Origin of the sequence: Pelagerythrobacter aerophilus (assembly GCF_003581645.1) — a bacterium.
GTDB classification, from domain to species: domain Bacteria; phylum Pseudomonadota; class Alphaproteobacteria; order Sphingomonadales; family Sphingomonadaceae; genus Pelagerythrobacter; species Pelagerythrobacter aerophilus.
This window is the reverse complement of the sequence record NZ_QXFK01000019.1, coordinates 725850-781706: the sequence shown is the minus strand read 5'-3', so window position 1 is coordinate 781706 and position 55857 is coordinate 725850. Positions and strand designations below refer to the sequence as shown.

Annotated in this window: 55 protein-coding genes (2 of these 55 running past the window's edge); 20 read left to right on the top strand and 35 right to left on the bottom strand. The window is 64.0% G+C overall.

Annotation, left to right across the window (positions count from 1 at the left end):
* The 13 genes from D2V04_RS17570 to D2V04_RS17510 form a co-directional block, all read right to left on the bottom strand.
* Positions 1–358: the beginning of a DegT/DnrJ/EryC1/StrS family aminotransferase gene (locus tag D2V04_RS17570; RefSeq protein ID WP_119511607.1), read on the bottom strand. It extends 857 nt beyond the left edge of the window; the window shows 358 of its 1215 coding nt (coding positions 1–358); its start codon is at positions 356–358; the stop codon falls past the left edge of the window.
* Positions 352–993 (bottom strand): NeuD/PglB/VioB family sugar acetyltransferase, encoded by a 642-nt coding sequence (locus D2V04_RS17565; RefSeq protein ID WP_119511608.1) that lies wholly within the window; start codon positions 991–993, stop codon positions 352–354. The genes D2V04_RS17570 and D2V04_RS17565 overlap by 7 nt, the downstream gene beginning before the upstream one ends.
* Positions 990–1586, bottom strand: coding sequence for a sugar transferase (locus D2V04_RS17560; protein ID WP_119511609.1), 597 nt, complete (start codon positions 1584–1586; stop codon positions 990–992). The genes D2V04_RS17565 and D2V04_RS17560 overlap by 4 nt, the downstream gene beginning before the upstream one ends.
* Entirely contained in the window at positions 1583–2734 is a 1152-nt protein-coding gene (locus D2V04_RS17555) for a glycosyltransferase family 4 protein (protein WP_119511610.1), read from the bottom strand. The genes D2V04_RS17560 and D2V04_RS17555 overlap by 4 nt, the downstream gene beginning before the upstream one ends.
* Positions 2734–4254, bottom strand: a complete 1521-nt coding sequence (locus D2V04_RS17550; protein WP_182849619.1) for a lipid II flippase MurJ — start codon at positions 4252–4254, stop codon at positions 2734–2736. Before D2V04_RS17550 ends, D2V04_RS17555 begins: the two co-directional genes overlap by 1 nt.
* Positions 4255–4256: 2 nt before the next feature.
* A complete protein-coding gene (locus D2V04_RS17545) occupies positions 4257–5627 on the bottom strand; it encodes a hypothetical protein (protein WP_119511612.1) in 1371 nt (456 codons plus the stop codon).
* Positions 5624–6166, bottom strand: coding sequence for an acyltransferase (locus D2V04_RS17540; RefSeq protein WP_119511613.1), 543 nt, complete (start codon positions 6164–6166; stop codon positions 5624–5626). The genes D2V04_RS17545 and D2V04_RS17540 overlap by 4 nt, the downstream gene beginning before the upstream one ends.
* Positions 6148–7371 (bottom strand): glycosyltransferase, encoded by a 1224-nt coding sequence (locus tag D2V04_RS17535; RefSeq protein WP_119511614.1) that lies wholly within the window; start codon positions 7369–7371, stop codon positions 6148–6150. Before D2V04_RS17535 ends, D2V04_RS17540 begins: the two co-directional genes overlap by 19 nt.
* A gap of 15 nt (positions 7372–7386) precedes the next feature.
* The gene (wecB, locus tag D2V04_RS17530) at positions 7387–8514 is read right to left on the bottom strand and encodes a non-hydrolyzing UDP-N-acetylglucosamine 2-epimerase (protein WP_119511615.1); all 1128 of its coding nucleotides are present in this window, start codon (positions 8512–8514) and stop codon (positions 7387–7389) included.
* A gap of 1 nt (position 8515) precedes the next feature.
* Positions 8516–9391: a dTDP-4-dehydrorhamnose reductase family protein gene (locus tag D2V04_RS17525; protein WP_228766193.1), complete on the bottom strand. Its 876-nt coding sequence runs from the start codon at positions 9389–9391 to the stop codon at positions 8516–8518.
* A gap of 47 nt (positions 9392–9438) precedes the next feature.
* Positions 9439–10473 carry an SDR family NAD(P)-dependent oxidoreductase gene (locus D2V04_RS17520; RefSeq protein WP_119511616.1) on the bottom strand — a complete coding sequence of 345 codons (1035 nt, stop codon included), beginning with the start codon at positions 10471–10473 and terminating at the stop codon, positions 9439–9441.
* 100 nt (positions 10474–10573) lie between these two features.
* On the bottom strand, positions 10574–11866 hold the full coding sequence (gene tviB / locus D2V04_RS17515) for a Vi polysaccharide biosynthesis UDP-N-acetylglucosamine C-6 dehydrogenase TviB (RefSeq protein ID WP_119511617.1): 1293 nt from the start codon (positions 11864–11866) through the stop codon (positions 10574–10576).
* Between the two features lie 313 nt (positions 11867–12179).
* The gene (locus D2V04_RS17510) at positions 12180–14165 is read right to left on the bottom strand and encodes a polysaccharide biosynthesis protein (RefSeq protein WP_228766194.1); all 1986 of its coding nucleotides are present in this window, start codon (positions 14163–14165) and stop codon (positions 12180–12182) included.
* A gap of 332 nt (positions 14166–14497) precedes the next feature.
* Between D2V04_RS17510 and D2V04_RS17505 the strand changes: the two genes are divergently transcribed.
* The 5 genes from D2V04_RS17505 to D2V04_RS17485 all read left to right on the top strand — a co-directional run bounded on the left by D2V04_RS17505 (position 14498) and on the right by D2V04_RS17485 (position 21211).
* Positions 14498–16000 carry an O-antigen ligase family protein gene (locus tag D2V04_RS17505; protein ID WP_119511619.1) on the top strand — a complete coding sequence of 501 codons (1503 nt, stop codon included), beginning with the start codon at positions 14498–14500 and terminating at the stop codon, positions 15998–16000.
* Between the two features lie 160 nt (positions 16001–16160).
* Positions 16161–16787: a polysaccharide biosynthesis/export family protein gene (locus D2V04_RS17500; protein WP_182849620.1), complete on the top strand. Its 627-nt coding sequence runs from the start codon at positions 16161–16163 to the stop codon at positions 16785–16787.
* A gap of 54 nt (positions 16788–16841) precedes the next feature.
* A complete protein-coding gene (locus D2V04_RS17495; RefSeq protein ID WP_182849621.1) occupies positions 16842–18956 on the top strand; it encodes a GumC family protein in 2115 nt (704 codons plus the stop codon).
* Complete coding sequence (locus D2V04_RS17490; RefSeq protein WP_147391748.1) at positions 18934–20121, top strand: hypothetical protein; 1188 nt, start codon at positions 18934–18936, stop codon at positions 20119–20121. The genes D2V04_RS17495 and D2V04_RS17490 overlap by 23 nt, the downstream gene beginning before the upstream one ends.
* A 76-nt stretch (positions 20122–20197) precedes the next feature.
* Entirely contained in the window at positions 20198–21211 is a 1014-nt protein-coding gene (locus D2V04_RS17485) for an NAD-dependent epimerase/dehydratase family protein (RefSeq protein ID WP_119511622.1), read from the top strand.
* A gap of 6 nt (positions 21212–21217) precedes the next feature.
* On the opposite strand, the gene wecC is transcribed toward D2V04_RS17485, so the two are convergent.
* From wecC to D2V04_RS17435, 10 genes are all read right to left on the bottom strand, one after another.
* Positions 21218–22519, bottom strand: a complete 1302-nt coding sequence (wecC, locus tag D2V04_RS17480; RefSeq protein WP_119511623.1) for a UDP-N-acetyl-D-mannosamine dehydrogenase — start codon at positions 22517–22519, stop codon at positions 21218–21220.
* A gap of 101 nt (positions 22520–22620) precedes the next feature.
* Positions 22621–23742, bottom strand: a complete 1122-nt coding sequence (gene wecB, locus D2V04_RS17475; RefSeq protein WP_119511624.1) for a non-hydrolyzing UDP-N-acetylglucosamine 2-epimerase — start codon at positions 23740–23742, stop codon at positions 22621–22623.
* A gap of 35 nt (positions 23743–23777) precedes the next feature.
* Entirely contained in the window at positions 23778–24401 is a 624-nt protein-coding gene (locus D2V04_RS17470; protein ID WP_119511625.1) for a hypothetical protein, read from the bottom strand.
* A gap of 101 nt (positions 24402–24502) precedes the next feature.
* Positions 24503–25024, bottom strand: a complete 522-nt coding sequence (locus tag D2V04_RS17465; RefSeq protein ID WP_119511626.1) for a demethoxyubiquinone hydroxylase family protein — start codon at positions 25022–25024, stop codon at positions 24503–24505.
* Positions 25021–25500, bottom strand: coding sequence for a disulfide bond formation protein B (locus D2V04_RS17460; protein WP_119511627.1), 480 nt, complete (start codon positions 25498–25500; stop codon positions 25021–25023). Before D2V04_RS17460 ends, D2V04_RS17465 begins: the two co-directional genes overlap by 4 nt.
* 11 nt (positions 25501–25511) lie before the next feature.
* Positions 25512–26855 (bottom strand): S41 family peptidase, encoded by a 1344-nt coding sequence (locus tag D2V04_RS17455; RefSeq protein WP_407672026.1) that lies wholly within the window; start codon positions 26853–26855, stop codon positions 25512–25514.
* An 80-nt stretch (positions 26856–26935) separates the two neighbouring features.
* Positions 26936–28159, bottom strand: a complete 1224-nt coding sequence (locus D2V04_RS17450) for a murein hydrolase activator EnvC family protein (RefSeq protein ID WP_119511628.1) — start codon at positions 28157–28159, stop codon at positions 26936–26938.
* Between the two features lie 4 nt (positions 28160–28163).
* Positions 28164–28586, bottom strand: coding sequence for a 23S rRNA (pseudouridine(1915)-N(3))-methyltransferase RlmH (locus D2V04_RS17445; protein WP_119511629.1), 423 nt, complete (start codon positions 28584–28586; stop codon positions 28164–28166).
* 12 nt (positions 28587–28598) lie between these two features.
* Positions 28599–28991, bottom strand: coding sequence for a ribosome silencing factor (gene rsfS / locus D2V04_RS17440; RefSeq protein WP_119511712.1), 393 nt, complete (start codon positions 28989–28991; stop codon positions 28599–28601).
* A 78-nt stretch (positions 28992–29069) separates the two neighbouring features.
* Entirely contained in the window at positions 29070–29738 is a 669-nt protein-coding gene (locus D2V04_RS17435) for a nicotinate-nucleotide adenylyltransferase (protein WP_119511630.1), read from the bottom strand.
* A gap of 337 nt (positions 29739–30075) precedes the next feature.
* Here D2V04_RS17435 and D2V04_RS17430 point away from each other — a divergent pair, with 337 nt between their 5' ends.
* Together D2V04_RS17430 and D2V04_RS17425 are read left to right on the top strand one after the other, a co-directional pair.
* Positions 30076–31164 carry a M23 family metallopeptidase gene (locus D2V04_RS17430; RefSeq protein WP_119511631.1) on the top strand — a complete coding sequence of 363 codons (1089 nt, stop codon included), beginning with the start codon at positions 30076–30078 and terminating at the stop codon, positions 31162–31164.
* Positions 31157–31573, top strand: coding sequence for a bactofilin family protein (locus tag D2V04_RS17425; protein ID WP_119511632.1), 417 nt, complete (start codon positions 31157–31159; stop codon positions 31571–31573). The genes D2V04_RS17430 and D2V04_RS17425 overlap by 8 nt, the downstream gene beginning before the upstream one ends.
* 25 nt (positions 31574–31598) lie before the next feature.
* Here the strand turns inward: D2V04_RS17425 and D2V04_RS17420 are convergent, their stop codons facing one another.
* The 5 genes from D2V04_RS17420 to D2V04_RS18375 form a co-directional block, all read right to left on the bottom strand.
* Complete coding sequence (locus tag D2V04_RS17420) at positions 31599–33269, bottom strand: long-chain-fatty-acid--CoA ligase (protein WP_119511633.1); 1671 nt, start codon at positions 33267–33269, stop codon at positions 31599–31601.
* Positions 33270–33429: 160 nt separating this feature from the next.
* Positions 33430–34140, bottom strand: a complete 711-nt coding sequence (locus D2V04_RS17415; RefSeq protein WP_119511634.1) for a DUF1013 domain-containing protein — start codon at positions 34138–34140, stop codon at positions 33430–33432.
* 115 nt (positions 34141–34255) lie between these two features.
* Complete coding sequence (locus D2V04_RS17410) at positions 34256–35332, bottom strand: glycosyltransferase family 4 protein (RefSeq protein ID WP_407672027.1); 1077 nt, start codon at positions 35330–35332, stop codon at positions 34256–34258.
* Positions 35329–36237, bottom strand: a complete 909-nt coding sequence (locus D2V04_RS17405) for a UDP-2,3-diacylglucosamine diphosphatase (protein ID WP_119511635.1) — start codon at positions 36235–36237, stop codon at positions 35329–35331. The genes D2V04_RS17410 and D2V04_RS17405 overlap by 4 nt, the downstream gene beginning before the upstream one ends.
* Before the next feature lie 331 nt (positions 36238–36568).
* Positions 36569–36910 (bottom strand): helix-turn-helix transcriptional regulator, encoded by a 342-nt coding sequence (locus D2V04_RS18375; RefSeq protein WP_119511636.1) that lies wholly within the window; start codon positions 36908–36910, stop codon positions 36569–36571.
* A 332-nt stretch (positions 36911–37242) separates the two neighbouring features.
* Between D2V04_RS18375 and D2V04_RS17395 the strand changes: the two genes are divergently transcribed.
* The 4 genes from D2V04_RS17395 to D2V04_RS17380 all read left to right on the top strand — a co-directional run bounded on the left by D2V04_RS17395 (position 37243) and on the right by D2V04_RS17380 (position 40019).
* Positions 37243–38163, top strand: a complete 921-nt coding sequence (locus D2V04_RS17395) for a HEPN domain-containing protein (RefSeq protein WP_119511637.1) — start codon at positions 37243–37245, stop codon at positions 38161–38163.
* Positions 38164–38288: 125 nt separating this feature from the next.
* A complete protein-coding gene (locus D2V04_RS17390; RefSeq protein ID WP_147391749.1) occupies positions 38289–38660 on the top strand; it encodes a hypothetical protein in 372 nt (123 codons plus the stop codon).
* Between the two features lie 334 nt (positions 38661–38994).
* Positions 38995–39516 carry a hypothetical protein gene (locus D2V04_RS17385; protein ID WP_228766195.1) on the top strand — a complete coding sequence of 174 codons (522 nt, stop codon included), beginning with the start codon at positions 38995–38997 and terminating at the stop codon, positions 39514–39516.
* Positions 39513–40019: an RNA polymerase sigma factor gene (locus D2V04_RS17380; RefSeq protein ID WP_119511639.1), complete on the top strand. Its 507-nt coding sequence runs from the start codon at positions 39513–39515 to the stop codon at positions 40017–40019. The genes D2V04_RS17385 and D2V04_RS17380 overlap by 4 nt, the downstream gene beginning before the upstream one ends.
* Positions 40020–40141: 122 nt before the next feature.
* Here D2V04_RS17380 and D2V04_RS17375 read toward each other — a convergent pair whose 3' ends face one another.
* Complete coding sequence (locus D2V04_RS17375; protein ID WP_119511640.1) at positions 40142–41152, bottom strand: NAD(P)H-quinone oxidoreductase; 1011 nt, start codon at positions 41150–41152, stop codon at positions 40142–40144.
* A gap of 93 nt (positions 41153–41245) precedes the next feature.
* Here D2V04_RS17375 and D2V04_RS17370 point away from each other — a divergent pair, with 93 nt between their 5' ends.
* The 5 genes from D2V04_RS17370 to D2V04_RS17350 all read left to right on the top strand — a co-directional run bounded on the left by D2V04_RS17370 (position 41246) and on the right by D2V04_RS17350 (position 47363).
* Entirely contained in the window at positions 41246–41449 is a 204-nt protein-coding gene (locus D2V04_RS17370; protein WP_119511641.1) for a DUF1192 domain-containing protein, read from the top strand.
* Between the two features lie 110 nt (positions 41450–41559).
* A complete protein-coding gene (gene clpA / locus D2V04_RS17365) occupies positions 41560–43923 on the top strand; it encodes an ATP-dependent Clp protease ATP-binding subunit ClpA (RefSeq protein WP_119511642.1) in 2364 nt (787 codons plus the stop codon).
* A gap of 145 nt (positions 43924–44068) precedes the next feature.
* Complete coding sequence (locus D2V04_RS17360; RefSeq protein ID WP_119511643.1) at positions 44069–45073, top strand: ligase-associated DNA damage response exonuclease; 1005 nt, start codon at positions 44069–44071, stop codon at positions 45071–45073.
* Positions 45074–45088: 15 nt separating this feature from the next.
* A complete protein-coding gene (locus tag D2V04_RS17355) occupies positions 45089–46690 on the top strand; it encodes a cisplatin damage response ATP-dependent DNA ligase (protein WP_119511644.1) in 1602 nt (533 codons plus the stop codon).
* A 34-nt stretch (positions 46691–46724) separates the two neighbouring features.
* On the top strand, positions 46725–47363 hold the full coding sequence (locus D2V04_RS17350; RefSeq protein WP_119511715.1) for a YoaK family protein: 639 nt from the start codon (positions 46725–46727) through the stop codon (positions 47361–47363).
* Here D2V04_RS17350 and D2V04_RS17345 read toward each other — a convergent pair.
* The 6 genes from D2V04_RS17345 to D2V04_RS17320 are packed head-to-tail and all read right to left on the bottom strand — an operon-like array spanning position 47360 to position 51988.
* Entirely contained in the window at positions 47360–47653 is a 294-nt protein-coding gene (locus D2V04_RS17345) for a DUF167 domain-containing protein (protein ID WP_119511645.1), read from the bottom strand. The two genes, D2V04_RS17350 and D2V04_RS17345, sit on opposite strands and share 4 nt — an antisense overlap.
* Entirely contained in the window at positions 47634–48206 is a 573-nt protein-coding gene (locus tag D2V04_RS17340; protein WP_119511646.1) for a gamma carbonic anhydrase family protein, read from the bottom strand. Before D2V04_RS17340 ends, D2V04_RS17345 begins: the two co-directional genes overlap by 20 nt.
* Positions 48203–48763 (bottom strand): GNAT family N-acetyltransferase, encoded by a 561-nt coding sequence (locus tag D2V04_RS17335; RefSeq protein WP_119511647.1) that lies wholly within the window; start codon positions 48761–48763, stop codon positions 48203–48205. The genes D2V04_RS17340 and D2V04_RS17335 overlap by 4 nt, the downstream gene beginning before the upstream one ends.
* Complete coding sequence (locus D2V04_RS17330) at positions 48756–49316, bottom strand: GNAT family N-acetyltransferase (RefSeq protein ID WP_119511648.1); 561 nt, start codon at positions 49314–49316, stop codon at positions 48756–48758. Before D2V04_RS17330 ends, D2V04_RS17335 begins: the two co-directional genes overlap by 8 nt.
* Positions 49317–49318: 2 nt before the next feature.
* A complete protein-coding gene (gene hemB / locus D2V04_RS17325) occupies positions 49319–50314 on the bottom strand; it encodes a porphobilinogen synthase (RefSeq protein WP_119511649.1) in 996 nt (331 codons plus the stop codon).
* 48 nt (positions 50315–50362) lie between these two features.
* Entirely contained in the window at positions 50363–51988 is a 1626-nt protein-coding gene (locus D2V04_RS17320; RefSeq protein WP_228766196.1) for a M23 family metallopeptidase, read from the bottom strand.
* A 271-nt stretch (positions 51989–52259) separates the two neighbouring features.
* Between D2V04_RS17320 and D2V04_RS17315 the strand changes: the two genes are divergently transcribed.
* The 4 genes from D2V04_RS17315 to D2V04_RS17300 all read left to right on the top strand — a co-directional run.
* A complete protein-coding gene (locus D2V04_RS17315) occupies positions 52260–54677 on the top strand; it encodes a helicase-related protein (RefSeq protein WP_119511716.1) in 2418 nt (805 codons plus the stop codon).
* Positions 54677–54961: an RNA-binding S4 domain-containing protein gene (locus tag D2V04_RS17310; RefSeq protein ID WP_119511651.1), complete on the top strand. Its 285-nt coding sequence runs from the start codon at positions 54677–54679 to the stop codon at positions 54959–54961. Before D2V04_RS17315 ends, D2V04_RS17310 begins: the two co-directional genes overlap by 1 nt.
* A gap of 34 nt (positions 54962–54995) precedes the next feature.
* Positions 54996–55334: a ferredoxin FdxA gene (gene fdxA, locus D2V04_RS17305; RefSeq protein ID WP_119511652.1), complete on the top strand. Its 339-nt coding sequence runs from the start codon at positions 54996–54998 to the stop codon at positions 55332–55334.
* Positions 55335–55582: 248 nt separating this feature from the next.
* Positions 55583–55857, top strand: partial view of a CarD family transcriptional regulator gene (locus D2V04_RS17300; protein ID WP_119511653.1) — the 5' portion only. Its footprint extends 259 nt past the window's final position; only the first 275 of its 534 coding nucleotides appear in the window; the start codon lies at positions 55583–55585; its stop codon lies beyond the right edge, outside the window.

The following is a 55857-nucleotide window of genomic DNA, read 5'->3' as shown; positions in this document are numbered from 1 at the left end:
CCGCGGAGATATTCCCGCTGTCGCGCTCGACGTCGGCAAACACCGGAACGGCGCCTGCGTTGACGACGCAACTGACGGAAGCGAGGAAAGTCCGCGGGGTAACGATGACCTCATCGGTGGGCGAACCGCCGTTCGCTGCGCCGATGCCCAATCCGTGCAGCGCGAGGTCGAGCGCGACCGTCCCGTTAGCCAGCGCGATGGCATGCGTGCATTCCGACCATTCGGCGAACTCGCGTTCGAACTGACGGCATTCCTCACCCGTCCAATAGTTGACGCGGTTGGAGCGCAAGACCGCGGAGACCGCGTTCACTTCCTCCTCGGTAAAACTGGGCCAAGGGGCGAAAGCGGTGTTCAGCATTTCATCTCTTTATCCATGATCCGGGCAGGATTGCCGACGACGGTGACACCGGGAGGTACATCCTTCGTCACCACGGCGCCCATTCCGACGGTCGCGCCGGCGCCGATCGAGATACCTTGGCGGATGATCGCGCCCGATCCGATATAAGCATGGCTACCGATCGTCACGTTGCCGTTGCAGCGCACTCCCGGGGCGAACGTGACGTAGTCTCCGATCACGCAGTCGTGTTCGACATAGGAGTACAGATTTCCGTGAAAGCACCGCCCGATCCGAATGTTCGAGGTCAGGGTGACAAAGGGCGAGAGCAAAGCGCCGGGGCCGATCTCGACGTCGTCCATGATGATGACGTTGGCGGCGAAGACCCCGATGACATCGATTCCCGCGGTGCGGCAGCGATGGTCGAGCACCTCACGAACACCGGCATTTGCAACGGCCAATGCTGCCAGCCGCTGAGACGCGGGCTCGCTGACGAAGCGATCAAAGGTCCAGATGGAATGGCCATTGGCAACGTCCGTCGTGGGAGCGTCATCGATAAACACGAGCTGGGCATCCGTTGTTGCAAGCTGCTGTCGAAGCAAGGGCATGATGCCCCTCCCGCAGCCGCTCGCGCCGTAGACGCCATACAGTGGCTTCACGATTTGGGCGTGCCCTGGAATTTGGGCATGGTTGCCTCCCCGTCCGCGCTGATGCCATCGCGTTGCAGGACCTTCAGCACGGTCAGCCACAGTATCTGCATGTCGAGCTTCATACTCCGATTGTCGACATACCACACGTCGAGGGCGAACTTCTCATCCCAGCTGAGCGCGTTCCGTCCGTTGATTTGCGCCCAGCCGGTGAGGCCCGGACGCACCTCGTGCCGCCTGGCCTGCTCGGCACTGTAGCGCGGCAGGTACTCCATCAAGAGCGGGCGTGGTCCGACCAGACTCATGTCGCCCTTCAGCACGTTCCAAAGACTTGGCAGCTCGTCGAGGCTAGTAGAACGGAGAAAACAGCCAAACGGCGTGAGCCGGCTCGCGTCAGGTAATAGCACGCCATCGGCGTCAACAGCATCACGCATTGTCCGGAACTTGATCATGCGGAACGGCTTACCCATGCGACCCGGCCGCTGTTGCGCGAAGAGCACCGGCGATCCCATACACCGGCGCACAGCGAGCGCCGCCACCGCAATCACCGGCGCCAGAAGGATCAACGCTGCCAACGCGGCGATGATGTCAATCAAGCGCTTCATGCCCTGCGGTCCGTTATGCCCATCGCGCTAAACATGACGACCGTGACCTTCTCTGCGGAATATTTCTCCCGCGCCCGCTCAAGCGCCTTTGCCCCCATGCCGTCAATCGCCCTCGGCGCGGCGAGGATACGAAACATCGCATCTGTCAGTTGCTCGACCGATTGCGGTGCCACCAGAAAGCCACTGATGCCGTCCTCAATCGTTTCGCGGCATCCTGGCGCGTCAGTGGTGATGACCGGACGACCAGTTGCCAGCGCCTCCAGCACCGTGCGGGGTGTGCCTTCACGATAGCTCGGTAGCACGAACACGTGGGCTTCGGCCAAAAAAGGCCGCACGTCGGCCTGCTCGCCATGCCAGACGATATGTCCCTCCTCCGCCCAGCGCGTCACTTCCGCTTCGCTGATCGCATTAGGATTGGGGTCGATCCCGCCGACAAGGTGAAAGCTTGCGTCGGGATAGGTCTGGCGTACGCACTCGGCCGCGGCCACATATTCTCGCACCCCTTTGTCTCCTAGCAGCCGCGCGATCATCAGAAAGCGCAACGGTCCCTTGGGCATGGGTCGCGGGGGATAATGTACGAGGTCAACCCCTGATCCGTTGACGATGGTCACCGGCGTCAGGGGTAAGAGGAGACCGAAATCACGGAACATCGCCAAATCATCAGGATTTTGAAAGAAAACACCGTGAGCGCGCGCCAGTGCGATGCGGTACAACGTGCGCGAAATCCGTTGCACTATTCGGCGTTTGCCCTTCGCCTCACCGGTGAAGGCATAGCCAAGGCCGGTAATCATTGCATACCGCTGCGGCACCCCAGCGAGCCATCCGGCGAGTGTGCCCCATACGACGGGTTTGATCGTATAACTAAGAATCAGCGTCGGTTTGATCCGGCGCATCAGCTGCACCAGCGCGATTAGGGCCCTCAGGTCAGCGGCCGGGTTGAGCCCTGCCCGTGCGATCGGTACCGAATGGGCCGTGACCCCCATCTCGCGCAGCGCGTTGGCGGTCGCGGGGTCGGCTTCGATTGCAGCTGCCGCAACATGAACCTCGCACCCAGCATCGCGGAGCGCGCGCAACAAGGGCGCGCGAAAATTGACGAGCGACAGCGGCAGCGCTCCGATCAACAGAAAACGAGGGGGGGCAAGCGCCATCACGGTATCCCATCCGGCGAGATTCTTGGCAAACCTCGCAGGTCGGCGTGGACTGCCGATGGCTTGACCCCGAACAGCGCCAACAGGGCGAGCAGCAGCGGGACGTAAACCCCACCGACGATCAACCCGGCGGCAACGAAGCGCGCCACCAATGGCAAGGCGACGAAAGCGCCGGAAGCCGAGACCGCCGCCAGGAAAGCGGCCGCGCCCGCCACCACGGCCGCCATGAAGTAGACCGCCAGGCGGCTCGTCAGTAGCGCGGGCTTCCACATCGCCATGATCGCGAACTGCCCTATGCAAAAGATCAGCGCAGAGATCGAAGCGCCCGCCGCGACGCCCCATATCCCGTACAGATCCGACAAGATCAGGCTACTCGCGAGATTCACCGCCGCCGCGACGATCCCGATCAACAGCGGCGCCATCGTCTTCTGATAGGAAAAATAGACGCGATTGAGCAGTTCGCGCAACGCGACGAACATTACGCCGAGGCCGAGGATGCCGAACAGCGTAGCGGTTGTCTGGACATCGTCCGGCTGGAAGGCGCCGCGCTGATAAATCAGCGCGACGACTTCTGTCCGTAGCGCGAGGGCCCCCGCCGCGGCCGGCGCGGTGCTAACCAGGATCAGTCCGAGAGCGCGGGTGAGGACGTCGGCGTTTCTGGCGTCGTCCCCTTGCGCAGCGTGAGTCGCGAGCGCTGGAAAAAAGAGGTAGGAAACCAGCCACGAAAATACACCCGAAATAAACAAGGCTAGGCGGCTAGCATAGTTGAAGTGTGAAATCGCACCCGCACCAAACCCGGAGGCGATGGCGGTGCCAATGAAGATGTTGAGCTGATCGAGAATCACCGCAAAGATCATCGGCGCCGACAACAATGACAAGCGGCGCCACGTTTCAGGGCGAATCCTCCACCCCCATTTCGTGGCATAGAAGCGACGCGTCTGTGTGCGCTGAATTACCGCTTGTACCAGATATGCGGCGACGGCGCCGACCACCGCGACGGTCACGTCATCCATCAGATAGGCGACGACGATCGCCGCCGTCGCGATCAGATTGTTTATGACGGGAACTGCCAACGGTGGCACGAAATGACGGTTTGCCTGCTGCAGTGCACTCTGCACGCCGACGTAGCCGGTGAACACGAATCCTAGCACCATGATGCTGGTCAGTTTGACCGCTAGATCATGAGTGAAACCATCGATCAACGGCGCGAAAATCGACACCATCGGCTCCGCCAAAATAAGGCAAAGAGCGGTCAATGAGATCGCGGCATAGGCGTAGTAGCGGATCGCTTCGTTTACTAGTCGCTCGGCCGCCGCCGGATTAGCCATCGTGCGCACATACATTGGCGCGAAGACCGATGCGATCGTCCCATAAATGGCAAGCCAGATCACGCCCGGCAACTGATTCGCGATGAAGTAAGCATCCGTTTCAGGACTGGCCCCGAAGAAGTATGCAAAGACAATATCCTTCACCATCGCCGCAAGTTTCCCGGCGATGGTCAGCAGAACCAGAGCGGCCACTATCATAGCACCTGCGGCACCAGCTTCCCTCGTCGATGCGACCTGCGCCAAAGCGCCGCTGGCCTATCGTAGCGCTTACCCTTCCACAGATATAGAATCGACACGACCACGACGGTGAACAGACCGCCCGGAGAATGGAACAATTGATTGTTCGCAGGCATGAAAAACATCCCCACTGTCATCAGAGAGAACATTAAAACGGAAAACGGATTTTCATAACTAATTGCAGAGATCCAAGTCCGTGCATAAATATAGGCGAACCAGCCAAACAGAACAACCGTGCCAGGGAATGTGAAATCTGACGCAAAATGCGCAAAGACGGTGTGCCATTTGGACTCATCCCACCCCGTCGTAATAGAAACCTGAGAAACAAGATTGTTAGGCCATACCCACTCTATTCCAAGAATACGATTAGCTAAAACCGAGATCGAATAGGACGAACCCAGAAAGTACGTCCACTGCCAATCGGCCTCCAAAGCCAGCCCTAAACCGTAATACCCTTGGGACAGATAGCTGAGGAACATTGCGATGCTCAGGCCGTAATCCAGCCCAAATATTGAGAATACCGGGTGATCAAATTTGAAAAATATCCTGCTATTCACAACTCTATTTATGTTATCGGCATCCACACCTATGCTAGAATAACGCTGCCCTAAAATAGCAGCAAAAATGAACAGAGAAGTTATTGAAATAACACCTATAATAGCCACCCATTTTACCTTGATCGCCTTACGAGAGGCCCCATATTTAAGGGCTATAACCGCGAACAAGTATATTAATATATCTCCAAGTTGCTTTTGCTTTCCTGACCCAAGAACGTAGAAAAGAAGCGTCCCGACGGCAAGCGCGGCAACGAGCTTGCGTCGCAGGGGCGGCATCGACTTGAAATAATAGAACCCCAAAACGATCGCTATAAAATTAAAAGGAAGCGATATAGAATATAGAATGAATATAAGTGAATATTGCCCTGTATTTCTTTGATAGTCTTCGTATCCACTCAGATAGACATCGCCAATATTTGAAATATCTGTATTGAGTTGTCCAGAAGTGCTAGCACTAATGACTGCCACAATCAGTGCCAGCCACGCAATGATCAATGAGAAATCGAGAAGCCGGCGGGTAAATGAGGAGTCCTCCGAAGCGCCCCGGCAAGGCCTAACACCTACCTCTATACCCCAAGTATAGCCGATCGTAATAGCAACGATGATGGCGCACATGTAAGTGACGGTCTTACCCAGAGGGAACATGTAGTATTCTATCGGCCCCCAAACCGCTATGGAAAGTGTGAAAGCAAGGTAGGCAATCACAAATTTCAGGGGCGCGAAAGCCGCGAAGGGCTTCGACCTGTTATTGAGCGGCAACACCATCTTCATCGCGCGCCTATATTAAAAATCCGTTTGTACTCGATAGCCTTTTCCTCGCCATAAAGGTGCCCTATATTTAGAGATCTTTCGCGAGCCCCCTCAAGATAGGCTTGCGTCGATTTGATCACCTTGGCTGGATTGCCGCCGACAACTGATCCGTCGGGGACGTCCTTAGTCACGACGGCGTGGGCGGCGACGACGCAATTCTCCCCAATGGTTACGCCTCGCATGATCGAGGCTCCGGCGCCGATGAAGCAATTGGATTTCACTACGATCGGCCCAGCGAGATCGAGGCGAGGAAACTCGCTGCGGAAAGGCAGCACACCGCCGTCGTGGCAAATGAACTGCGCATCGACGCTGATGAACACATTGTCGTGTAGGGTGACGAGATACGGTTCCGAGCTGAACATCTTGTAGCTGCTGCCATAGATCGTCACCCGGCCTTTGATCGTAACGCCGATCATCCTAGCATAGGCAACCGGCTGTAGCCGCGCGTAAAGGGCTCGAAATGGCCAACGCAAAGCGTTCTTCAGGCGGTAGAGCGACATGAGCTTTCCTTTGTCACGGCCGATAGGAAGGTGTCGACAAGCGGCGCAAAGGCCTCCGCGGTAAAGACTCTGCTCTCCCGACAGTACTGCTTCATCGCCATAACCGCCTGGGCGTCCATCGCAAGGATGTCCGACAGGCGGCGCGCTGCGCCTTCCCGGCTGCTCAGGTCCAGCGCGAAGCCCGTGCGCCCTTCGACGTGATAGGCGCTGACACTAGGCACGGCGTTGATGATGCACGGTGTGCCAAAGCTGATGGCTTCCGAATACTTCGATGGAAATCCCGCGAGCGTCACTCGGCTTTCGTGGCGCAACACAAAGGCAAAGGCGGACTCCTGCAACAGGCGGAGCACCTCGTTGCGCGGCAGGCGACCGAGCAACTCGACGCGTTCCCCCAGCCGGTCGAGCAGAATGCGGTGCCTAGGAAACACAGACAGATAGCGGCTGCGGTCGACCCCGGCGACCTGCAAACGAAAGTCAGCACCCAGCGCCGCCGCACCGTCCAGCAGTTCGAGTATCCAATCGATGCGGTCGTGAATCGATTCCGCCCGCGCGCCCTCTGCAAAGCCAGACGCGACCGCGAAGAGCGGCATCGGGCGGCCCAGGCTCTCCGTCACGCCCTCGCCCTCGGGCCCTTCCATCAGGGTCGGGATTTCTACCATCGGTAATCCGGTTGGCCGGTAAAAGGCGGTGATGAAGGGCGCGGTGGTGATCAGCCCGTCCATGCGTCGATTGACGCAATGCATCCGCAACGGCACATCAAGATTCTTAATGATGTTCGCGGGACTCGTCCACGGCCGCCGCGCATACCATTCGGTACAGTCGGCGAGCGCCGCCGCACCCCATCGGCGCGCCAGCCGCGCGATACGCATCTGCGCCACCGCGGGATAGTTATAGCAAATCACCGCGGACACCTCGCTGGCGGTCACAATCCCCTGCTTTGTTAATGCGCGAAGGAGCCAATCGCTGCGGATATGATCGAACCAGTGGCTCCGCTGGTGGGGGTAGCCGATCTCCCACGCCTCGACATCGTCGCCGCCGTTATCGGCCGGATGAAGCGTTCGATCATAGGCGCGAGCGCGGCTGACCCCGACCAGCACGACCCGATAGCCAAGAGAGCGGAAAACGCGCGCGTTGTTGCGTATCCGCTGCGCCGCGGCGTTCCGGTCGGGCAGTTCGAAGCCGCCGACATAGATGATCGTCTTCACACGCAGCGTCCTGGCTCAGCCCTTCTTCCACACGGTACGATTAACGTAGCCGGTGTAGCTCATCACGACGCGCAGTATCTTTCGCGACACGTTGGGCACATTGTAATCGGCGACAATCTCGAACTGCCGCCTCTCAGCATCGTGCTGTGAGGTAACGACTCGGATTGATGCTAGAATATCGTCGCGCTTCAGCCCGGTCATGATCAGTGTGCCCACATCCATCCCTTCGGGCCGCTCGTGCGCGTTTCGCAGCGTAATCGCTGGTAGGTTGAGCAGACTCGCTTCCTCGGAGATAGTGCCACTGTCTGACAACACGCAAAAGGCCGATTTCTGCAGCTTCACGTAGTCGAAGAAGCCCATGGGAGCCTGGTAGCGAACGCGCGCGTCGACCCCCGCATTGGGTAAGTCAGCGATGCGTTTCTGTGTGCGTGGATGCGTTGATACGATCACCGGCATGTCGAACTCAGCCGCCGCGGCCGAGAGCCCCTGCATCAGTTGCTCAAGGTTGCGCGGATCGTCGACGTTCTCCTCCCGGTGAACGCTAGCGATAAAATACTTCCCGGCCTCCACCCCTTCACGTGCCAACACGTCCGATGCGTCGATCTCTGAGGCGAAATGATCGAGCACTTCGCGCATATGGCTACCGGACTTGATGATCGTCTCAGGTCGAATGCCCTCCGCAATCAGATAGCGCCGACCATGTTCGGTCAGCACGAAATTGATGTCGCTAAGATGGTCCAGCACCTTCCGGTTGAGCTCTTCGGGAACGCGCTGGTCAAAGCAACGATTGCCCGCTTCCATGTGAAAGACCGGTATCTGGCGGCGCTTCGCTGGGATCACCGCGAGACAGCTGTTGGTGTCACCATAGAGCAATACCGCGTCGGGCCTTTCGAGTTCGAGCACGTCGTCAACTTTCGCGATCACCTCTGCGATCGTTTTCGCGGCGTTAGCGCCCGCCGCATTCAGAAAATGGTCGGGCTTGCGGATGCCCAGATTGTCGAAAAAGACCTGATTGAGCTCATAGTCGTAGTTCTGCCCTGTGTGGACCAGGACATGATTCACATATGCCTCAAACTCGGCGATCACTCGGCACATCTTAATAATCTCAGGACGCGTGCCGACGATAGTCATCACCTTCATCATATTATCGGCTTTCGATCCTGCTGGCTTTCATGAACTCGACGAGGTCTGGCCATGAGGGTGGAGTGTATCCGGTGGCCATGCGGAAGCGATCTGAGTTGAGTGATCGATCGATGACCAAGGACGCGTCAGGCTCGATCGCGATATTATGATCGTAGGCTTCGCCCACTAGCCGCAGCAGATCATATTTGGTGATCGGATCGACCGAAACATGATAAAGGCCGGTGAGCTCAGTGCGCGGCAGCACGAAATCACGCACAACGCGAGCCAACTCGGCCGTCGGCAGTCCTGAAAAGATTGCCTTGGTAAAGCCCCTGATCGCATGCTTCTGCGCCAGAAACCATTCGACCAGCCCATTCGCCGACGCGAGTTCGTGACCGATGATGGACGTGCGCAGCGTCACCGCGTTCGGCCCCGTAACCTCACCTAGATATTTGCTGAGCCCATACACGTCGTTCGCGTCGGCCTTATCCGTTTCCAGATAATTACCCCTCGCGCCTGAAAAGACGCAGTCGGTGCTGACATGGACCAAGCGCGCGCCCGCGATCTCGGCGAGCGTCTGCAGCCTGTGTGGCAGCAGCGTGTTGACTGGCACCGCCGACGTGACCGCGTTGCCACCCGCGAGTTGCTTGATCAACCCGACCGCATTGATCACAATATCGGGTCGCGCTGCGGCGAAAACTCCCGCCAAGCTGTCGCTGCTCCCGGCATCGAGACCGGTGATGAAGCTCGCGTCGCCGGCGATTTTCTCCAGCCGCGGGCTGAGTGAACGTACCGCGCCGATCGCTGCATAGCCCTTAGACTGCGCAAAGGTGCGCAGCATCGCTGTACCCAGCATCCCGCTGGCGCCCAGCACCAGCACTCGGATTGGTTCGGCCAAGAACCGCCTCCTTCAATTCGTTCGCCCCGGACTACCCGGATCGAAATTCAACCGCGCGTCCAGCCCTCGAGCTCCGCTTGCACTTCGGGAAGGCTGAGCAGAAGCTGCCTCACCCCCTCCACGTCGAGCCTCTCGGTGTTGTGCGAGTGATAATCATCCATCGTTGCGGTCGTCGTTTCCCCCTCGCTGAAATAGGCGGCATAGTTAAGATCGCGGTCATCGAGCCGCAGCCGCCAATAGTCGCCCATATCTTCTGCGGTACCGAGTTCCTGCGCGCTGGCCAGCGTCTCATAAAGCTTCTCGGCATGGCGCCAGCCGATCGCCTTCACAGGATGGTTGGGCGATCCGAACAGTTCCGCGAGCGCGGTGGCGAGGTCGGCGATCGTTGACGCCGCAGCCTTCTTGATGAACAAATCGCCCTGCCGCGCGTGCTCGAAAGCGAAGCGCACCAATGCGACGCTGTCGCGCAATGGCATCAAAAAGCGTGTCATGTTGGGCTCGGTCACCGTGATCGGCTGTCCGTTCTTGATCTGACGAATGAACAATGGGATCACCGATCCGCGCGAGCACATAACGTTGCCGTAGCGTACGCAACTGATCGTCGTGGCGGCTTCCGGGCCGATCTCCCGGGACGCGGCCTGTACCATCTTCTCCATCATTGCCTTCGATATGCCCATCGCGTTGATCGGCTGCACTGCTTTGTCGGTGGATAGGCAGACCAGGCTGCCGACCCCATGTTCAATCGAAGCACGGATGACATTTTCCGACCCGAGGACATTCGTCCGAACCGCCTCCATCGGAAAGAATTCGCAACTCGGAACTTGCTTTAGAGCAGCCGCATGAAACACGGCTTCAACACCCTTGACGGCACGCGACACGCTCTCACGATCACGTATGTCGCCAATGAAAAAGCGTGCCCGCGCATCCCCCAACCTGTTACGCAAAGCGTCCTGCTTCTCCTCATCTCGGCTGAGGATGCGCACCTCTTCAATGTCGCCCCTGAGGAGCTCATGAACCATCGTTTTGCCGAACGAGCCGGTTCCTCCAGTAACCAGCACCCTCCGAACTTTACCTGTGCCCATCGTTACGTGGCCTTCTCATACATATCCAGAGCTTCATCACATCGCCCGATCGAGCTGTTCCCAACGGGGCCGCGGACGCCTTTATGCTGAGGGACGCAGTCTACAGGCGCAGGGCGCCAGCCTCCCGCGGCAATATGCCTTTCAGGTCATATACGACATGAACGGGCTTAACACATGCATCAAAGAGCGACATGCCTCGATCGCGAAACATGTCGTGCGCAACCGCAACCATCACGCCGTCGTAAGTATGAGCAGGCACCACGTCGATCAGTTCCAACCCATACTCTCGTCGTGCATCCTGAGCGTCCACCCAAGGATCATAAACATCGACATCGATTCCATATGCTTCGAGTTCGGCAATTACATCGACAACCCGCGTGTTGCGGAGGTCGGGGCAATTCTCTTTGAAGGTCAACCCCATTACAAGAACTCGAGCGCCATTAACTTGAATACGCCCCTTCAACATTGCCTTAACAAGTTGCTCCGCCACATAGGCGCCCATACCATCGTTGAGGCGACGCCCCGCCAAGATGACCTCCGGGCGGTAACCTATCGCCTCGGCCTTATGTGTTAGATAATAGGGATCAACACCAATGCAGTGACCGCCGACCAACCCAGGGCGGAACGGTAAGAAGTTCCACTTCGTGCCTGCCGCCTCCAGGACAGCTTCCGTATCGATGCCCATACGATTGAAAATTATGGCAAGTTCATTGATAAGCGCAATGTTGAGGTCCCGCTGAGTATTCTCGATCACCTTGGCCGCCTCAGCAACACGAATAGACTCTGCCCTATAGGTTCCCGCGGTGATAATGGAAGCATATAGACTATCCACAAGCGCCGCCACCTCCGGTGTAGACCCGGACGTCACCTTGCAGATTGAGGTCAAGCGATGCTTTTTGTCACCTGGATTGATCCGCTCCGGGCTATAGCCGCAAAAGAAGTCGTGGTTGTAAGCCAAGCCCGATTTGCGTTCTAACACGGGTACGCAAATTTCTTCGGTCGCCCCCGGATAGACAGTCGATTCAAAAACTATTATGTCACCGGGCTTCAGCACCGCCCCCACGGCTTCTGACGCTCGAATCAAGGGGCTGAGATCAGGACGACGATGCACGTCAATCGGTGTGGGCACCGTCACTATAAACAGATTGCAAGAGGCAAGATCGGCAGGATCGGAGGAGAAACATAGCTGCGCGGCCGCCGACAGCTCCTCTGTCGTCGTCTCCAACGTCGCATCGACGCCATGACGAAGTGCAGCGATCCGCTGCTGGTCAATATCGAACCCGACCACGGAACGAATGCGACCGAATTCAACGGCAAGCGGCAGACCGACATAGCCGAGGCCGATTATGGCAATCTTTAGTTCATCCAAGGATGGCGGTGGGGTGATTGTCATTACTAGGAGTCATTCCTCATACTTTTGAGACAGAGCGAGCTAACCAGCCACTCCGCTTTACGCGCACTCGAGAGCAGCCATTCCAAAGGTCAACTCCGCAGCGGTACAATTCGCGAATTGCACGAACCATGGCGGCCCCCGCGATGAAAAGATAGGTCTGCCTACCGCTAAAGGATCTTTTCCATCCGCGGCGATTACACTTACATGGAAATTAAGAAGTATTATAGTTAGATCTGTTTGAACTTGCGGATGAAACGTCGAGCACGCAATTTACAGATGATCCGAATCATTGATGCGCAGTGATTTTAGTGCTTCAGCTCGCTCTCTCCATTATGCCATTAACGCTTTCCCCGACAGGGGATTGATATTCAGGGACCAGCTCACCGAGTAGCGCCGTGGCCATCATGCTATCGCCTGCGCCGAGAAGCGCACTCATCTTATCCAGTGTCGCCTGCAACGATTTCCACGGAATCAGCGCCTCGTTTGCTCTTCGGATTCGCTCATGGACGGTCGGCTCGGGATTGTCGCCGATAAGAAGCTCTTCGTAGAGCTTTTCGCCCGGGCGAAGGCCGATCTCGCGAATCTCGATGTCGCCTTCGGGATTCATCTCGTCACGAACCGTCCTGCCCGAGAGATGGATCATGCTTCGAGCAAGATCCAGGATGCGCACCGGCTCACCCATGTCGAGGACAAAGACCTCTCCGCCTTTCGCCATCGCACCCGCCTGAATGACGAGCTGCGCAGCTTCCGGTATCGTCATGAAATATCGAGTGACGTCCCTGTCAGTGAGCGTGACGGGGCCGCCCTCCTTGATCTGACGCTGAAAGCGCGGCACGACGGAGCCGCTGGATCCCAGCACGTTACCGAACCGCACCATCGTGAAGATCGTCCGATCGCGCGCCGACCCGTGCAACTGAGCACGCGCCTGCAGGATTAATTCGCACACGCGCTTGGACGCCCCCATCACGTTCGTCGGTCGGACGGCCTTGTCCGTGCTGATCAAGACGAAGTTCCGCACGCCGCATTCCTCGGCAACAAGGCAGGCATTCAACGTGCCAAATATATTGTTGCGCAGGCCCGCGATAGGGTTACTTTCAACCAAAGGCACATGCTTGTAGGCAGCCGCGTGAAATAGTGTTTCAGGCTGACACTTCTCGAAAACTCGCCGCATAGCATCGCGATCCCCGACATCCCCAAGGACCGGCATGATGGGAACGCCCACGTGAAGAGACTCCGCGAGCGCTTCCAGTTCGGCCCCGATCGCGTAAAGAGCGTATTCCGAGCGCTCAAGCAGGATCAGCTCGGAAGGACGAGACCGCAATATTTGGCGGCAAAGTTCGCTGCCGATCGATCCGCCGGCCCCCGTCACCATAACCCGCTTTGCCGTCACGGTCTTCCCGATGAGCAATTCGTTCGGACGGACCGGATCACGTCCGAGGAGGTCGTCTACTGAAACGTCCCGCAAATCGCTGACCGAGACTTTTCCATCGATGAGATTGCCGACGCTCGGAAGCGAGCGGACCGCCACGGGGTGCTTCTGCAATGCTTCAATAATTGCCTTGCGACGCGACCGACTCGCACTCGGAAGCGCGAGCAGAACTTCATCAATATCGTTGCTACCCAGAAGCGCGTCGAGCTTTGTCGACGGATGCACTGTTACTCCGTCAAGCTGCTGACCGGCCAGACGCACGTCATCATCGATGAACGCCGCGACCCGCACGCGCGGCTCGTGCCGCAAAGAGAGCGCGAGCTGCTGACCGGCACTACCGGCGCCATAGATGGCCACCACCCGACGAGTGGAGTCCGCTTGGCGCCCATTGACAATATCGATCAGCACGAACCGGATCGTCAGGCGGCTAATAGCCATCAGTGTTAGAAATACAATTGGCTGAATCAAAGCGATCGTACGGGGAATCCCGTCGAACCCGTTGGCCAAAAACAGGATGATCATCGGTATCGTGAAGATGACGACAGCCGTTCCCAGGCCGAACATGGCACGGGCGCCCGAGAAGCGGATGATTGAGCGATAAACGCCACGCCAGCTAGCGATAGGATACCATAGAACTAGCGCCGCAGCCGTAACCAGTACAACGTTTGCCTCCACGCGGTAGAATTCACCCAGACGCAATGAGAAGGCCGTCCAAACCGCGATCGTGCATAACACGCCGTCGATCGCGGCTACGATGAGCTGCCGCGTTCGCCGTGGTAGCGCTCCGAGCCATCCGAATGATGACGCGATCGCGCTGCCGAGAACTTGCTGCAGCATCGATGTTCTCTCTGAAAACAGGTCCAGTTTCATTCCGGAGCCGACCTCTTTCGTCTCTAGACACCTGCCGGGGTAGACTGCACCCCCAAAAACTTCGAGGAGGGCAGCTATTCCACAATGACCGAGGCGCAATAGGTGAGTTGGAGATTCTGGCAAACCCCCATCCCCACCGGAACGATGGCGCGTGTCGCGCACGCGCCCAGTGGAAGACAGCGTCAAGTCCGGAAGCGCACGGCCCAGGTGCGTCTTGACCTCGATAAGTGCGACTGCGAGAGAACGGCAATGTTCGCGACGATATTGCGCCGCTGCCCGCCCCGTCGCCAATTGGGCGTCCACGGGCGTGCCCAGCCTCAGCATGAGGTTGGATGATGGAGGCACCGCCTGTTGCTTTGAACCGAACGAAGCGCTCGCGGCGTCGCGGGCGCATTCTGGAGAGTGTCCTGTCGTCACGGGCGCGACTAAGCGTCCTTTGCGGGCTCCTGGTCGTCATTTTTCTGACCGGCGGCAGTTCGCGGGCCGACATGCAATCGCTGGTCCTGCTCCGCCCCATCTCATTGCTCGCTTTGGGGTACGGACTACTCACAATCTCCCAGGAGCATATCCGACGTTACTGGCCCCTCGTTACGATAGCAGCGGCTACCGTGGTCCTTTTCGCGTTTCACCTCATCCCCCTGCCGCCCGGGCTTTGGCACTCTTTGCCGGGACGAGAGACCATCGCGGAGTTGGATGCCTTGCTCGGACTCAATGATCAATGGCGGCCGCTGACTCTGGACCCCCAGACAACTCGCAATGCTCTGTTGGCGCTGGCCACGCCTTGTGCCGTTCTCGTTTTGGGCATCCAGCTTGGTACCGGGCAGCACGAGAAGTTATTGACCTTCATCCTAGGACTCGGTGTCTTGACGGCTATCTGGGGGCTACTGCAACTCATGGGCAGTCCCCGGGGACCGCTCTACCTCTACAGCCTGACGAGTTATGGCTCGCCAGTGGGGCTGTTCGCCAATCGAAACCATCAGGCCGTGTTCCTCGCCAGTCTGATTCCAGTGATGTATTGCTGGGCGCAACTCGCGCAAGGGTCGTGGAAAGACATAGGAACCACCAAGGGCAAGCGCAGCGCGATGGCTGCCGGTGGCATGCTTCTGCTCATTCCGTTGCTTCTGATTACGGGATCACGCGCCGGGCTGCTGACGCTCATTCTTTCAGTATGTGTTACTGCCGCGCTGATCGCCGTGATTGCGCCTGCGGGCGCTAGGCGTACGCACCGATCCTCCGCGCTTGCCCGCATTGCTCCTGCAGCGGTTGCCGCAGCGGTTGTGGGAGGGCTCGGGCTCGTCACGATTGGTCTGGGGCGCGATCGAGCCTTTGAGCGGCTCATCGGCTCGGATCCGATCGCGGACACCCGGGCCGATCTTTTGCCCGCGACCTGGCGGATCGCGGTTGATGCATTTCCATGGGGGACGGGGGCTGGCTCGTTCGACGATGTTTATCGGATGCGCGAATCCGACACGCTTCTGAGGCCGGAGTATGTGAATCACGCACATAACGATTTCCTGGAAGTTCTGATGACCGGTGGTCTACCGGGACTTCTGATCCTGATCTTTGGCATTGTGCTTTTCGCTGCTCGAGGCTGGGGAATATGGCGCGCCGGCCGCGCCAAAATTCGCGGCAATATCTGGCCCGCTGCGGCGCTGATCGCATTAGCGATCCTATTCATCGCATCACTCATCGACTATCCTCTGCGTGTCCCGGCAATGGCGAGCTATGCGGTTCTGCTCGCGATTTGGGCTAGCAGGGGATCATACGTCGCGGATCCAGCGGAATATGGTCCACGTCGTACACGGATGGGTCGGCACTCTAAAAAGAGCTCCTAATTTCCGAAGGCCTGGGCTTGCTTATCAAAGGCGCTCCGGTAAGTGCGCAATACAAATGCGAAATTGGACGAAGCGAATGTCAACAATCAGGTATTTCCTCGTCTGCCTCACGGCGGCCAGCCTGCTCGCCGGATGCGCTGGCAAGGATCGCTCCGTGGCTATGGCGCCTGGTATCGAGTTAACTGATCTCGATAGCCTGCCGCCGCCCGATGGCGGCTACGTCACTCGGGTGCAGCCAGGTGACCAGCTGGAAATCACCGTCCTCAACTCTGAACCGTTAAGCGGTACGTATATTGTGGACGACCGTGGGAATCTCGATTTTCCGCTGATTGGCCCGATTAATGTCGAGGGGGAATCTGCGACGGGTGTGGGCAAGATAATCGCTCAGCACCTTGAAGGCCGATTTCTTCGCGACCCCAATGTCAGCGTGATCCCCGCAGAGTTGTCTCAGCCCACCGTGTCCGTCGGCGGAGAGGTTGAGAAGCCTGGCGCATATCCGGCCCGCCTTTCCCGAACGCTCGCACGGGCGATCAACAATGCCGGTGGTCTCGCGGACTACGCCAAGACGGACGATGTCGTGGTCATGCGAACCGTCGGCGACACGACATACATCGGCGTCTACAACATCGAGGCTATTCAGCGCGGGAACTATCCGGATCCACGGATCTACGCCGACGATATCGTCACGGTGGGCGACTCTCCAGCACGCCGCCGCCTCGAAACCATTCTGCAGTTCGTGCCCCTGCTGACATCGAGCGCGATCCTGATCGATCGCATTGGCAACTAATCCGTCGAGAAGAAACCAATGGCAGACGCAGTAATATATTCCGCGCAGCCGGACATGGCCGAGAACGCGGACGAAAATTCGGGGATTCTGGCGTTCGAGCGATACTGGCGCCAGGCCGTCAACTCTCGGCTTCTGATCGCTGGTATTCTCGCAGGCGGGCTCGTGCTTGGCTTGCTCATCACGTTGCTCTCCACGCCGCAGTATCGGAGCACGGCCGTGATCGAGATCAGCCGCGCGACAGCAAACGTAACGAATATCGATCAAACAGAGATCGAAGAACTGCAGGCGGACGAACAGTATTTTCAGACACAATATGAGCTGCTCGGCTCACGTTTTCTCGCCGAAGCGGTAGTCGATGCGGCGAATCTCACTGCGTCGGAATCGTTTCGCGACGCATTTGCTGACGATCCAGAGGCTCCGCTAGAACGACGAGACGCTGTCGAGATTCTTCTGGAACACATCAGCATCGAACCTGTGCGATTGTCGAATCTCGTAAATGTGCATTTCTCCAGCCCCAACCGGAGCCTTTCCGCCGAGATTGCCAATATCTGGGCTGAGCAGTTCCTGGCCGCGAACTACGAAAAGCGCTTCGGTGCGAATATCGATGCTCGGCGGTATTTGCGCGATCAGATCGCGGAACTCCGCGAGCGGCTCGCCCAGTCCGAGGAGGAACTGGTTGATTACGCGAATGCCAATCAGATCGTGATCGTCGATACGGGCGTAAACGATGACGACAGCAGCAGCGCCGCACGATCGCTGATTGGGGATACGCTTACGACACTCAATCAGGCGCTGGCACAAGCAACTGCAGAACGAATCGCTGCGGAAAGTGCCTTAAGAGCGAAAGCTACCACGGCCGAAACGCGCGCAGCATCTAGTCAGCTCCGGAGCATGCTGGCAACAGCCGAGGCCAAGCTTGCAAGCCTATCTGCAAATTTCGGCCCGGCATATCCTGAAGTTCAGGCGGCTCGATCCGAGGTGGAAGCCATCCGCGAATCCATCGCCTCTTCGGAGGGCCGCGATATTTCGGGTCTGCAGGCGGCGTATCGCCAGGCGCGTAGCGAAGAGGCGGAACTGCAGGCGCGCGTAAAAGAGGTCCAAGACCGGTTCCTTTCGCAGCAAGGCGGCGGGATTCAGTATGGAATTCTGAAGCGTGAAGTGGACACCAATCGGCAGCTCTACGACGCGCTCCTGCAGCGTTCCAAGGAACTGGAGGCGGCGGGCGCTGGCAAGAACAACATGACCCTAGTTCAACCTGCTCTACCAGCGGACGAGCCCTACAAGCCCTCGCTGGTCTTGAACCTGGCGCTGGCATTGCTCGCCGCCACAGCTGTTGCCGCAGCCGTTGTCTTCCTCCGTGAGACTATGGATCGGACGATCCGGGATCCCAACGACGTCCAACGTCTGTTCGGCCTGCCGACACTCGGCCTCATCCCACGGGTGGAGCAGGACGATTTGCTCGACGAGCTCCGTCGACGCAGTTCGGAGCTTTCAGAGGCCTACGTGGCGGCGCGTTCGAATATCTCGTTCCTGACACCGCAAGGTGCACCGAAGTCACTGATGCTTACCAGCACCCGGCCGAACGAAGGCAAATCGCTGACCTCCGTCGCGATCTGCCGCAGCTTCGCCCAGTTGGGCAAGCGGACGCTGCTGATCGATGCCGACCTTCGCAACACGGCCCTCGTCGATTTCCTCGGCAAGCAGGCATCGAAGGACGCCGGCTTGAGCAGCTTGCTGGTCGGTGGAAGCGAACCTCAGGCGGTCACCATACCGATCGAGGAACATGGATTTGACCTGATCCCAAGCGGGATGATGCCGCCGAATCCCGCCGATCTTCTCGCGACCGACGGGCTTGCCCAGTTGATCGCGAAGCTCGAGCAGAGCTACGACTTTATCCTCGTGGACGGCCCGCCGGTGCTCGGCCTTGCCGATGCGCTGGAAATCTCCACCGCGGTCCAAGGCGTGGTCTACGTCATCGAATCCAATGACGTGAAGATCCGCGCCATCGACAACGCGCTACGCCGTTTGCGTGCCGCCAACGCGAAGGTCTATGGTGCAATCGTGACCAAGCTCGACGATCGCAACTCGGCGTACGGCTACGGCTATGGGTATGGCTATGGGTACGGCTATGGCGAACCCATAGATGATGCGAATGCCGGACGCAGCTGAGACACGGCCAAGCCGTCTGCGCCTTGCGTCGGTGGTGCTGATATTTCCCGTTCTCGCGGTCCTTTCCGCGGCGCAGACGCTGGCCATCGTGGGCGAGAACAGTCAGCCGGACAAGGCAGCGACAATCGCGCCTTGGGATGGTTCGGCACAGGCCCATTTCGCGAAAGCCGCTTATCAAGGCCAACTCGCGCAGAACCCTGCGACAGCCGAACCGCCGGCGGATTGGATGGCCGACCTCGCGCTGGAGGCCTATCGGAGCCAACCGCTGGTGCCCGGCGCGCTCGCGGTGATTGGTGCCGCACAGCCTGGCGATGGAAACGCCCCATTCTGGAACGCGGCGGCGAAGATCAGCCGCCGCGACACGCTTCTCCAGGGCATGCTTCTTAACTCCCACCTGCAAGCCGATAATCTCGACGGCGCCATCCGCGTTCTCAATCAGATTCTGCAAGTGCGCGTCGAGCAGCGGCCGGCCGCCTACATCGCGCTGACGCAGGCGCTGCGCGATCCGCGCTCGGTGGACACGTTCGTGGATATTCTCGGAACCGGGCCGGACTGGGCCGATGGTTTCCTCGTCGCCGCCTCACGCGACAAAGAAGCGCTCGGGAATCTCGGTCTCATTCGTCAACGGCTGTCCGACGACATTGTAGACCCGAAGACCGACCGCAGGCTGGTGCATGCTTTTGCCAGCGCGGGCGAGTTTCAACTCGCATACGATCTCTATGCGCGCCTGTCTGCGGAGCGTCCCGAGGAGGTCGACGGTTGGAGTTCTGAGATCCCGCCGTTCGACTGGACCTTGGTCGATCAAGCCGGTTTCCGCGCCCAAGTCCTCGGCGGGGAAGAGGAACTTCAGCTGGAGATCGCACGCGGCAAAGGTGGTGTTTTTGCCAGCCGCATCCTGCCGGCGCGCTCACGAGCGCTCAGCATCAGCGGCCGACATGACCTGAAGCCGCAGCAGCAGGCAGACAAGCTGGAGATCGCAGTCTCATGCGTCGACGGCGACGCCCCGATTGCCCAAGGAAATCTCACCGGCGGGACAATCGCGCTCGATGCCACGCTGCCGGCCGACTGCGGCTTCGTGAAGATTTCGCTGTCAGGCCGAGCCTGGTCGTACGGTCAACGAATAACCGGCAGCATCTCTACACTTTCTATTTCCTTCGGCGAATGATGGCCATCCGTCGGTCTGCTATGGCCCATCCTGTCGGGCCATCTGCGGGACTCCAAGGGACACAGAGGAACAATTAATGCGCAAAGTGCTCGTCACCGGCAGCGCCGGCTTCATCGGCTTCCACTTGTCCAAGCTGCTGCTCGAGGAAGGTTTTGCCGTCGTCGGCTACGACGGCATGACCGACTACTACGACGTCAGGATCAAGGAGCGGCGGCACCAGATGCTGCTGCAGCATGAGCATTTCAGCGCGCACGTCGGCATGCTGGAGAACTTTGACCAGCTCCACGCGCTGGCCATGGCGGAGCGGCCGGACGTGATCGTCCATCTCGCCGCGCAGGCCGGCGTGCGATATTCGCTCGAGAACCCGCGCGCCTATATCGACGCGAATATCGTCGGTACGTTCAACGTGATGGAATGCGCGCGTGAGCTCGGCGTCGAGCATCTGCTGATGGCCAGTACCAGTTCGGTCTATGGCGCGAACGAGGAGATGCCGTTCGATGAGCGCGAGAAATGCGACACACAGCTCACGCTCTACGCCGCGACCAAGAAGGCGAACGAGTCGATGGCGCACAGCTACGCGCATCTGTGGAATCTGCCGACAACCATGTTCCGCTTCTTCACGGTCTACGGCCCATGGGGCCGCCCGGACATGGCGCTGTTCAAGTTTACCAAGGGCATTCTCGATGGCACGCCAATCGACATCTACAACCACGGCGAGATGTACCGCGACTTCACCTACGTGACCGACCTGGTGCGCGGTATCCGCCTGCTGATCGACGCTGTGCCGGAGCGCCCGGAGAGCGCCGACGACATCCCGGAGCATGACAGCCTCTCACCCGCGGCGCCGTTCCGCGTCGTCAATATCGGCAACAGCGACAAGGTCCGCCTGATGGACTTCGTCGAGGCGATCGAAGCCGAATGCGGGCGCGAAGCGGTGAAGAACTTCATGGACATGCAGAAAGGCGACGTGCCGGCCACCTGGGCCGATGCAACACTGCTGCAGGAACTCACCGGCTATCGCCCGCAGACCGACGCGAAGGAAGGTATCCGGCAGTTCGTTGGCTGGTATCGTGACTACTACGGCGTCTGAGGCGTGCTAGCTCGCCAGTCGTAACCCCGGTCGCTCAACGTTAGCCGCGGCGTCCGGCCAGATCCCGCGTGTGTCGTAGATCAGCGCGTGAGAGCGTTCCTCGCTCGGGACCACTCGGAATATATCGTGGTCGACGAGGACGATCAGGATGCCGCACGTCTCGAGCGCTGTGTCGAGGTCGATCAGCGCTGCGCCGGTGCCTTCGAACTCGGTCGGCAGTTCGGCGGCATAGGGTTCGACCACGTGAACGCGTTCACCGAACCTGCGCGCCAGTCTGCCCGCCACGAAGCGCGCCGGACTTTCGCGGAAGTCATCAATGTTGGCCTTGAATGCGAGCCCCAGGCAGGCGACCGGCACGCCGGGGTTGTCAGCGATCAGCTTCTCCGCTTGCGCGACGACGTGATGCATCTTCGCATCGTTGGTGTCGCGCGCGGCACGGACCATCTTCGCCTGTTCCGGCGCGCCATGGACGATGAACCATGGATCGACCGCAATGCAGTGGCCGCCGACGCCCGGGCCGGGCTGGAGGACATTTACGCGGGGGTGGCGGTTGGCGAGGCGGATAACTTCCCACACATCGAGGCCCATGTGATCGGCGATCATCGACAGCTCGTTGGCAAAGGCGATGTTGACGTCGCGGAAGGCGTTCTCGACCAGTTTGCACATCTCGGCGCTGCGCGCGTCGGTGGTGACGCAGGTGCCGCGCACGAAGCGCTTGTAGAAGGCGAGCGCCTTTCGTGCGCAACGCGGGGTGATGCCACCGATCGAGCGGTCGTTGTTGGTGAGCTCTTCGAGGATGCGCCCGGGAAGGACACGTTCGGGGCAATAGGCGATCGCCACATCGGGCGTCTCGTTCGTCAGCCCCGGAAGCTTGAGATCCGGGCGCAATCCGGCGAACAGATCGCGCATCGCGTCGGTGGTGCCGACCGGTGAGGTCGATTCGAGAATCACGGTATCGCCCTTCTTGAGCACGCCCGCGATCTCCGTAGCCGCGGCCATGACATAGGAGATATCGGGCGTGTGCTGCCCGTCCTTCTCGAACGGCGTAGGCACCGCGATAACGAACACGTCAGCTGGCTGCACCTGCGTCGACGCCTTGAGCAGGCCGCGCTGGACGACCCCCCGCACGAGACCGTCGAGATCAATTTCCTCGATATGGATCTCACCTCGGTTGATCGTCTCGACCACCGCTTCGGAAACGTCGATACCGGTTACCGGGCAGTTGGCCCGCGCGATGATCGCCGCCGTCGGCAGGCCGATATACCCAAGGCCGATGACACAGACTTCCGGTTTTTCCTCGCCGCGCATGGCCGCTCCGCTTGATATTCGCCTTCGCGCGACGCCTAACGGCGAGGGGTAAAGATACCGGTAACGATGGCGTGCGATTCCGGTAGCGAGCGGATGGAGCGTCAGACCGCGAGAAGCTCGAGGATCCGCTGCGTGGCCCGCCCGTCGCCGAACGGGTTGTGAGCCCGTGCCATGGCGTCGTAGGCGGCGGAATCGTCGAGCAGGCGCTCGGTTTCCGCAACGATACGGTCGGCGTCGGTTCCGACGAGCCTGGCGGTACCGGCCGCGACACCCTCGGGCCGTTCGGTCGTTTCGCGCATGACGAGGACCGGCTTGCCCAATGCAGGCGCTTCTTCCTGCACGCCGCCGCTGTCGGTCAGCATGAGATGCGCAACATCGAGCAGGCGGGCGAAATGCGGATAGTCCAGCGGTTCGATCAGCGCGACGTTGTCGAGCCCCGCGAGCCGGTCGTTCATCACGGCGCGGACGTTCGGGTTTAGGTGCACAGGGAAGATCACCGCCACGTCGCGGCGCGCCGCGAGGCGGGACACGGCATTCGCGATCGACTCCATCCCCTGCCCGAAGTTCTCGCGCCGGTGCGTCGTCATGCCGATGATCCGGCGCCCGGCGAAACGCCTTTCCAGCGGCATCAGGTTCGCTGCAAGCAACGGCTCACGGGCGATCTTGCCCGTTATCCAGTGCAGCGCGTCGATAACCGTATTGCCGGTGACGTGGACCGCCGCGGACTCGACGTTCTCCCGCCGCAGCGCCTCGGCCGCAGTTTCGGTCGGCGCGAGGTGAAGCGCGGCGAAGCTGCCGATGACCTTGCGATTGACCTCCTCCGGCCAGGGATGATGGATATTGCCGCTCCGCAGACCCGCTTCCACATGCGCCACGGGAATCTTGCGGTAGTATGCTGCCAACGCGCCTGCCATCGCGGTCGCGGTATCGCCCTGAACCACGACGACGTCCGGCCGTTCGATATCCAGCACGTGGCCGATACCCATGAGCAGCCGCGCGGTCAGGGCATCGAGCGTCTGGTCCGGTTGCATCAGGTCGAGATCGTGATCGGGCGAAATGCCCGCGATCTCCAGCACCTGGTCCAGCATTCCGCGATGCTGCCCTGAAACACAGACGCGGGAAACGAAGCGCTCGTCACTCTCGAGCGCGTGGATCAGGGGGAACAGTTTGATCGCTTCGGGCCGGGTGCCGAAGACGGTGAGAATGGTGCGCGGCGCGGTCATGCCGCCGGTCTTACCGCAGGAGGGTTAACGCCGCCTCAGCTTTCCGGCGTTTCCTGCGGCTCGGACGTTTCGGGCGCGTCCATGATCGGTTCGGCGTCTTCGCTCGGCAGGATCTCGGGGTTCTGCTCGTCGGGCAGCTCGGCATCGCGCTCGCGTTCGAGGCGTTCCATGTACTCGCGTTCGATCTGCTCGACGCGTTCCTGCTCGGCGGCGGCCGATTCGTCGATCGTGGACAAACGTTCAGCGCGGGCGGCGGCGATGAGCTCGCTGAAGCGGACGCTCGCACTCGTCGCCTGTTCGCCATAGGCGCGGCGGATCAGATCCTGGGTGCAGCCGGTGAAGCCGCCCGCGCCCGCGGTGGAACACGAAAGCGTGCCGAAATCGCCGATCATCTCCAGCGATTCGACGCGCCGGGTCCAGGCGGTGTTCGCCGGGTCGTCGCTGTAGCGCAGCGTTTCCGGAATGCGGAAGCGTTCGGATTCGGGCAGGCGGGCGACGACGCAGATCTCGCCTTCCGGGCACGGCGGCGCGGCATCCTCGCCATAGACCACCGACATGCGCACGTCGTCGGGCACCTCCTCCGCCGTCGCCTGCGCCGCGAGCGGGCTGGCGAGAAGCGTGGCGCCAGAAAGCGCGAATGCTGCGAGAAGCGACTTCATGCGATGGCTATCCTAATCTGCGTTGCCCGCCATTCTCGGGCGCGAGCCGTGAACTCTATATGAAGCGTGCGGAGGGCGAAAGCGGTTCCCGCCCGTGGCCCTCAGACCCGTTCGGCGAGCTTGATCGCGACGCGGCAGCCGAGGCGTATCGCCCCCGACAGCAGCGGATAGGCCGGCGCCCTTTCCGCCCCTGCGGCGAGAGCGGCATCGCGGTGCGCGCGCTCGTCCTCGCGAAATTCGTCGATCATCGTGGCGAGTTCGGGGTCGGCGCCGCTTTCGGCAAGCCGGTCGAGTTGCTGCGAATAGTGGCGGTCGATCTCTTCCTCTACCGCCGCGGTGCAGGCCATGGCCGCCTCCGGCCCGATCAACGCCGTACCCGCGCCGAGCGCGTAGCCCGCCGCCGACCAGAAGGGCTGCAGCGCGGTCGGGCGCACGCCGCGCCGCGCCATCAGGGCGTCGAACTTCGCCCGGTGTCCCTTCTCCTGCTCGGCCATTTCGGCGATCTCGGCCGCGTGCGGGCCGCGGTCGCCGATCACGTCGAGCTGGCCCTGATAGATGCGGGTAGCGCCGAACTCGCCTGCCTGGTCGACCCGGATCATCCGCGCGATATCCTGTTTCGTCATGAGGTACGCCGCTCCTTCGCCAGCAACCAGAGGATCGCCAGGCCGCCTGCTGCCGAGAACAGGAAGTTCCACCCCGCCAGCGAAATGCCGACCAGCGTCCAGGGCGCCTGATCGCAGCGGACCATCGGCGCGTTCATGATCGCTTCCAATGGGTCGCCGGTGCCGGCCTGCGACGTGACCGCGCACGCCGTCACGCCTTCCCACCAGCCGTATTCGACACCGGCATGAAACGCCCCGATTGCACCCGACACGAGGATGGCGAGCGCGGCCAGCGCAATCCACAGCCGCCGGGGCACCGCGACGGTGGAAAGCAACGCAAGCGCAAGCGCCGCGAAATGCGGCCAGCGCTGCCACCAGCACATCTCGCATGGATAGAGGCCGAAGCCGTACTGCGAGACGTAGGCGCCGGCGAGCAGCAGTGCGGGCACGCCCAGCGCCAGCCGCTGGGCCAGCCGGCCGTGAGGCGTTTCGATCATCCGCACGCGCTCTACTTCCGGTGCACGAGAGCGGTCGGAGCGGTCCGGCGCAGCGTTTCGAGCGCGTAGTGGAGCTGGTAATCCTTGATCCCCTGCTCCTTCAGCTCGTCGGCCGTCATCGTGAAGCGCGGATCCTCGCGCAGATCGCGCTCGAGCTCCTCATCCTTCAGGGCAGCTTCGTTGACGAGGTGCCCGCGAAGGTCCGATTCGCGCAGGATGAACTTGGCCCGCTTGGCCAGATCCGGATCGGAAAGCTGCGGCACGGCGATGTCGGGCTCGATCCCGCCTTCCTGCACCGAATGCCCCCCCGGCGTGTAATAGCGCGCGGTGGTGAGCTTGAGCGCGGCGTCGGGACCGAGCGGCAGCAGCGTCTGCACGCTGCCCTTGCCGAAGCTGCGCTGGCCCATGACCACGGCGCGGCGGTGATCCTGCAGCGCACCGGCAACGATCTCGCTGGCGGAGGCCGAACCGGCATCGATCAGAACGATCATCGGCACGCCCTTGGCGATCTCGCCGCGATAGACCGTCTCGGCGTTGTAGACGTAGGTCTCTCCCGCCGCGCGGCCGCGCTGCGAGACGATACGGCCTTTCTCGAGGAACAGGTCGCTCAGCGCCACTGCTTCATCGAGCGAGCCCCCGGGGTTGGCCCGCAAGTCCAGCACGAGACCCTTGAGGCCCCCCGGGGCTTCCTTCGAGAGCGCTTCCCACGCGGAGAACACGTCGGCCCCCACGTCGCGCGAGAACTCGTTGACCATGATCACGCCGATATTGCCGGACTGGAGTTCGTGCGTGACCGGTTCGAGTTCGATCAGCCCGCGCGTGACCGTGACATCGAAGGGTTCGTCGCGCCCGGGGCGGAAGATGGTCAGGCGGATCGAGGTGCCGGCCGCCCCGCGCATGCGGGAGACCGCCTCGTCGAGGTCGCCCCCATAGATCAGCTCGCCATCGAGGTGCGTGATGTAGTCGCCGGCCTTGAGCCCGGCCTCCATCGCAGGACTGCCGCGGAACGGCGAGATGATCTTCACCGCGCCGTCGTCCATCTGCACGGACAGGCCGAGACCGGTGTAATTGCCGTCGATCATCGTTTCGAGGCGCTGCAGGTCCGACCCGTCGAGATAGGCGGAATGCGGATCGAGGCTGGCGAGCATGCCGTCGATCGCGCCGCGGATCAGCTTCTCGTCGTCGACCGGCTCGACGTAACTGGCCTTAATCCGCTCGTACGTCGCGAACAGGCGCGCGAATTCGGAGCCGGCGCGGCCATCGACCTGCGCGATGCCCGCAGTGGTCGCCGGAATGAGCGCCACCGCAGTGACGAGCGCGGCCGACCGGGCGAGATCGGCGAATTTGATGGCCATAAAGCCTCCTTTACGAGAACGCTTTTATCGCGCGCGCAGGCTTAATGCCAGATGAGGATGCGGTCCGCGCCGCAGCCCTCCTACCCGAGATAGTCGAGCGGGTTCACCGGTGTGCCGTCGCGCCTGAGTTCGAGTGTCACGACCGGCGCGTCGACCGCCGCGACGCCGAGCGGGGCGCCGGAAACGAGCGCCTCCCCGACATCGACATCGACACGCGAAAGGCCTGTGACGAGGCTGGTCCACCCGCCCTCGTGTTCGATGATGACGATCCGGTCGTAGCCGCGATAGGGGCCGGCGAAAGCGACTCGGCCGCTGCCCGGGGCGACGACCTGCGCGGCCGGGCGCGGGGCCAGCGAGAGACCATTGCTGCGCACGCCTGCGGAGGACACCGAGCCGAAGCCCGCCACGGTCTGCCCGACGACGGGAAGCTGGAAATCGTCGGGCGGCGCGGTCGCGGAAGGCGTTGGCGTCGGGCCGGTGGCGGCAGAAACCCGAGCCGATTCGGGGCTTGCCGGCCGGATCATGGGGCCGGGAAGCGCGGCGAGGTCACGGCGCAGCGCGCTGGCGTCGTCGAGCCTTGCGATCAGCCCGTCGAGATCGCGCGCCTCCTCCGCCAGCGCGAGCGCCCGCTCGGCCTCGCGGGCAGCGACGCCCGTGGCGCGGCGCGACGCGAGCCTCTGCCGACTTTCCAGCCCGACCAGTCTTTGGCGCCGCGCGCCGAGCTGCGCCTCGCTCTGGCGCAAGGCCGCGAGAGCCTGCAGCGCTTCGGTTTCGAGCCGTGCCCCGCGCGCAATCTCCGCGCGGAGGGCGGCGGTGCGCTGGCGCACTTCGGGAACGGTCGTCTCCAGCAGGGCACGCAGATAGACCGTCTCGCGGAGCGATCCGGGGCGCAAGGCCGACAGCGCGAGCGGCCGGCGGGCGAACTTCTGCAAGGCCGCAGTGAGGCGCAGCAGCGGCTCGCGCCGCTCGGCGAGGCGCATGTCGAGCTGCTGCCGCTGGCCGTCGATCAGCGCGATTCGCGCCTCCGCGGCGGCGATGTCGGCTTCCGCCTGCTGGATACGCGCGGCGAGCGCGGCTGCCTCTCGCGCGGTCTTCTCCGCCGCCTCGGTCGCAGCGCGCGCTTCGGCTTCGAGCCGCGCCCCGCGCGCTTGCGCGGCCCGCGCTTCCTCCCGCGCCTCGCGGAGCGCGGCACGTGCGTCACCGGGATCGAACACGCCGTCGGCCCGCTGCGCGGCAGCAATACCGCCGATCACCCCGGCGGTAGCAGTCATGGTGAGGACGAGGATCGTCGCGCGACGCGGCATTGCGCTACCCTGCCCGATGGTAGGGGTGTCCGGCAAGAATCGTAGTGGCGCGGTAGAGCTGTTCCAGCAGCATGGCGCGCGCGAGCAGGTGCGGCCAGGTCGCATTGCCGAACGCGAGCAGAAGGTCCGCCTCCGCGCGTTCCTCCGCCGAATGGCCATCGGCGGCGCCAAGCACGAAGCGCGCCTCGCGCACGCCCTCGTCGCGCCAGCGGCCGAGCAGCGCGGCAAAATCTTCGGAGGAGAGCTGCTTGCCGCGCTCGTCGAGAAGCACGGTGCGCGCCGGCGCCTGCGGATCGGGCACTTTGCCCCCGGTCTCAGGCAGTTCGGTGGACTTGAATGGCCAGGTCAGCCGCTTCTCGTAACGCGCGACCAGTTCGGCCTCGGGCGAGCGCCCGATCTTGCCGCGCGCAACGACATGCAGAAGCATGTTTTGTCGGCCTCAGGCGGTTCCGGCGGCCACGGGTGGAGCGTCGCCGAAGGCCCACATGCGTTCCAGGTTGTAGAAGCTGCGGACTTCCGGGCGGAACAGGTGGACGACGACGTCGCCGGCGTCGATCAGCACCCAGTCGGCCTGGGGCAAGCCTTCGAGCCGCACCGGCCCATGGCCTTCCTGCTTGACCCTTTCGGCGAGCTTCTGCGCGATCGCGGCCACCTGACGGGTCGAACGGCCCGAGGCGATGACCATGTGATCGGCAATGCTCGACTTGCCCGCGAGCGGGATCGACACGACGTCCTGCGCCTGGTCGTCCTCCAGTTGCGCGAGGACGAGCGCGTGAAGCGAGCCCGGCTCGGCTTCAATCGCCGGCGGGTGCTGCGAATCGTGCTCGGGCATGGATGTTTGCGCCTGGTTCATAGGCGGTTGTTGCGCTCCTGACGGTTGCGAGAGAAAATGCGAGGGCGGCGATGCGCATCATGGCGCCTGCACGCGCTCCCCCCGGGATATGGGGACTATTCGGCGGAATGTAAGCTGATCGCGCGGCGGAACCTGCGAGTAGCGCCCGGCCCACTCGGGGTCGGCACGGCGGATGGCCGTGGCCGATCGGGGATCCGGATCGAAACGCAATGTCACCAGGCTCGGCGCACTCCAGTCGCCCCTGTTCCTGAACTCGGCAGCTTCGACCCGATGTCGGCGCAGCCATGCCATCGCGGGGCTTGCGAAGGCCGCGCCATCATAGCCGGGCCGCGCGATCACCGCAATCGGCATCGCACGCGCTATGCCGCGCCAATCCTTCCACTGGTGGAACTGCGCGAGATTGTCCGCCCCCATGAGCCACACGAACTCGCGGTCCGGATAGCGCCGGATCAGCGCCCGCAGCGTATCCACCGTGTACCGGGTGCCGAGTTCGCGCTCGATTGCGGTGACGCGGATCGGCGCGCGGCGCGCCTGGCGGATCGCCGACTTCACTCGCGCAGCGAGCGGAGCCATGCCGGCCCTCGGCTTGAGCGGATTGCCCGGCGAGACGAGCCACCAGACTTCGTCCAGCCCGAGCGTCTCGGCGGCGAAGAGCGATATCCGGCGGTGCCCGCCATGCGCGGGATTGAAGCTGCCGCCAAGCAGACCGATCCGGCGTGCACGCATCAGGGGGAGATCGGCCTCAGGCGGCCGCGTGTGATCAAGCCCATTGCCGCGGCCTAGCAGTGGTGGCCAGGTCTGTCAGGCGCGGATTCGCTCCACGACCGGGTGAAGCCATTTGCGAAGAACTTGGGTTAATTTCGTAACCTGGAAACGATTCAGCGTGTGAGTCGTTCGATTCGCCCTTTTACTTTATTTCACGATTCGACCCGAGGCCCCTCCCATGCTAGCGGCCCCGCCAGAATAAAAGGACGGCATAGGGGTCGTAATTTTGGTGACTAGCTCAACCGTAGGCGGATGGGTGGACCGCCTTCGGGCTTGGTTCCCGGATCGTGAATTCTTCATGCGATCCCAGGGACAGGTCCGTTTCATTCGGATTTCATCGCGCGTGCAGATGACCGCCGCAGGGATCGCCTCGGCGGCGCTCGTCGCGTGGATGGTCAGCCTCGCGATCATGGGCTGGAGCCAGTTCCGCGCTGAAGCCGACCGCATGTCGCTGCTCGAACGCGAAGCGCGAGTCGCGACATCGGAAGAGCGGCTCGACGCCTATGGCGACGATCTTACCTCCGTCGCGAAGGATCTCGAACAACGCCAGACGGTGCTCGAGGAAATGGCCGAGATGCTGCCCGACGACATCAAGGGGCAGGCACCGGTCAGCGATTCCACCGGCGAAGCGGCGGAAACCGTCGCCAAGGTCAGCGCGGTCTTCCCCGAAGCGCGGTCGCTGGCCGAGATCGAGGCGCGCCAGCTCGCGCTGGTCGAGAAAATGACCCGCTTTGCCGACCACCGCGCCGAACGCGCGGCAACGGCAATGCGCACGCTTGGTCTCGATCCGTCCACGATCCTGCGCTCGGCCCAGCAGGACGCAATGGGTGGTCCGCTCGAACTGCTCGCGACCGGCGCCGACGGCAAAGTCGATCCGCGTTTCGAGCGCCTCGGCCTCAGCCTCGCGCAGATGGCCGCGCTCGAGCAGGGTCTCGACGGCATTCCGCAGTTCGAGCCTGCCAATCTCAAGTACATTTCGTCCGGCTTCGGCTATCGCCGCGACCCGTTCACGGGCCACGGCGCGATGCACAAGGGCCTCGATTTCCGCGGTCCGGTCGGCGCGCCGATCTTCGCCGCGGCGGAAGGCCGCGTCAGCTTCGTCGGTCGCAAGTCGGGCTACGGCAACGTGGTCGAGATCACTCACGGCAACGGCCTGACCACCCGCTACGCCCATATGTCGAAGTTTTCCGCCAAAGTGGGCCAGCAGGTCGACGCTGGACACGTGATCGGCGCGATCGGCAGCACCGGCCGCTCGACCGGCCCGCACCTCCACTTCGAAGTCCGCATCAACGGCCGCGCGGTCAATCCGCGGCCCTTCCTGGAGACAGCGCCCGATGTTCTCAAAGAAGCCAGAGCCCGAGTCGGCGGGAGCGATTCCAATGGCTAGGCCCCCCGCACCTTCCAGTTCGACGTTCTCCGTGATCGGAGCCGACGTCACCATCAAGGGCGACGTGTCCGCCTCCACCGAGCTTCACGTCGACGGCCGCATCGAGGGCGACATCGCTTGCGATTCGCTCGTCCAGGGCGAAACGAGCGTGATCGAAGGCGCGATCAGTGCCGAGACGGCGCGCCTCGCCGGCCGGATCTCCGGCTCGATCACCGCGCGTCACCTCGTCGTATTGAAGTCGGCTCGGGTCGAAGGCGACGTGAACTACGACGCTCTGACCATCGAGCAGGGCGCCCAGGTCGAAGGCCGCTTCGCCCACCGTGCGCCCAACCAGCGCGGGGCCGACAAGCCGGCCGCGCCGGTCCCAGCGAGTGATGACGGCGAACCGAAGCTGACGCTGGCGACCTGAGCCTCGGGCTAAGCCCGAAGCGCCGCTACGCGTCCACCAGCACCTCGGCGCGCAAGGCCTTGCGGTCGAGCTTGCCGATCATCGTCTTGGGCAGTTCCTCGCGGATGACGACGCCGGAGACGCGCTCGTGCTTCCCCACGCGGGCATTGAGCCAGGTCTGGAGCTCGGCCGCGGTCGCTTCGGCGCCCTCGGCCAGGGTCACGTAAGCCTGCGGCATCTCTCCGCGATAGGCGTCGGGCACCCCGATCACGAGCGCTTCCTTGACCGCCGCATGCTCGAGCAGCACGGCTTCGACCTGGCTTGGGAAGACCTTGAACCCGCCGACGGCGATCATGTCCTTGATCCGGTCGACGATGGTGATGAAGCCGTCCTCGTCGATCTCGGCAACGTCGCCGGTGCGCAGCCAGCGCGTGCCGCCCAGATCGGCAAAGGCGTTCGTCGCGGCATCGGGGCGGTTCCAGTAGCCCTGCATGATCTGCGGCCCGGCGATGACCAGCTCCCCGGGTTCCCCGTCCGGTGCGGGCCTGGTGGGATCTTCCTTGTCGAGCAGCATCACGCGGGTCTGCGGGATGACCTGCCCGATCGTGCCCGGCTTGCGCAGCCCGGTGTAGGGATTGGTCGAGACCACGCCCGCGCTCTCGGTCAGTCCGTAGCCTTCCACCAGCCGCGCGCCGCTCGCCGCCTCGAATTTTTCGCGCACCGGCGCAGGCAGCGGCGCCCCGCCCGAGATAGACACCTTGAGCGAGGAGAAATCGGTCCGGCCGATCCGCGGATGGTCGAGCAGCGCCTGGAACATCGTCGGCACGCCGGGAAAGGCGGTGACGCGGGTGCGCTCGATCGTCTGCAGCACCTGCTTCGCATCGAACCGCGGTACCATGGCGATGCAAGCGCCTTTCGCGACCGTGCGGTTGAGCACGCAGGTGTTGGCGAAGACGTGGAACAGCGGCAGCGCGCCCATGATCACGTCCGGCTCGTCGCGGTCGAACGGATCGATCGCGTCGACCTGCATCGCATTGACCGCCAGATTAGCATGGGTGAGCATGGCGCCCTTGGGCCGGCCCGTCGTGCCGCCGGTGTACTGCAGCAGCGCCAAATCGGCGGGCGAGAGCGCGACGGGCGCAGGCTCGCCCTTGGGCAGCATGCCGCTCCACTCGCGGACATCCGTCCGCGCCGGGATGGCCGCGATGCTCTTGCGGCCCAGCAGCTTGAGCGCGATCCGCTTCAGCGGCGTCAGCATCGCCCCCAGGCGGCCGACGACCAGCGTTTCGAGCGGAGAGCGATCGAGCACTTCCAGCGCCGTCGGCAGCAGGCTTGCGGCGTCGATCGTGACGAGGATTCGGGCGCCCGAATCCTCGACCTGCTGGTTGAGCTCTTCGACGGTGTAGAGCGGCGAGAAGTTCACCACCACCGCCCCAGCCATCATCGCGCCGTAATAGGCGGAGACGTAAATGGGCACGTTGGGCAGGAACAGCCCTACCCGGTCGCCACGGGCAATGCCCAATTCCTGCAGGCCAGCCGCAAAGCGCCGCGCTTCCCCATAAAGCGCCCGGTAGGAATAGATCCGCCCGAGGAAGTCGACCAGCGGTGCATCGGGCCGCCGCTCTGCCGCGCGCGCGAAGAGATCGGGGAGCGTTACCGGCTCGAACGGCGTGTCCCACGGGGCGGCATGCTGATAAGGCGCCTTACTGACATCCATGTCAACATGGATGCGCGAGACCGTGCGCGAGGGCAAGGACTTTCTGACACCGGTCCAGCCGGCAGGGACGGTGCGGACACACGCACGCCGTCATCCCGGCGAAAGCCGGGATCGCGAGAGGAGAGGAAGAGCGCTCCCCGCGTCAGCGAGGCCGGCGGCTTCAGAGCTGTTCGTCGCCCTCGTTCTCCGCGGCGCGGCGGGCTTCGAGCCAGGCAGCGGCTTCGGCTTCCTGGGCGGCTTCGGCAGCGGCCTTCTCGTTCGCCTCGCGCTCGGCACGCAGTTCGGCGATCAGCTTCTCGCGATCCGTGCCCGAGTCGGCCGCTGGTACTGGCGCTTCACCGTCGGCGCCGGCCTTCTTCGCCGCCTTGGCAACAACCGCGTCGAGCTCGCGCTGCGAGCACAGGCCGAGCGTCACCGGATCCTTCGCCTGGATGTTCTGGATGTTCCAGTGGCTGCGCTCGCGAATCGCCGCGATCGTGTTGCGCGTGGTGCCGATCAGCTTGGAAATCTGCGCATCCGAAATCTCCGGATGGTTGCGCAGGATCCAGGCGATACCGTCGGGCTTGTCCTGCCGCTTGGACACCGGGGTGTAGCGCGGGCCCTTGGTCCGCGTCACTTCGACCGGCGCGCGCTGCATCTTGAGCGCATAGCTCGGATCGGCCTGACCGCGCTCGATTTCCTCCTGCGTCAGCTCGCCCGAGTGGATCGGATCACGCCCGGTGTACTTGCTGCCCGCGAGGTCGTCGGCCATCGCCTGGACTTCGAGGATATGCAGGCCGCAGAAGTCGGCGATCTGCGTGAAGCTGAGCGAAGTGTTGTCGACGAGCCAGGTGGCGGTCGCATGCGGCATCAGCGGGGTGGGTTGCGCCATGATCGAAACTGTCCTGAAAATATAAGGGCCGCCCCTCGCGGAGCGGCCGTTGCACAGGCGATTTAGGCGATGCGTCATGCAAGGGCAAGCTTTTCGGCCTCCCCCATCGGGAAGCTCAAGCGGCGAGCGGCTCCGCGTCGAGGGCCGCGAGCCCGGCGAGGAACTGATCGGTCGCCGCATCCCACGAATAGCGTGCGCCCAGCTCGGCACAGTCTGCGCGGTCGCTGAACACGGCGCCGGCAATCGCCCGGTCGAGATCTTCGGACAGCGCACCGACTCGATCGGTCACGATGTCGCGCGGCCCCGGCACGGGAAACGCAGCGACCGGCGTCCCGCAAGCGAGCGCCTCGATCATGACCAGTCCGAAGGTATCGGTCCGGCTGGGAAAGACGAAGACATCGGCATGGGCGTAGCATCCCGCCAATGCACGGCCGCTGCGGCGCCCGAGGAAATGGGCATCGGGAAACTTTGCACTGAGCTCGGCGAAGGCGGGGCCATCACCAACGACGACCTTGCTGCCCGGATAGCTGCCGCCCAGAAACGCCTCGAGATTCTTCTCCACCGCGACGCGGCCGACATAGAGCTGGATCGGTCGCGGGAGGTCGTCGAACTCGGGCGGTGCCGGCGCGTCCCGATTGAAGCAGGTCAGATCGACCCCGCGACTCCAGGGATGGAGGCGGCGCAGGCCGTGCGCGCGCAGTTCCTCGCGAATGCTCTCTGTCGCGACCAGCACTTGGCGCGAAGGCGCGTGAAACCAGCGAATGTAGCGCCAGAACAGCGCGGGCGAGAGGCCGGTGCGCCGGGCGACGTATTCGGGAAACTGCGTGTGGTAGGCGGTCGTGAAGGGAATACCGCGCACCGTACAGAACCGCCGTGCGGCGAGGCCCAGCGGCCCTTCGGTGGCGACGTGGATCGCGTCGGGCGCCAGGGCCGTAAGGCGCCGCCCGATCGCGCCGGGCAGCGGCATCGCCAGGCGAATGTCGGGATACGTCGGGCATGGCAGCGAGCGGAAGCCTTCGGGCGAGATTACCTCCACCTCGTGCCCGCGCCTGCGGAGGACATCGCATGTTGCCGCGAGGGTGCGGACCACGCCGTTCATCTGCGGCGCCCAGGCGTCGGTGACGATGGCGATCCGATGCGGATAGGGCCGCACGGCGTCCGCTTCGGGCACGACTACCTCCATCCGGCTCATGCAGCCGCCTTGCGCGTAGGTGAGGCCGCGACGTCATATTGCGCGCGCCGCGCCATTTCCTCGGGCCAGTGGAGCAGCTCCATGCGCCCGTCGAAATGCTCGACCAGCGCGGTGCAGCCTTCCACCCAGTCGCCGTCGTTGTAGTATTCAATGCCGTCGAAGGCGCGGATTTCGGCAGTATGGATATGGCCGCACACGACGCCGTCCACACCCCGCTCGGCCGCGGCACGGGCGACAATCTCCTCATAGCGGCTGATGAACTCGACCGCGTTCTTGACCTTGTGCTTGGCCACTTTCGACAGCGACCAGTACGGCAGTCCGAACGCCTTGCGCACGAGGTTGACCCATCGGTTGAGCCCCATGAGCAGGTGGTAGAGGACATCGCCCACCACCGCGAGCCAGCGGTGCGCAAGCATGATCGCATCGAACTCGTCGCCGTGGAGCACCATCAGCCGGCGCCCGTCGGCCGTATCGTGAAAGGCCGCGCGCCGGATCTCGACCCCGCCGAAGTTCATGCCCGAGAACGGGCGGAGCATCTCGTCGTGATTGCCGGGGATGTAGACGATCCGCGTCCCGCGCTTGGCGCGCTTGAGAATGCGCCAGACCACATCGTTGTGCTCCGCCGGCCAGTAGACCTTCTTCTTCAGCCGCCAGCCGTCAATGATGTCGCCGACGAGGTACATGGTCTCGCTGTCGGTGCTGTCGAGAAAGTCGATCAGCATCGCGGCGTTGCAGCCCTTGGTACCGAGATGGATGTCGCTGATCCAGATTGTGCGGAACTTTCGCCGCTTGCCGTCGACCGGCTCCGGAATCGCGCTCCTTACCGGCGGCAGGCTCGCTATCGTCGCCAGTTCGGCCAGTCCGCCCCGAAGCCCATTGATCCGTTCTTCGCCCACCGCCCGCACTCCGCTAGCGAATGCATTTCACGTCAGGCACATGACAGGCAATTGTTACAGGCGATTCACGGTTTGATGACCGTTCGTGGTCAACGTGACAATGTAACGACAGATGATCACGGTGTTTCAGGACATCAAGTACGTGCGATTACACCCTTGGAGCACTGGGTCGGGCGCTAACTTTACCAGGCGACGCGCCTCGCCTGCTGGCAAGGGGATCGTGGGAGCCTTTCTGCCGCACGGCCGACGGAGCAAGGAAGCGCGTCCGGAAAAAACGATCCATTCGGACACCTCCCGAGCGCTAAGGTCGGCCGTGCAGCCACTTGACTGCCCTCGGGCATCAGATCGGGTGTGCTGGCCCATCGTTATGAGTCCCGACTTGCAGCGCGATGGGCAGGACTACCGGGAGCAGAAGGATTGCCGCCCCCGGCATAACCGCATCTACGCCAATCTCCTCCTCTTCGTCCCAACTCGGCTCTGGGTCGGGCTCTTCGGAGCGATACCCCATGGGGTCAGCGAACCAGCGATCAAGATCGGCTAGGTACCATCCGGCACTGCGCGCACCGATTTTTACTTGGGACGGGAACGTCCCCTCGGCGATCTTGCGATAGAGCGTCGAGCGCGAGAGTCCGGTGCGATCCAGGACTTCTCTGAGGCGAAGTATCTTGTCAGGCGACGACATATGAGTTTCCTTTCTCAGCAAGCGTGACGACCCGCACGCAGCTTCGGTCCCACGGTAAGTTCTCTCAAGAGGATGCGACGGCGCTCGGCAGCGGGCTGCGGCGAACTGCGCCGGAAAGTAACCGAGGTGCGTTAGAATGGCGGAGTCTCACTACCGCTCGCCGACAAGCGAGGGGCTTCCGGTTGCCAAGTGCCCGCGTCTCTTGATGCCAACTGGCGCTTTTCGAGACTCGTGATTCGCGCCGCGCGAATTTCTGGCCATTAGCTTACACAGAGAGGCATGTTTCGGCCGCGCTTGCCATTGATCGGATATTGCTCGAAGATTCATCGGACATGCGCACCGATCTCGATCATCTTCCCGCAAACAAGCAGCGCGAGCTTGAGCGCATCGTCGAGATCATTTTCGACGAGTTCGGTGCCGCGACCGAGAACGCGACCGGCCCGCGCAAGGGCGCGCGCATTCTCAAGATCATACTGTTCGGCAGCCATGCACGCGGCGACTGGGTCGATGCGCCGATGTCGGCCAACCAGTACAAGAGCGATTACGACATCCTGGTCATCGTCAGCCAGAAGGAGATGACCGACCGCGCGGCGTACTGGGCGAAGGCCGAGGAACGGCTGATCCGGGCCTATACGATCGAGAAGACGCTGCGCACGCCGGTCAACTTCATCGTGCATTGCCTGCATGAGGTGAACGATGGCCTCGCACACGGCCGCGTGTTCTTCATGGAGGTCGCAAAGGATGGCATCGCGCTCTACGAAGCCGACGACCGCGAACTCGCCACGCCCAAGCCAAAGACGCCGGAGCAGGCGCTGGAAGCGGCACGGGAGTATTTCGACGAGTACCTGCCTTCTGCACTTCAATTTCTGATACAAGGAAAGGAAGCTAGCGAACGGGGTTGGCAGAAGAAGGCGGCCTTCGAACTACATCAAGCCACCGAACGCCTCTACCAAGGGCTCCTTCTCACCCTGACCTTCTACACGCCCTACAACCACAACATCGCCTTCCTGCGCTCACTCGCGGAAGGTCTCGATCGGCGGCTCCACGGCATTTGGCTGGAGGAAAGCCGCCGCGAGCGCGCGATGTTCCAGAAGCTGAAGGAAGCCTACACCAAGGCTCGCTACTCCAAGCACTACAAGATCAGCGAGGAAGAGCTGACCTGGCTCGGCGAGCGGGTCGAGGAACTCGGCCGCGTGGTCCACGAGGTCTGCTCCGAACGGATCGCCGCCCTGGAAGCCGCAGCGCGCAAGTAGTGCCGGTGGCACAGCCGCAGTCTCGCAGCTTGCCGGGATTCAGGGGGCTGGCGTCAGCAATCGTTCATTGAGGTTGGCAGAGCTTTCCGCACGGGGTCGGATATCCCTTCACGATGGAGGATGGTATGAAAGCGATCGTAGTTACGGCGGCACTTTTGATCGTGCCATTCGCTGCCCAAGCCCAGATTGCCCCTCGAACACCGCCGGATAGCGGGCGCTTGTCCGGAATAGCCGATCCTTCAACAAACCCGGCGATCGGGCGCGAGCTTCGTGAGACACGCGAACGCATCGATCGGGGACGGGAAAGCGGGGACTTGTCCAAACGCGAGGCACGCGCACTACGCCGCGAAAACAGACAGATCGGTGTGCTTGCAGATCGCTATGGTCGCGACGGCATTTCCGATGCCGAGTATCGTGAGCTGGAAATGCGCGCGCGCGTTTTGCAAAGCCAGGTTGAGGCGCAGCGCATTCGGCCGACCACCGACGATCCCGACTAATCCGCCTTAGACTTTCTGCCGGTCTGGTGCTGAAGTTCTTCGGGCTTGTTCTGCCAGTGTCGGCGCCACTGGATCAACGTACGAGCGCCCTGACCTAAGCGTAACCGTATCGAAACCGCCGTGCGCGAATAGCGCGGCCCGGACCAGCAAGCACCGGCCAGCTTGCCGGGATTCACCGATTCTGGCATAATCCTCACCACGAGATGGAACACTGGCGGCCATCTCGAGGATAGTCCTTGCCAGGCATCAAGTAGGTCCGGCCGCTACGGTCGGACGGTTGCTGTAAGGCCGCACCGCGGCACACAGCGGACACCGCTTGCACATCCGCGCATCCATGCGCGGACCGCCTGTGTGCGAGCTTTCCATGCTTATTCCCACTCCAAGCGACGTCTACGCGCGCGAGGTCGTGATGGCGCGCGTTGCCCATCTCGTCCGCCGCAAGCAGCAGGAGATCGAGCGGATCACCCGCATCCTGCGCGCCTGCTTCGAGCCGGCGCAGGTGCAGGCGCCTGAGCCAGGCGAGATCCAGCAGATCATCCTGATCGGCCCCTATGCGCGGCGATCCTGGTTTGAAGACCAGCAAACAATCCACTTCTCCGACTACGAGCTGTGGATCGTCGTCAACCATCCGCTGCTTACCGACGAGCGCTGCTGGCAGCGCGCGCAGACCATCATCGAGCGCGAGCTGGGCAACCGCTGTGCAGTCGGCCTCGCAATCTACTCTGAAGCCGACATCCGCATCGCCGAGGCCGAGCGCGACACCTTCGTTCTCGACCGGATCGAAGCCGGGATCACCCTCTACCACGCTTCGCGTGATGCTCCGCTCAACGTGCGCGAGCGGAGGGCACGGCCATGACCGCGCCCAACTCCAGCGCCGCGTTCGACGCATTCTATCGTGCCGAGCATAAGCGGATGCTTCGCTACTTCCGAAAGAGAGCTGGCCCAGATGCTGCGCCCGATCTGGCGCAGGAGGCTTTCACGCGGGTGCTTCGCAGCGGCGCATTCGAGCGGGTTGAATTTCCTGGGGCCTATCTGACCCGAACTGCGCGCAATCTCTTGATCGAGCGGACGCGCCGCAAGATGCGGCGACCGGCAATAATCCATCCGTTCGATGAGGAACGCGATGCCTCAGTCCGGCCCGAACAGGCATGGCGGATCGAGGCCGCGGATGTACGGCGTGCCTATTGGCGAGCACTACGCGCCATGCCGCGCAGGACCCGGCACATATTCCTGCTCCATCGGTTGCGACATCTAACCTACAAGCAAATCGCGCAGCACCTCGGCGTCAGCAACAAGACGGTGAAATATCACATGGAGCGTGCCTTGGCGCGGTGCCGTCAGGCGCTAGCACCCAGCTAACGGCAGCGATCGATCTCCGTCCGAACGTCCACACCGTATAGAGCGGCTTCCGCCAGTCAGGTGGTCGCGCACCTGCTCATGAGTGAGCGGCGACGCCGACCGCCCCTGATCTGCGACAAGCTTCAGCCGTCAACAACTTCCAGCACGATCTTGCCGATGTGGTCGCCTGCTTCCATCCGGGCGTGGGCGGCGGCGGCTTCGGCGAGAGGAAAGGCGCGGTCCATCACGGGGCGCAGCTTGCCCTCCTCGAACAGCGGCCAGGCGTTCTTCTCGATCTCGCCCGCGAGCAGCGTTTTGAACACGTCCGACCGCGGGCGCAGCGTCGAGCCGGTGAGCGTGAGGCGGCGGCTCATAACCACGGCCATGTTCAGTTCAGCCTTGGGACCGCCGAGCACTGCGATGGTCACGTGCCGGCCGTCTTCCGCCAGGCATTTGAGATTGCGCGGCACGTAGTCGCCCGACACCATGTCGAGCACCAGTTCGACGCCCTTGCCGCCGGTGAAGGCTTTCACTTCCTCGACGAAGTCCTGCTCGCGGTAGTTGATCGCGAGGTCCGCTCCCAACTCCCGCGCGGCGGTACACTTGGCCTCGTCGCCGCAGGTCACGATCACGGTCAGCCCGAATGCCTTGCCGAGCATCGTCGCCATCGTGCCGATCCCGCTGGTGCCGCCGTGGACGAGCAGCGTCTCCCCCTCGCGCGCCCAGCCCCGCTCGAACACGTTGTGCCAGACGGTGAACAGCGTCTCCGGGATCGCCGCGGCTTCGGCCAGCGGCATGCTCTCCGGCACCGGCAGGCAATGGCCGATATGCGCGAGGCAATACTCGGCATAGCCCCCGCCCGAAACGAGCGCGCAGACCGTGTCGCCGATGTAGTCTTCCGGCACGCCCGGGCCGACTGCGGCGATCGTGCCGGAAATCTCGAGGCCCGGTATCGGCGAGGCGCCGGGCGGGGGCGGATAGTGGCCCTGGCGCTGGATCACGTCGGGCCGGTTGACCCCGGCATAGGCGACGCGAATCAGCACCTCGCCCTCTCCCGGCTCCGGCACCGGGACCGTCTCCGGCCGCAGCACCTCGGGCCCACCGGGCGCGTCGTATCCGATCGCGGTCATCTCGCGTGGCAGGTGCGCCGTCATTCGCCTTCCCCCCTGTGGCAGTGCCATCACGCATGCGCACCTAACGCGCTGCCCCATTGACAGCAAGCGCGCCGCCTTGCGACACTGCAGGCGATGGATGAGGACGATCGTCCGCGCCCTCGGGGTGACGCCGCGAGCAAGCTCGCCGCCGAAGACCTTTCGCCCTATTCCCAGGACGAGCTGGCCGAACGAATCGCCTTGCTCGAAACCGAGATCGCGCGGGTCGAGAAGCACCGGCTCAGTGCCGCGGCGCATCGTCATGCGGCCGACGCACTGTTCCGAAAGCAGGGTTCGTGAGCCACGCGGTTCTCAATCTAGGGCACCGCACCCATATAGGCCTGGTTAACAACACCCGGTTACATTCCCACCGTAGGGAAATCCCGCTTTTCGCCACGAAAGTCCGTTAGATGCCTAGTTTCGCCCAGAACCTCGAGAAGACCCTCCACGCCGCGCTCGCCAGCGCGAGCGAGCGGCGGCACGAATACGCCACGCTCGAGCACTTGCTGCTCGCGCTGGTCGAGGACGAGGACGCGGCACAAGTGATGAACGCGTGCGGCGTCGACCTCGACGAACTGGGCGAGGCGGTGCGCCAGTATCTCGATCAGGAATACCAGTCGCTCAAGACCGAGGATGACGGCGATCCCCAGCCGACCGCCGGCTTCCAGCGGGTCATCCAGCGCGCGATCCTGCACGTGCAGTCGAGCGGTAAGGACACCGTGACCGGCGCCAACGTGCTCGTCGCCCTGTTCTCCGAACGCGACAGCTACGCGGTCTACTTCCTGCAGCAGCAGGACATGAGCCGGCTCGATGCGGTAAGCTTCATCAGCCACGGCATCGGCAAGGGCGGCAAGCAGCTCGAAAGCCGCGCGCCGCAAGGCGCCGACGAGACCGGCAAGGCGGAAGAGAAGGCCGACAACAAGAAGGAAACGGCGCTCGATCAGTTCACCGTCAACCTCAACGCCAAGGCAGAGGCGGGCAAGGTCGATCCCCTGATCGGCCGCGGGCCCGAGGTCGACCGGACGATCCAGATCCTCTGCCGTCGGAGCAAGAACAACCCGCTCTACGTGGGCGATCCGGGCGTCGGCAAGACGGCGATCGCCGAAGGCCTCGCGCGCAAGATCGTCGAAGGCGAAGTGCCCGAAGTGCTCAAGGACGCGGTGATCTATTCGCTCGACATGGGCGCGCTGCTGGCCGGCACGCGTTATCGCGGCGACTTCGAGGAACGGCTGAAGCAGGTCGTGAGCGAGCTTGAAGGCATGCCCGACGCGGTTCTGTTCATCGACGAGATCCACACCGTGATCGGCGCCGGCGCGACCAGCGGCGGGGCGATGGACGCCTCGAATCTCCTGAAGCCCGCGCTGTCGAGCGGTGCGATCCGCTGCATTGGTTCGACCACCTACAAGGAATTCCGCAATCACTTCGAGAAGGACCGCGCACTGCTGCGCCGGTTCCAGAAGATCGACGTCAACGAACCGACGATCGAGGATACGGTAAAGATCCTGCGCGGCCTCAGGACCGCGTTCGAGGATCATCACAACGTCAAGTACACGCCCGACGCGCTCAAGACTGCGGTCGAGCTTTCGGCGCGGTACATCAACGACCGCAAGCTGCCCGACAAGGCGATCGACGTGATCGACGAGGTCGGCGCGATGCAGATGCTCGTGCCGCCGAGCCGCCGGAAGAAGAAGATCACCGCGCGCGAGATCGAGGCGGTGATCGCGACGATGGCGCGCATCCCGCCCAAGACCGTGTCGAGCGACGACAAGAAGGCGCTCGAGAACCTCGAACGCGATCTGAAGCATGTCGTTTTCGGGCAGGATCAGGCGATCCAGCGCCTTTCGACCGCGATGAAGCTCAGCCGCGCAGGGCTGCGCGACCCGGACAAGCCGATCGGCAGCTTCCTGTTCACGGGCCCGACCGGCGTCGGCAAGACCGAGGTCGCGCGCCAGCTCGCCAGCATCATGGGCATCGAGCTCAAGCGCTTCGACATGTCCGAATACATGGAGCGCCATTCGGTCAGCCGCCTGATCGGCGCCCCTCCGGGCTATGTCGGCTACGATCAGGGCGGCCTGCTGACCGATGCGGTCGACCAGAACCCGCACTGCGTGCTGCTGCTGGACGAGATCGAGAAGGCGCACCCCGACCTGTTCAACATCCTGCTGCAGGTGATGGATAATGGCCGCCTGACCGACCACCACGGCAAGACGGTCGACTTCCGTAACGTCGTCCTGATCATGACGACCAACGCCGGTGCGGCGGACATGGCAAGCCAGGGGATCGGCTTCGGCAACGTCAGCAAGGAAGATGCAGGCGAAGAAGCGGTGAAGCGCATGTTCACGCCGGAATTCCGCAACCGCCTCGATGCGATCGTGCCCTTTGCCTACCTCGGCAAGGCGACCGTCGCACGCGTGGTCGACAAGTTCATCCTGCAGCTCGAGCTCCAGCTCGCCGAGCAGAATGTGCACATCCAGTTCGACAAGGATGCGCGCGGCTGGCTGGCCGACAAGGGCTACGACAGACTCTACGGCGCCCGGCCGATGGGCCGCCTGATCCAGGAAAGGATCAAGCAGCCGCTGGCCGAGGAACTGCTGTTCGGCAAGCTCGCCGACGGCGGCGAGGTCCATGTGAGCGTGAAGGACGGCAAGCCCGCCTTCGAACTCACGCCTGCTCCGCCCAAGGCCAAGCCGAAGCGCAAGGCGAAGAAGGCGGCCGCGAAAAAAGCCGAGCCCGAAGCCGACGCCAGCGAAGGCGTGGACAGCGGCGAAGAGTAGCCCTGCCGAGTAGCGAAGACTCTTCGCCGCTCGCTGATTCCCGCGCTTCGTCGGTGGCGGGTCAAGGTGACCGGCGGAGCCTCCCCGCGCCTTCGCCCGAACCATCCTCTGGAACCGCCTGGCGTTACGCGTCATTCTGACGGGCATGGCGCACGACTTCGCATGGATCCGGCCCGAGCCGCATGGCATCCATGTCGTTCCCGCCGATTGCTGGATCGATCCCTCCGAGCCGGCGGATCATGCGCTGGTGACGCACGGGCATGCGGATCATGCGCGCGGTGGGCATGGGCGGACGGTCGCCACGCCCGAGACGCTCGCGATCATGAAGTTGCGCTACGCGACTTCCGATGGCGCCGTGCCGGTGGGCTATGGCGAGACGATCCGCTTGCCGGGCGGCGTGGGCGCGACGTTCCTTCCGGCCGGGCATGTGCTCGGAAGCGCGCAGATCCTGCTCGAGCATGCGGGCGAGCGCGTGATCGTAACCGGCGACTACAAGCGCTGCCCCGATCCGACCTGTCCGCCGTTCGAAGTGACGCCGTGCGACGTCTTCATCACCGAGGCGACCTTCGGCCTGCCGGTGTTCTGCCATCCCCCTATCGAGACCGAGATCGGCAAGCTGCTCGATCGCCTCGCCGCGCATCCGGAGCGCTGCGTGCTGGTCGGCGCCTATGCGCTGGGCAAGGCGCAGCGGGTGATCGCGGAGCTGCGCCGTGCCGGGCATGATCGGCCGATCTACCTCCACGGCGCGCTGGAGCGGATGTGCCGGCTCTACGAGGAATGGGGCGTCGACCTGGGCGAGTTGCGCCTGGTGAGCGACGCGACGAAGGAGGACATGCGCGGACAGGTCGTCGTCTGCCCGCCGTCCGCGCTCAACGACCGCTGGAGCCGCCGCCTGCCCGATCCGATCACCGCCATGGCGTCAGGCTGGATGCGCGTGCGGCAGCGCGCCCGCCAGCGCAACGTCGAGCTGCCGCTGGTCATCTCTGACCACGCCGACTGGGGCGAACTGACGCGTACGGTCGAAGAGGTCGATCCGCACGAGACCTGGATCACCCACGGCCGCGAAGAGGCGCTGCTGCGCTGGCATCAGCTCCACCAACGCCGCGCCCGTGCGCTGGCGTTGATCGGGTACGAGGACGAGGATGACTAAGGGGCGGCCGCGTTAATGGAGGAGTTCGCCGCCCTGATCGATGCGCTGGTCTATACGCGCAGTCGCAACGAGAAGCTGGAGTTGATCGCCAACTACCTGCAGGCGACGCCCGATCCCGACCGCGGATGGGCGCTCGCTGCGCTGACGGGCGGGCTCGACTTTCCCGCGGTCAAGGCGAGCACGATCCGCAACCTGATGCACGAGCGGGTCGATCCCGTCCTCTGGACCCTGAGCCGTGATTTCGTGGGCGATACGGCCGAGACCGCGAGCCTGCTGTGGCCGGCCGGCGAAGCGCCGCCCGATCCGCCGAGCGTCTCGGAAGCGGTCGAGGCGCTCACCGCGATGACTCGCAGGAGCGTCCTCTCCGAACTGCCGGCCTTGCTCGACCGCCTCGACGCCTCGGGCCGGTTCGCGCTGCTGAAGCTCGCCACCGGGGCGATGCGCATCGGAATCTCGGCGCGGCTCGCCAAGATCGCGTTCGCCCAGGCATTCGGCGTCGGCGTGGAGGACGTCGAGGAGTACTGGCACGGGCTCACCCCACCCTACCTTGCGCTGTTCGCCTGGGCCGCCGAGGGGGCGCCGCCGCCCGATACCGGCAGCCTGCCGCTGTTCCGCCCGTTCATGCTCGCCCACCCGCTGGACGACACCATTGTCGACCTCGAGGACTACGTGGCCGAATGGAAGTGGGATGGTATTCGCGTCCAGCTCGTGCGCGTCGGCGGTGAGAAGGGAGAAACGCGCCTCTACTCGCGCTCGGGCGACGACATTTCCGGCACCTTCCCCGAATTCCTCGATGCTCTTCCGATCGACGCAGTGCTCGACGGCGAATTGCTCGTACGCGGCGTCCACCAGGGCGGCGAGAAAGGGGGCGCAGCGAGCTTCAATGCGCTGCAGCAGCGGCTCGGACGCAAGACCGTGTCCAAGGCGATGCTCGCGGAGTTCTCCGCCTTCATCCGCCTTTATGACGTCATGATCCTCGAAGACGACGATCTGCGCGACTTGCCGTGGACGCGGCGCCGGGCCCACCTCGAGGCGCTGATGCCGCGGCTGCCTGAGAATCGTTTCGATCTCAGCCCCGTGGTCGACGCCGAGCACTTCGACCATCTCACCGAGATACGTGCCGGGGCTCGCGACGACGCGATCGAGGGGCTGATGCTCAAACGCCGGGACAGCCCCTATGTCGCCGGTCGCAAGACGGGGCTGTGGTACAAGTGGAAGCGCGATCCCCTGCTGGTCGACTGCGTGCTGATGTATGCCCAGCGCGGCAGCGGCAAACGCTCCAGCTTCTATTCGGACTATACCTTCGGCTGCTGGGACGGCGATCCCGACGCGGGCGCCGATCTGCTGCCGGTGGGCAAGGCCTACTTCGGCTTCACCGACGAAGAGCTGCGCAAGATCGACCGCTACGTCCGCACACATACCGTCAACCGCTTCGGCCCCGTGCGCGAGACCGACAGGAGCCTGGTGTTCGAAGTCGCCTTCGACTCGGTCCACGCGAGCAAACGCCACAAGTCCGGCCTCGCCATGCGCTTCCCCCGCATCCACCGCATCCGCTGGGACAAGCCCGCGCACGAGGCGGACCGCATCGATGCTCTGCGCGCGCTGGTGCGGGATTGAAATCGCGCCCATCCGGCGGCAAGGCCGGCAGACCATGCATCGCTACGACCTTCCGCGCCGCTCGCTTGCCTACGGCATAGCGGGACTGGCCGGGTTCGTGGACGCGGCGGGCTTTCTCGCAGCAGGCGGCTATTTCGTGTCGTTTATGTCGGGGAACACCACCAGGTTTGGAGTGGAGGCGGCGACGCGGCCCGAAGCGGCGCTCGTGCCGATTCTCCTGATCCTGTGCTTCGTGAGCGGCGTAACGGCCGGCGCGGTGGTGGCGAATCGCAGCGAGAGACCGAAATCGGCGGTTCTGATGCTCTCGACATTGCTGATCGGCACGGGCGCGGCCGCACACGCGCTGGGAGCGATCGCCCTGTTCGTCGGCATGTCGGCGCTCGCGATGGGCGCGATCAACAACGCCTTCCGGCGCGAAGGCGAGGTCGCGGTCGGCGTGACATATATGACGGGCGCGCTCGTGCGCTTCGGCCAGGGCCTGGCAGCACGATTGACGGGTAGGCAAGCACCTGGCGGCCTGGCGCATCTCCTGCTCTGGGCGAGCCTGGCGGCCGGGGCCGTGCTGGGCGCGCACGTGACGATCGGCTTGCCTGCCCTTGCGCCGTGGATACCGCTGGTGTGGGCGGCGGGTCTGTGCATCGCGGCCCGCCGGATCGAACGCGCTCGGGCCTAGGGTTCTTGCACATCCGGGAGCTGGATCAGCTTTTCCCGCGAAGTTGCGCCGCGCAACAGTTGCAGCCGCGAACTGCCGATCCCCAGAGCCTTGCCGAGCAGCGTCAGCACCGCGGCGTTGGCCGCGCCGTCGGTGGGTTTCGCGCGCACTTTCATCAGCAGGCGGCCGTTCTCGATCGCCACGCTTTCGCTCCGCGCGCCCGGCGTGACCCGCAGCGCCAGCCGGCCTTCGCTATCGGCAAGGGCGCGGATCGCCTGCGCCGCGGGGAAATCAGCCTTCGGGCGCGCCATCGAGCGCCGCCGCGTGCGCCTTCCCGTTCTCGACATAGTGCGCGACGCCTGCGCGCATCCCGGCAATCGCGGCATCGTCGAGGTCGCGCATCTTGCGCGCCGGCCGTCCGCCCCAGAGCTCGCGGGCGGCCATGACCTTGCCCTCGGTCAGCATGGCGCCCGCCGCGAGCATGGCGTCGGTGCCGATCACCGCCTTGTTCATCGCGATCGCGCCGAGGCCGACGAAGCCGCGATCCTCGATCGTGCAGCCGTGGACCATCGCCATGTGCCCGATCAGCGCGTCGTCGCCGATGATCAGCGGCGAGCCTTCGGGATCGCCAGGACGCTCGGGGTCGCAGTGGAGCACGCTCCCGTCCTGCACGTTGGTGCGCTGCCCGATGACGATGCGGCTGACGTCGGCACGCAGCACGCAGTTGTACCAGACCGAGCTGTCCGCGCCGATCTCGACCTCCCCGATCAGCACGCAGCCGGGTGCGACGAAGGCGCTGTCGTGAATCTTCGGGCTGCGGCCGTGGATCGGGATGATCCGGACTCCGGGGCGGTTTGCGCTCATGCCTTGTGCTCCTGCCATTGCTCGGCGGTGAGACTGTAGAGGATCGTCCGCCGATCCTCCGGCGGATAGGCGGGATCGTCGAAGTCGAGGTCGCCGCGGCGGACCATGCCGAGCTTTTCCATCAGCTTCCAGCTTCCGACGTTCGCCTCGCTGGTCAGTGCGACGACATGCGGCGCGCCGACCCGGCCGAAAGCCCAGTCGAGCACGGCATGCATCGCTTCCTCCGCATAGCCGCGCCGCCAGCGGTCCTCGCGTACCAGCCAGCCCACCTCGTGATCGCCCTGATTTTTCGCCAGCGGGTTGTCGACCCGCTTGATCCCGCAATGGCCGACCATCTCGCCGGTCGCCTTCTCGATCATGAACAGGAAGCTGAAGCCTTCCTGCGCGTAGAGCGCCATGCCCTTGGCATGCTTCGCTTCGATCTCGTGCAGTTCCTTGACGCCGCCGAGCCGGGCCATGACCGTGGGCGTATTGAGCAGGCGATGCTGGAGCGCGGCGTCGCCCTCCTCGATCGTGCGCAGGACCAGCCGCTCGGTCTCGGCGACGATGTCAGCCATCGCGGCTTTCCCATGCCGCGCGGTCTATCGAATAGACGATCGTGTCGCGCCAAGGCGGATCGTAGCGCTCGTCCGGGTAGTCGAGCTCCTCGCGCCGGCGCATGCCGAGGCGGCGCATCAGGCCCCAGCTTCCGGCGTTGCCCTCGACTGTGAGCGCGACGACCTCCTCGGCGCCGAAGTGGCCGAAGGCGAGATCGAGCGCGGCGGTCGCGGCTTCCCTGGCATAGCCCTGCCCCCAGGCGTCCTCGCGCAGGCGCCAGCCGATCTCGACCGCGCCGGTGACGGTCGAACCCGGAGCATCGGCCCGTTTCAGCCCGCAGAAGCCGAGCAGCGCCCCGTCGGCCTTGCGTTCGACCACCCAGAAGCAGAACCCGTTGCGCCGGGCGCTCCCTTCGACCCGCTCGCGCTGCGCCGCCATGCCCGCCTCGTCGAGCTGACCGCCGAGCCAGCGCATGACCGCGGGCGTGTTGGTGTGGCGGAAGAACTCAGCCCAGTCCTCCTCGCGCCAATCGCGCAGGACGAGCCGTTCGGTCTCGTGCCGGAATTCAGCCATGTCTATGCCCCCAGCAGCCGGGCGGCGTGCGCCGCGTGATAGGTCAGCACGCCGCTGCATCCGGCGCGCTTGAAGGCGGTGAGCGTCTCGAGCACGAGCGCGTCGCGATCCCCCGCGCCGGCCGCCGCCGCGGCCTCGATCATCGCGTACTCGCCGCTCACCTGGTAGGCGAAGACGGGCACTTCGAACCGCTCCTTCACCCGGCGCACGATGTCGAGGTAGGGAAGCCCCGGCTTAACCATCACGCTGTCCGCCCCCTCGGCGAGATCGAGCGCCACTTCGCGCAGCGCTTCCTCTCCGTTGGCCGGGTCCATCTGGTAGGACCTCTTGTCTCCCTTGAGCAGCCCGCCCGACCCCACGGCATCGCGGAACGGTCCGTAGAAGGCGCTCGCATATTTCGCAGCGTAGCTCATGATCTGGACGTTGTGGTGGCCGCCCATCTCGAGCGCCATGCGGATCGCCTTCACGCGCCCGTCCATCATGTCCGACGGTGCAATGACGTCGGCCCCCGCCTCGGCCTGGTTGAGCGCCTGGTCCACAAGAACGGCGACCGTGTCGTCGTTCACGACATAACCCGCCTCGTCGATCAGCCCGTCCTGGCCGTGGCTGGTATAGGGATCAAGCGCCACGTCGGTCAGGACGCCGATGTCGCTGCCGCAGGCGTCCTTGATCGCCTTGATCGCCCGGCACATCAGATTGTCGGGGTTGAGCGCCTCGGCCCCGTCGTCCGAGCGGCGGCCGGGCTGGGTGTTGGGGAACAGCGCCAGGCACGGGATGCCGAGCCGGACGGCCTCTTTCGCGCGGGCGGCGATCCCGTCGACCGACCAGCGCGACACGCCGGGCAGGCTCGCGACCGGTTCCTCCACCTCTTTGCCATCGGTGACGAACAGGGGCCAGATCAGGTCGGCCGGCGTCAGCACGTTCTCACGATACAGCGCGCGGCTCCATGCGCTCGCGCGGGCGCGGCGCAGCCGCAGGTTGGGGTAGGAGGCGGTCATGCCCGCCTGTTGCCGCAAAGCCGCGCCGGGTTCAATCGGCAGCAGCAGTCACCCGACGCGCTTGGGCGTCTCGAGCTTGTCGATCTCGCGCACCGGCTCGGCGGCGGCGGCTTCGGTCGCGGTAGGGGAGAGGTCCTCCAGCGCAGTGCCGGCCTCGACGGTCTTGAGACTGGCCAGCGCGGCACGGAAACGGCGCAGCTCGGCACCCGAAAGCTGCGCCCGGGTGACAAATTCGACCGAGGCCGGGTTCACCGCGCGGCCTCCGCGATACATCTCGTAGTGCAGGTGCGGTCCGGTCGAGAGGCCAGTCGACCCGACGTAGCCGATCACCTGCCCGCGGCGCACGCTCTGCCCGCTGCGCACGGCGACGCGGCTCATGTGGCAATAGCGCGTGGCGAGCCCGCCGCCGTGGCTGAGCTTGACCGCCTTGCCGCAGCCGCCGGCGCGCCCGGCGCTGGCGACGCGGCCGTCAGTCACCGCGACGATCGGCGTGCCGTAGCTGGCGCGGAAGTCCATGCCGGCGTGCATGCGCTTGTAGCCGAGGATCGGATGGCGGCGCATGCCGAAGTTGGACGAGATCCGCCCGGGCACCGGCGCAACGAGGCCGCTGCGCTGTTCGCCCACGCCCGATGCCTCGTAAAAACGGCCTTCCTCGCCCCACCGCATAAGCTGGGTCTTCGCCTCCCCACCCCGCTCGATCCCGGCGTAGAGCAGTTGCCCGGCCTGACGCTCACCGGTGGCGGCACGGCGGTACTGCACGATCATGTCGAAGGTATCGGTCGAGCGCACCGCCCGGTCGAGATCGACCTGATCGCTCAGCGCCTTCAGGTACTGCTGGACCGCGCTCGCGGGAGCGCCCGCAGCGCGCATCGAGCGGTAGAGGCTGCTGCCCACGGTGCCGCGGATGCGCAGCGGCGTCTCGTCGACGCGGATCGGCTTGCGGGTGAGCGACAGATGCCCGGCATCGTCACGGGTGACGGCCAGCGCGAGATCGAACCGGGCGCGGAATTCGAGCGCATCGAGCGGACGCGCCGCCCCGGGTTGCGGCCGGCGACCGAGCGTGATGTCGACCTGCGTTCCGGGCTCGATCGCGTCCAGTGCGACCGAACCGGAGACGAGGTCGGCGACTCTTTCCGCATCGGTCGTGCCGACCCCGGCGCGGCGCAGCATGCGCTCGAAACTGTCGCCCCGCGCGAGCGTGGCGAGCAGTTCGACCCGGGGACGCTCGGGCGCGGACTTGAGCGGCACGACCAGCGCCGTCGCGCCCATGCGCCGCCCGCTGTCGGACCCGAGCGCGAGCGGCATGATCATCTGGCTGCGGAATTCGTCGCGCGCCGGATTGTCCAGCCGCATCACCGGTGCGGCCTCGACCGGCGCAAAATCGGGCCACATCGCCAGCGCTAGCGCGGAAAGGCCGATCAGGGTGCCGAGCCCGCGGAACCAGCGGCGGCTGCCGATCGTCTCGGCCAGATCCGGCGCGAGATCCATGCTTTCGAAAGTTCCGGAGACGCCCGCGCGCCAGGCGTCGAATTTCTCGGAGAGGTGCCGCGCGCGCTGGATCACCTGCGGCTGCGGATCGGCAACGATCTGGGAGTGCGAAAGCGCGGCCGGGCGCCAGAGGTCGCCGCCCGAATCGGCGGAGACGTGACCGTCGCCCAAACCCTGCTTGTACACCGCGCCTCCTCCACAGGTCGCGATGCATGGCCTCGCGACCCGACCCGAGCGTGTTCTATGCCCCAATCCCTGCCCGATTAAAGTAAAGACCGCCTTAACCTGCGGCGGACCGAGTCGTTCGCGCGGCGGCCTGCGGGAACTCGGCCCCACGGTACTGGCGCGGCTTGCCGCGCGCCCTCCCCGATGCCACATTCCCCGGGTGACCGATGGTACCATCAAGGCGGTCCTCGGACCCACCAACACCGGCAAGACCCATCTGGCGATCGAGCGGATGTGCGCCCATTCCTCGGGTGCGATCGGTTTCCCCCTGCGCCTGCTCGCACGCGAGGTCTACGACCGGGTGGTCGCGATCAAGGGGGAGAGCCAGGTCGCCCTGATCACCGGCGAGGAACGGATCGAGCCGGCAAGCGCGCGCTATTTCTGCTGCACCGCCGAGGCGATGCCGCGCGACGGCGGAGGTCATGCGTTCGTCGCGCTCGACGAAGCGCAGCTTTCCGCCGACCGCGAGCGCGGACACGTATTCACCGATCGGCTGCTCCATGCCCGTGGGCGTGAGGAGACCATGCTGCTCGGCGCGGCGACGCTGGAGCCGGTCGTCCGCTCGCTGATCCCGCGCGCCGAGATTATCGAGCGGCCGCGCTTCTCTACCCTGACCCATGCCGGCGCGCGCAAGCTCTCGCGCCTGCCGCCGCGGAGCGCGATCGTCGCCTTCTCGGTGGAGCAGGTCTACGCCGTCGCCGAGATGCTGCGGCGCTTCCGCGGCGGGGCGGCGGTGGTCATGGGCGCACTCAGCCCGGAGACCCGCAACAAGCAGGTCTCGATGTTCCAGTCGGGCGAGGTCGACTACATCGTCGCGACCGACGCGATCGGGATGGGGCTGAACCTTGACGTCACCCACGTCGCCTTCGCCTCGCTCACCAAGTTCGACGGCGTGCGCCAGCGGCGGCTGGCGCCGGCGGAAATGGCGCAGATCGCCGGGCGCGCCGGGCGCCACCAGAAGGACGGGACATTCGGCACGCTCGCCGCCGGCAAAGGGCCGGTTCCCGAGTTCACCGACGAAGAGGTCTATGCGATCGAGGAGCATCGCTTCGCGCCCCTGACCAAGCTGTTCTGGCGCGAGGCCGAGCCGCGCTTCGACAGCCTTCGTACGCTCATCGCCGATCTGGAGGCCTCGCCGGCCCAGCCCGAGCTCGTGCCTGCGCCCGAGGCGATCGATCTCGCGGTTCTCAAGCGGCTCGCGGACGAGCCGATCGCCGATAGCGTCAAGGGCGCAGGGCTGGTGCGGCGGTTCTGGGAAGCCTGCTCGCTGCCCGATTTTCGCCAGCTCGGCCCCGATGTCCACGCGCGCTTCGTCGCGCGGCTGTGGCAGGATCTGGCGCAAGGCCACCTCGGCGCCGACTATGTCGCGGCGCGCATCGCGGAGCTGGACCGCGTGCAGGGCGACATCGACACGCTGCAGGGCCGGATCGCGGCGATCCGCAGCTGGGCCTATATCTGCCAGCGGCCCGACTGGGTCCTGGCGCGCGACGAGATGGCCGCGCGCGCAAGAGCAGTGGAAGCAAGACTGTCGGATGCGCTACACGCACGGCTGACCGAACGTTTCGTCAACCGGAGGACCACGATCCTGATGAAGAGCCTGGGCACCGATCCTGCGCTGCTGCCCGTCACGCTGGCGGAGGACGGCGCACTGCTGGTGGAGGACGAGCCGATCGGCCATGTCGAGGGTTTCCGCTTCAAGGTCGATCACACGGCCAGCCATGGCGATCGCAAGATGCTGCTGGCTGCGGGAGAAAAGGCCCTGCCGCGCATCCTGTCGGACCGTGCCGAGGCGCTGATCGCCTCGCAGATGGAAGGCGCCTCGCTCGACCGGGGCGCGATCCGCTGGCAGGGGCAGGAGCTGGCACGGCTGGAGCCGGGCCCCGACGCGGTGCACCCGCGCATCGTACCCGCGCGCGAACTCCACGCCCTGCCCGAGGCCGTGCGCGAGCGGCTGGTCCAGGCGCTCGCCGCTTGGCTCGCCGCCGCGCTGGCGCCGCTCGAGCCGCTCGCCAAGCTGGAAGAAGCGGCCAGGAACCCCGAGGCAGGGTCGCAGGCCCGCGCGCTGCTGCTGGGTCTGATCGGCGGACATGGGTTCGTCGCCCGCGAGAAAGCGGGGATCGAACACTTGCCGAAGGACATGCGGCCGTTCCTGCGCCGGCTCGGCGTCACGTTCGGCGCGCTCGACGTCTTCGCCCCTGCCCTGCTCAAGCCGGCGCCGCGCGCGCTGCTCCATGCGCTCGGCTACGACCGGCGGCCGCTGCAGGAAGCGATGCAGCCGGTCATCGACGGCGGAAAGGCGCTCCCCGCAGGCTACCGTCCGGCGGGCCGGCAGGCGGTGCGCGTCGACATGGCAGAGAAGATCCTGCGCGCCGCGCACCAGACGCGCGGCGAGGTGAAGACGCGCCGCTTCGTGCTCGATCAGGCGCTGGCCGTCTCCACCGGCCTGACGCCCGAGAACTGGCACCGGCTGCTCGGCGCTGCGGGCTTCCGCCGCCTCCCCGCGCGCAAGCTCGCCGAAAGCGCTTTCGGCCCGCCGGCGCCCGATCTGTGGGAATGGCGCCCGTCGCGCCGCCCCCCGGCGAAGCGCCCGCCCGACCGCAAACCGCCCGCAAACGGGGCCTTCGCGGCGCTGGCGGACCTCGTGCGGTGATGCGGATCGACCGGCTGCTGTGCCACTTGCGCTTCGTGAAGACGCGCGCGCGGGCACAGGCGCTGGTCGAGGCCGGGCACGTGCGGCGAAACGGCCAGCGAGTCACTCGTGCAAGCCAGCCGGTCGCACCGGGCGACGTGCTCACTTTTCCGGTCGGCAAGGCCGTGCGCGTGATCGAATTGCTGGAACTGCCCGCCCGCCGCGGCCCCGCGTCCGAAGCGCAGGCCTGCTATCGCGCGCTTGACCCGGAGGGGCAAACCGCCATAGCAGCGGCTAAACCGTGAACCAGGGCCTGGCCCGCAAAGGAAGCGCTTCCCAATGACCTATGTCGTCACCGACGCCTGCATCAAGTGCAAGTACACCGATTGCGTCGAGGTCTGCCCGGTCGACTGTTTCTACGAGGGCGAGAACATGCTGGTGATCAACCCCAGCGAATGCATCGACTGCGGCGTGTGCGAGCCCGAGTGCCCGGCCGAGGCGATTCTGCCCGATACCGAGAGCGATCTCGAGAAGTGGCTCGAGCTCAACACCAAGTACTCCGCCGAATGGCCCAATATCACGAGCCAGAAGGAGCCGCCCGCCGACGCCGACGAGCACAAGGGCGAGGAAGGCAAGTTCGAGAAGTACTTCACCCCGGAGCCCGGCGAAGGCGACTGACGAGCCGGCCCGAAAGGGGCATCCGGCGACCCGATTCGGGCGGCTACACTGCGGACTCGCAATTTTGTTGCTGTTGTGCTATATAATGCAACAACTGCACCGGTCGTGACCGGTCGCAGGCGTGACAGCAGAAAGGTCCGGACCACTCGCGACAGGACAATCGACCTTTCGACCGTGCCCCGTGCGGCGCGGCGCGAAGACGATTTGACTTCTGCCTCCCGGGGCCCGACCGCAGAAAGGACTTTTGCATGGCCAGCAAGGCTCCCGCCTTCGATGTCGGCGACTACGTCGTCTATCCCAAGCACGGCGTCGGCCGTGTCATTGAGCTGCAGAACGAAGAAATCGCCGGGATGCAGCTCGAGCTCTACGTGCTTCGCTTCGAGAAGGAGCGGATGACGCTTCGCGTTCCCACCAACAAGGTCGAGGCGATCGGCATGCGCAAGCTGTCGAGCGACAAGACGCTGAAGGAAGCGATGGAGACGCTCAAGGGCAAGCCCAAGGTCAAGCGTACGATGTGGAGCCG

What these genes read in the sequence shown, in the direction of transcription:
- D2V04_RS17560 (WP_119511609.1), bottom strand. Translation starts at nt 1,586, where the DNA reads ATGAAGCGCTTGATTGACATCATCGCCGCGTTGGCAGCGTTGATCCTT.
- D2V04_RS17555 (WP_119511610.1), bottom strand. Translation starts at nt 2,734, where the DNA reads ATGGCGCTTGCCCCCCCTCGTTTTCTGTTGATCGGAGCGCTGCCGCTG.
- D2V04_RS17545 (WP_119511612.1), bottom strand. Translation starts at nt 5,627, where the DNA reads ATGAAGATGGTGTTGCCGCTCAATAACAGGTCGAAGCCCTTCGCGGCT.
- D2V04_RS17540 (WP_119511613.1), bottom strand. Translation starts at nt 6,166, where the DNA reads ATGTCGCTCTACCGCCTGAAGAACGCTTTGCGTTGGCCATTTCGAGCC.
- wecB (WP_119511615.1), bottom strand. Translation starts at nt 8,514, where the DNA reads ATGATGAAGGTGATGACTATCGTCGGCACGCGTCCTGAGATTATTAAG.
- D2V04_RS17520 (WP_119511616.1), bottom strand. Translation starts at nt 10,473, where the DNA reads ATGGGCACAGGTAAAGTTCGGAGGGTGCTGGTTACTGGAGGAACCGGC.
- tviB (WP_119511617.1), bottom strand. Translation starts at nt 11,866, where the DNA reads ATGACAATCACCCCACCGCCATCCTTGGATGAACTAAAGATTGCCATA.
- D2V04_RS17510 (WP_228766194.1), bottom strand. Translation starts at nt 14,165, where the DNA reads ATGAAACTGGACCTGTTTTCAGAGAGAACATCGATGCTGCAGCAAGTT.
- D2V04_RS17505 (WP_119511619.1), top strand. Translation starts at nt 14,498, where the DNA reads ATGATGGAGGCACCGCCTGTTGCTTTGAACCGAACGAAGCGCTCGCGG.
- D2V04_RS17500 (WP_182849620.1), top strand. Translation starts at nt 16,161, where the DNA reads ATGGCGCCTGGTATCGAGTTAACTGATCTCGATAGCCTGCCGCCGCCC.
- D2V04_RS17495 (WP_182849621.1), top strand. Translation starts at nt 16,842, where the DNA reads ATGGCCGAGAACGCGGACGAAAATTCGGGGATTCTGGCGTTCGAGCGA.
- D2V04_RS17490 (WP_147391748.1), top strand. Translation starts at nt 18,934, where the DNA reads ATGCGAATGCCGGACGCAGCTGAGACACGGCCAAGCCGTCTGCGCCTT.
- D2V04_RS17485 (WP_119511622.1), top strand. Translation starts at nt 20,198, where the DNA reads ATGCGCAAAGTGCTCGTCACCGGCAGCGCCGGCTTCATCGGCTTCCAC.
- wecC (WP_119511623.1), bottom strand. Translation starts at nt 22,519, where the DNA reads ATGCGCGGCGAGGAAAAACCGGAAGTCTGTGTCATCGGCCTTGGGTAT.
- wecB (WP_119511624.1), bottom strand. Translation starts at nt 23,742, where the DNA reads ATGACCGCGCCGCGCACCATTCTCACCGTCTTCGGCACCCGGCCCGAA.
- D2V04_RS17470 (WP_119511625.1), bottom strand. Translation starts at nt 24,401, where the DNA reads ATGAAGTCGCTTCTCGCAGCATTCGCGCTTTCTGGCGCCACGCTTCTC.
- D2V04_RS17465 (WP_119511626.1), bottom strand. Translation starts at nt 25,024, where the DNA reads ATGACGAAACAGGATATCGCGCGGATGATCCGGGTCGACCAGGCAGGC.
- D2V04_RS17460 (WP_119511627.1), bottom strand. Translation starts at nt 25,500, where the DNA reads ATGATCGAAACGCCTCACGGCCGGCTGGCCCAGCGGCTGGCGCTGGGC.
- D2V04_RS17455 (WP_407672026.1), bottom strand. Translation starts at nt 26,855, where the DNA reads ATGGCCATCAAATTCGCCGATCTCGCCCGGTCGGCCGCGCTCGTCACT.
- D2V04_RS17450 (WP_119511628.1), bottom strand. Translation starts at nt 28,159, where the DNA reads ATGCCGCGTCGCGCGACGATCCTCGTCCTCACCATGACTGCTACCGCC.
- D2V04_RS17445 (WP_119511629.1), bottom strand. Translation starts at nt 28,586, where the DNA reads ATGCTTCTGCATGTCGTTGCGCGCGGCAAGATCGGGCGCTCGCCCGAG.
- rsfS (WP_119511712.1), bottom strand. Translation starts at nt 28,991, where the DNA reads ATGCCCGAGCACGATTCGCAGCACCCGCCGGCGATTGAAGCCGAGCCG.
- D2V04_RS17435 (WP_119511630.1), bottom strand. Translation starts at nt 29,738, where the DNA reads ATGCGTGCACGCCGGATCGGTCTGCTTGGCGGCAGCTTCAATCCCGCG.
- D2V04_RS17430 (WP_119511631.1), top strand. Translation starts at nt 30,076, where the DNA reads ATGCGATCCCAGGGACAGGTCCGTTTCATTCGGATTTCATCGCGCGTG.
- D2V04_RS17425 (WP_119511632.1), top strand. Translation starts at nt 31,157, where the DNA reads ATGGCTAGGCCCCCCGCACCTTCCAGTTCGACGTTCTCCGTGATCGGA.
- D2V04_RS17420 (WP_119511633.1), bottom strand. Translation starts at nt 33,269, where the DNA reads ATGGATGTCAGTAAGGCGCCTTATCAGCATGCCGCCCCGTGGGACACG.
- D2V04_RS17415 (WP_119511634.1), bottom strand. Translation starts at nt 34,140, where the DNA reads ATGGCGCAACCCACCCCGCTGATGCCGCATGCGACCGCCACCTGGCTC.
- D2V04_RS17410 (WP_407672027.1), bottom strand. Translation starts at nt 35,332, where the DNA reads ATGAGCCGGATGGAGGTAGTCGTGCCCGAAGCGGACGCCGTGCGGCCC.
- D2V04_RS18375 (WP_119511636.1), bottom strand. Translation starts at nt 36,910, where the DNA reads ATGTCGTCGCCTGACAAGATACTTCGCCTCAGAGAAGTCCTGGATCGC.
- D2V04_RS17395 (WP_119511637.1), top strand. Translation starts at nt 37,243, where the DNA reads ATGCGCACCGATCTCGATCATCTTCCCGCAAACAAGCAGCGCGAGCTT.
- D2V04_RS17390 (WP_147391749.1), top strand. Translation starts at nt 38,289, where the DNA reads ATGAAAGCGATCGTAGTTACGGCGGCACTTTTGATCGTGCCATTCGCT.
- D2V04_RS17385 (WP_228766195.1), top strand. Translation starts at nt 38,995, where the DNA reads ATGCGCGGACCGCCTGTGTGCGAGCTTTCCATGCTTATTCCCACTCCA.
- D2V04_RS17380 (WP_119511639.1), top strand. Translation starts at nt 39,513, where the DNA reads ATGACCGCGCCCAACTCCAGCGCCGCGTTCGACGCATTCTATCGTGCC.
- D2V04_RS17375 (WP_119511640.1), bottom strand. Translation starts at nt 41,152, where the DNA reads ATGACGGCGCACCTGCCACGCGAGATGACCGCGATCGGATACGACGCG.
- D2V04_RS17370 (WP_119511641.1), top strand. Translation starts at nt 41,246, where the DNA reads ATGGATGAGGACGATCGTCCGCGCCCTCGGGGTGACGCCGCGAGCAAG.
- clpA (WP_119511642.1), top strand. Translation starts at nt 41,560, where the DNA reads ATGCCTAGTTTCGCCCAGAACCTCGAGAAGACCCTCCACGCCGCGCTC.
- D2V04_RS17360 (WP_119511643.1), top strand. Translation starts at nt 44,069, where the DNA reads ATGGCGCACGACTTCGCATGGATCCGGCCCGAGCCGCATGGCATCCAT.
- D2V04_RS17355 (WP_119511644.1), top strand. Translation starts at nt 45,089, where the DNA reads ATGGAGGAGTTCGCCGCCCTGATCGATGCGCTGGTCTATACGCGCAGT.
- D2V04_RS17350 (WP_119511715.1), top strand. Translation starts at nt 46,725, where the DNA reads ATGCATCGCTACGACCTTCCGCGCCGCTCGCTTGCCTACGGCATAGCG.
- D2V04_RS17345 (WP_119511645.1), bottom strand. Translation starts at nt 47,653, where the DNA reads ATGGCGCGCCCGAAGGCTGATTTCCCCGCGGCGCAGGCGATCCGCGCC.
- D2V04_RS17340 (WP_119511646.1), bottom strand. Translation starts at nt 48,206, where the DNA reads ATGAGCGCAAACCGCCCCGGAGTCCGGATCATCCCGATCCACGGCCGC.
- D2V04_RS17335 (WP_119511647.1), bottom strand. Translation starts at nt 48,763, where the DNA reads ATGGCTGACATCGTCGCCGAGACCGAGCGGCTGGTCCTGCGCACGATC.
- D2V04_RS17330 (WP_119511648.1), bottom strand. Translation starts at nt 49,316, where the DNA reads ATGGCTGAATTCCGGCACGAGACCGAACGGCTCGTCCTGCGCGATTGG.
- hemB (WP_119511649.1), bottom strand. Translation starts at nt 50,314, where the DNA reads ATGACCGCCTCCTACCCCAACCTGCGGCTGCGCCGCGCCCGCGCGAGC.
- D2V04_RS17315 (WP_119511716.1), top strand. Translation starts at nt 52,260, where the DNA reads ATGTGCGCCCATTCCTCGGGTGCGATCGGTTTCCCCCTGCGCCTGCTC.
- D2V04_RS17310 (WP_119511651.1), top strand. Translation starts at nt 54,677, where the DNA reads ATGCGGATCGACCGGCTGCTGTGCCACTTGCGCTTCGTGAAGACGCGC.
- fdxA (WP_119511652.1), top strand. Translation starts at nt 54,996, where the DNA reads ATGACCTATGTCGTCACCGACGCCTGCATCAAGTGCAAGTACACCGAT.